Below are 55,468 nucleotides of genomic sequence, written 5' to 3'. Positions count from 1 at the left end.
GACCGGTGCGAAGGAGAAGTCACGCAGCACCTGCACCAGGCTGCGCGCGGTCGCCGACAGCGCGAAGATGCCGTACACCGCGATCAGCACGATCTCGAAGCCGCGCCCGGCGCGCTCGGGGCGACCCGGCGACGCCGCCGCCGCGCCCTTGCCGTGCTCAGCGCCCTTGACGTTCTTGACGTTCTCGACGTTCTCGACGTTCATGCGAAGCCTCCCGGCCAGATCTGCTCCAGCCTCATCAGCAGCACCATGGAGACCGCCGCGCAGACGGCGATGACGAGGCTTCCCCAGCGGCTGCGTTCGAACAGTCCCATCCAGCCGCCGCCGACCGCCATCAGCAGAGCCGTGAGGAGATAGCCGTAGAGCGTGACCCGCTCGGGAGGGTTCCCGCCGGCGAGGTCCTTGAGCCCCAGGGCGATGCCCAGCACGGCCCAGGACGCGGCCAGCAGGGCGCACGCGCCCAGCAGCACCAGATCGGCGTTCAGGTCACGCGCTGTGTAGTAGATCCCGAGCAGGGCGGTCAGCCCGCCCAGCACCAAGACCACGATGCTCAGCACCGTCATCTGCTTCTCCGCCCTCCTCCGTGGTACGCCGACATCGTGTCCGGCCCGCCCCTACGATAGAGCCATGCCCACCATCACCATCACCGATGCATCTCTGCGCGACGTCGCTGCCGACGTCCTCATCCTCCCCCTCCTCGCGGGCGCCGACGGCGCCCCCGCGACGGTGCCCGGCGCACCGGAGATCTCCGAGGCCATCTCGGGTCTCGATGCCTCCTCCGCCCGAGGCGATCTCCACCGGATCCCCTCCTACGGACTGGCCTCCGCAACCTCGCTGCTGCTGGTCGGCCTCGGTGACGAGGATCTCGCCAAGGTCGAGGACGAGGACTTCCGGCTCGCCTTCGGCGCGGCCACCCGCTCGCTCGCCGGGGTCGAGAACGCCGCGATCGCCGTGCCCACCGCCACCACGCAGCAGCGCGCCGCAGCCCTCGAGGGCGCCGCGCTCGGCGCCTACACCTTCACCACCTACAAGACCGGCACCGGTGCCGGTGCACCGAAGGCCGCCCTCGCAGCCCTCACCCTGATCACCGAGGGCGACGCCGACGCCGCCCAGACCGCGGTCGACCGCTCCGGCGTGCTCGCCGAGATCGTCGGCATCGTGCGCGACCTCGTCAACACGCCCCCGAACCTGCTCCATCCCGCCGAGTTCGCCCGCCGCGCCGAGGAGCTCGTCGCCGAGCTGCCGATCACGGTGACCGTCCTGGACGAGAAGCAGCTTGCCGAGGGCGGCTACGGCGGCATCGTCGGCGTCGGCCAGGGATCGACCCGCCCGCCGCGCCTGGTGCGCCTGGAGTACGCCCCCGCGAAGGCCACCAGCTCTGTCGCCCTGGTCGGCAAGGGCATCACCTTCGACACCGGCGGCATCTCGCTCAAGCCCGCGGCCGGCATGGACGACATGACCTCCGACATGACCGGCGCCGCCACCGTGCTGGCGGCAGCTGTCGGTGCCGCCCGCCTCGGCCTCGAGGTCAAGGTCACCACCTACCTCGCCCTGGCCGAGAACATGCCCGGCGGTGGGGCTCAGCGCCCCGGTGACGTGGTCACCATGCGCAATGGGAGGACTGTCGAGGTGCTCAACACCGATGCGGAGGGGCGGATGGTGATGGCCGACGCGCTGGTCGATGCGGTCGCCGAGAACCCCGATCTGGTGGTCGACGTCGCCACCCTCACCGGTGCGGCGGTGGTGGCGCTGGGCAAGCGCACCGCCGGCGTGATGGGCACCTCCGAGGGCCGCGACCTCGTGATGGCGGCCTCTGAGACCACCGGCGAGCCGTTCTGGCCGCTCCCCTTCCCCAGCGAGCTGCGTGCCGATCTCACCGGCCGCGTCGCTGATCTGCGCAACATCGGGGACCGACCGGGCGGTGCGCTCTCGGCGGGCATCTTCCTGGCCGAGTTCGTGGGCGATACCCAGTGGGCGCATCTGGACATCGCGGGACCGGGCTACGCCTCCTCGCCCCTGGGCTACATGGGCAAGGGCGCCACCGGGATGAGCACCCGCACCGTGCTGCAGATCCTCGCGGACGTCGCCTCACGCCCCGCACCGTGATGCGCACCGCACCACAGCACTGAGAGATCGCGCGAAGCAGTCGGCCCGGCGCCGCCTGGTGGCCTAGCATGGGACACGCAGGCGGCGCCGTCGGCCATCCAGGTCCGGGCGGGTCGCGGAGTGACGTATACACCGAGGAGCACACAGGTGGCGGAGACAACCACTGACCAGTTCGACGTCGTGATCCTGGGCGGTGGCAGCGGCGGCTATGCGGCCGCGCTGCGCGGAGCCCAGCTCGGCCAGAAGATCGCGCTCGTGGAGAAGGACAAGCTCGGTGGCACCTGCCTGCACCGCGGCTGTGTCCCGACCAAGGCGCTGCTGCACGTCGGCGAGCTCGCCGACGCCCCGTCCGAGGCCGCTGATGCCGGCGTCGACCTCACTCTGAACGGCATCGATGCCGCGAAGGTGCTCGGCTTCAAGGACAAGATCATCGGCCGGCTCTACAAGGGCCTGCAGGGCCTGGTGAAGTCGCGCAAGGTCGAGTACGTCGAGGGCTTCGGCACGCTCACGGGACCGAACACCGTCTCGGTCGAGACCGAGTCCGGCACCCGCACCCTGACCGGCAAGAACATCATCCTGGCCTCCGGCTCGTACTCGAAGACCCTTCCGGGCATCGACCTCGGCGGCCGCTTCCTCGACTCCGAGGCCGCGTTGCAGCTGCCCGAGATCCCCAAGAACCCCATCATCCTGGGCGGCGGCGTGATCGGGGTCGAGTTCGCCTCGATCTGGAAGTCGCTCGGCGCGGAGTCCGTGACCATCATCGAAGGCCTCCCCCACCTGGTCGCCAACGAGGACGAGGCGCTGTCCAAGGCACTCGAGCGCGCGTACAAGAAGCGCGGGATCAAGTTCTCGCTGGGCATCTTCACCGAGAAGGCCGAGCAGACCGAGTCCGGGGTGAAGGTCACCCTCGCCGACGGCAAGGTCTTCGAGGGCGACTACCTGCTGGTCGCTGTGGGTCGTGGCCCGAACACCTCAGGGCTCGGCTACGAGGAGCAGGGCATCGAGATGGATCGCGGCTTCGTGCTCGCGAACAACGAGACCCTCGAGACCAACGTCCCCGGCGTCTACGCCGTGGGTGACATCGTCCCCGGCCTGCAGCTCGCGCACCGCGGCTTCGCCCAGGGCATCTTCGTGGCCGAGCGGATCGGCGGCCTGAACCCGGCACCGATCGTCGAGTCCGGCATCGAGCGGATCACCTATTGCGAGCCCGAGCTCGGTTCCGTGGGTCTGTCCGAGAAGCAGGCCAAGGAGCAGCTGGGCGAGGACGCCGTCGAGGTCTACGAGTACAACCTCGGTGGCAACGGCAAGTCCCAGATCCTCGGCACCACCGGCTTCATCAAGCTCGTCCGCGAGAAGGACGGGCCCATCATCGGCGTCCACATGATCGGCTCGCGCACCTCCGAGCTCATGGGCGAGGCGCTGCTCATCGTCAACTGGGAGGCCTACCCCGAGGATGTCGCCTCCCTCATCCACGGCCACCCCTCGCAGCACGAGGCCCTGGGCGAAGCTGCGCTCGCCCTCGCCGGCAAGCCGCTGCACGCCCACGCCTGAATCTTCCAGGAGGAGAAAACCCCATGTCTGAAACCGTGAAGATGCCGGCACTCGGCGAGTCTGTCACCGAGGGCACCGTCACCCGCTGGCTCAAGGCCGTGGGCGACACCGTCGAGGTCGACGAGCCGCTGCTGGAGGTCTCGACCGACAAGGTCGACACCGAGATCCCCTCGCCCGTCGCGGGTACCATCGAGAAGATCCTGGTCGAGGAGGACGAGGACGCCGAGGTCGGCGCCGATCTCGTCGTCATCGGCGATGGTTCCGGCTCTGAGGCTGCCGGATCGGCTGTTTCCGGTGCTGAGGCCGCTTCCGAGGAGGCCCCCGCCGAGTCGGAGGACGCTCCCGCCGAGGGCGAGGATCTCGCCTCCGACGAAACCGTCGCCCCGTCCACCGATGAGGAGGCTCCGGCCGGCGAGGACGAGAAGCCTGCCGAGGCTTCCGGCGATGCCGATTCCGGCACCTCCGGCGGCGCCGCCTCCGGTGAGGAGGTGACGATGCCCGCGCTCGGCGAGTCCGTCACCGAGGGCACCGTCACCCGCTGGCTCAAGGAGGTCGGCGACACCGTCGAGATCGACGAGCCGCTGCTCGAGGTCTCCACCGACAAGGTCGACACCGAGATCCCCTCCCCTGTCGCGGGCACCCTGCTGGAGATCAAGGTCCAGGAGGACGAGGACGCAGAGGTCGGCGCCGTGCTGGCAGTGGTCGGCTCCGGTGCTGCGGCCTCTGCTCCCGCAGAGCAGCCCTCCGCCCCGGCGCCCAAGGCTGAGGAGAAGCCTGCTGAGGCTCCCGAGGCCGAGGAGAAGCCTGCCGAGGCACCCAAGGCTGAGAAGGCTGAGGCTCCGAAGGCAGAGCCCGCGAAGGCTGAGGCCCCCAAGGCAGAGGCAGCTGCGGCGGCGCCGAAGGCCTCCGATGCCGTCTCCGGTGCGGAGTCCTCCGGCTATGTCACTCCGCTGGTACGGAAGATGGCGGCCGAGGCCGGCGTCGACCTGTCGAACGTCAAGGGCTCCGGCCTGGGCGGACGCATCCGCAAGCAGGATGTGCAGCAGGCGATCGATGCGCAGAAGGCCGCCGCTTCGGCTCCTGCCGCCGCCGCAGCGCCCGCAGCCGCCCCGGCAGCCCCCAAGGTCGAGGTCTCCTCGAAGCGTGGCACCGAGGAGAAGATGCCGCGCATCCGCAAGGTCATCGGCCAGCGGATGACGGAGTCGCTGCACGGGATGGCCCAGCTGACCACCGCGGTCGAGGTCGATCTGACCCGTATCGCGAAGCTGCGCGCCCGCGCCAAGGAGGACTTCGCCGCCCGTGAGGGTGCGAAGCTCACCTTCCTCCCGTTCCTGATGATGGCAGCGGTGGAGGGTCTGAAGACCTACCCGCAGCTGAACTCCAGCATCGAGGGCGACAAGATCGTCTACCACGGCTCCGAGAACATCGGCATGGCGGCGGACACCGAACGCGGTCTCGTGGTTCCTGTGATCCGCAATGCCGGCGATCTGAACCTGGCGGGCCTGGCTCGTCAGATCGGCGATCTGGGTGGCCGTGCCAAGGGCAACAAGCTGGTTCCGGACGATCTCGCCGGTGCCACGTTCACCATCACCAACACCGGTTCCGGCGGTGCGCTGTGGGACACCCCCATCGTCCCCGCGCCGCAGGTCGGCATCCTGGGCACCGGCACCATCACCAAGCGTCCGGCGGTCGTGCAGAACGCCGAGGGTGACGACACCATCGCCATCCGCTCGATGATGTACCTGTTCCTCTCCTACGACCACCGCATGGTCGACGGCGGCGACGCCGCACGCTTCCTCACCTTCATGAAGAAGCGGCTCGAGGAGGGCGCGTTCGAGGCAGAGCTGGGCCTGTGAGGTCCTGAGCTTCCTCGTCTGGGCGCGTCCCGCGCACTGAGCGATGTTGAAGGGCCCCGATATCAGTTCTCTGGTGTCGGGGCCCTTCGGCGTGCCCGGTGGAGGTGCGGCTGCATGGGGACGATCAGCTCGCTCCGGTATCCCCCGGCGCTGGCTCCGCTAGCTGGTCCGGTTCCACTGGCTCACCCGGCTGCACTGGCTCGTCCGGCTCCACCGCCTCGACCTCCTCGACCGCCTCGACCGCCTCGACGAGCCATCGCTCGCCATTCCAGTGGAGGGTCAGCCGGACTTCGCGCGGGGCAGTCGCGGGAACGTGCGTGAGCTGCCCGGCGCGGTCCTCGAGCTCATGCTCTGCGGTCGAGGTGACCGCGCGCAGCACCACGGTGCCGTCGCCGTCCGGTCCCGCGAGCAGCTCCGCCTCATGGACCACCGGCCCACCGCCTCGGACCTGATGGCCCTGGTATGCGAGGCGGGTCTCCTCGTCAGCCGTGAACGCCTCACTCCCCGGCACAGCCACCGGCTGCGCGGATACTCCGGAGATGTAGGCGTGCCGGGCTCCGGCGACGTCTGCGACCAGGGCCCAGGGATCCTCGATCCGGGGCGCCCCGCTGGGCGGTGCTGGCGTCGCGACGGGAAGCTGTTCATGACCGGGAGCCTGCGCGGGACGCTCACTGGCCCACCACGCACCCATCGCCGCAGTGGATCCCAGCAGCAGAACCACGAGGGCACTCCCGACGGCAACTCGTCGCAGCGGAGGCTGACTCAGCACCTGACGGATCGCTGACAACCCGCGTCTCCCGGTCCCCGTCAGCGGGCCGACCAAGGTCCGAAGGCCAGCGGGGTGCGGCGTGCGGCGTCCGTACACGCCCACCGCTGCAAACTCGCCCCGCTCCCGCCGCCGGAGCCGGCGGGGTCGCGGCAGAGCCGCACCCGCGTGCTCCACCTCCGGACCCTCCACCCCGTCCGGCCCCTCCAGCTCCGCCTCGGCCTCCTGTCCGGACGCCGCTTGTCCGGACGCCGCTTGTGCGGCCGGCTCCATTAGCACTTCGGCAGCAGGGCCGGGACCGAGCAGCGAGCGTTCCTGAAGCGGCCAGGAGGGGGCCACGAGATCGATCCGTCGGCGCAGGGTCCGCTCCTGGTCCCCGAGCACCGAGTCGACCCAGCGGCGGTCAGCCTGCCGGGCGGAGAGCGTCTCATCCCGCCGCAGCCCGGCCAGGTCGAGGGCCACCACACTCCCGTCTGGACGGACACCGAGCCCCTGCCCCGGTCCCGCTCCCAGCACCCATCCCCGCTGATGGACCGCATCGATCAGATCATCGAGATCGTCCCGGGCCCGCGCGAGGGCGAGACGCTCAGCGGTAGGTGGGGCGCAGTCCTCGGCAGCCCGCCGGCCGGAACGACGCCGCAGAGGAGGTGCGGCTTCGCGAAGGTATCCGTCGTCCTCGATCTCGAGCACGTTCGGTGCCGCCGTGATCCCCGCGACCTCGAGCGTCGCCAGCAGCTGGAGCTCATCGCGGATGCTGTGGCGGGCGTCTTCATCCAGCCCCTTGACCTCCACCTGCTGGCCGTGCCCGGCAGATTCTCGCTGCCTCTCCTGCCGCGCCGTTCCGGCGCGAGGCGGGCTCACGCCCGGTCCGAACGTGCCGGGGCCCCGGTGGGAGCTCTCCTCGTCGTTCTCGTCCATGACAGCAGTGAACCGCATCGCAGTGAGCTCTCCGCGATTCATCCACAACGCGCAGGTGGGAGGCGGAGTAGCCTGGGTCGATGCTCGACGTGATCCGTCTCGGTTTCAGCGAACCCGTCCCCGGTGGGGACCGCCATGAGGAGTTCGGCCTGCCCCCGGGCCCGGTCGAGTACCGAGCCGCCTGGGCGCTGCAGCGCGAGCTCCACGCCGAGGTGGTCTCGGGCAGCCGTCCCGACACGCTGCTGCTGCTCGAGCATCAGGCGGTCTACACAGCAGGCAAGCTCACCGAGGACCACGAGCGCCCCCGTGATGGTGCTGAGGTCGTGGACATCGACCGCGGCGGGAAGCTCACCTGGCACGGCCCGCAGCAGCTCGTCGGCTACCCGCTGGTGAAGCTTCCGATCCCGATCGATGTGGTGGGCTTCGTCCGTGATCTCGAGCGGACCCTGATCGACGTCTGCGCCGCCGTCGGCGTGGCGACGATGCCGGTGGCCGGTCGCAGCGGCGTCTGGGTCGCGCCGGAGGGCGAGGAGTCGCGCAAGGTGTGTGCGATCGGCATGCGGGTCTCGAAGCGTGCCACGATGCACGGTTTCGCGCTGAACTGCGCGAATGATCTCTCCTGGGCCGCGAATGTGATCCCCTGTGGGATCGATGATGCCGGAGTGACCAGCCTCAGCCGAGAGGCCGGGCACCGGATCGCGGTTGCCGACGTGGTGGACATCGCCGCGACGGCCATGACCGAGCTCGTGGCGCACCGCACCTCGCCCCGCGTGGGCTGAGTGCCCTGGGACCTGGCCAGGTCGATAGACTCCAGGGAACGTCGAGATGAGGAGGCATCAGGGTGACATTCGCCCCCGAAGGCCGACGCATGCTGCGCGTCGAGGCTCGCAACGCCGAGGTCCCGATCGAGCGCAAGCCCGAATGGATCAAGACCCGGGCCGTGATGGGCCCGGAGTACACCGCAATGAAGAAGCGCGTGCATGGTCAGGGTCTCCATACGGTCTGCGAGGAAGCCGGCTGTCCGAACATCTTCGAATGCTGGGAGGACCGCGAGGCGACCTTCCTCATCGGCGGTGACACCTGCACGCGGCGCTGCGACTTCTGCAACATCGCCACCGGCAAGCCGATGGCCGTCGATCCGATGGAGCCCTTCAAGGTCGCCCAGTCCGTCAAGGAGATGGGTCTTCGCTACTCGACCATCACGGGTGTGGCCCGCGATGATCTCGAAGATGGGGCGGCCGGTCTGTTCGCCCGCACCTGCGAGCAGATCCATGCGATGAACCCGGGCACCGGTGTCGAGCTGCTGATCGATGACATCAAGGGCAACGGCCAGCACCTGCAGCAGGTCTTCGAGGCCAAGCCCGAGGTGTTCGCGCACAACCTCGAGACCGTCCCGCGCATCTTCAAGCAGATCCGTCCCGCGTTCCGCTACGAGCGCTCCCTCGACGTGATCTCGATGGGGAAGGAGGCCGGGATGATCACCAAGTCCAACCTCATCCTCGGGATGGGTGAGACGGATGAGGAGATCCTCGAGTCGCTGCAGCGTCTTCACGATGCCGGCTGCGACATCATCACCATCACGCAGTACATGCGCCCGTCGAAGCTGCATCACCCGATCGACCGCTGGGTCAAGCCCCAGCAGTTCGTCGAGCTGTCCCAGGCTGCTGAGGAGATGGGCTTCCTCGCGGTGATGGCCGGGCCGATGGTCCGCTCCTCCTACCGCGCCGGCAAGCTCTGGGCGCAGTCGATGCGGAAGCTCGGCCGCGAGATCCCGGAGAACCTCCGCCACCTCGATTCGAACCAGCCCGCCCGTCAGGAAGCTGCGAGCGTCGTCGCCCGCACCCAGCAGGCCGTCGCGAGCTGACGCCCGCCCGGCCCCGAGAGGACCCACCGCACATGGCTCGCAAGTCCGAGACCAAGCCCGAGAAGGGCACGAAGATGAACGCCGACGGCTCCAAGAAGCAGGGTCGGATCAAGCAGATCATCGAGGTGTACAAGTACACCCAGGAGATCGATCGCACCACCTTGCCGTGGATGATCGGTGCGATCCTCGGTGCGATCGCGCTGGGTGTCCTGGTGAGCTGGCTGGTGCTGAACAGCCCCTGGTACGGCATCTTCATGGGCCTGGCCATCGGTGTGCTGGTCGCGATGATGATCCTGGCCCGCAAGGCGGAGCGTGCCGCCTTCGGCCGCATCAAGGGTCAGCCGGGGGCGGCGCTCGCGGCGATGCAGTCGATCCGTCGCGGCTGGAACATCGACGAGGAGCCGGTCCAGATCGACCCCCGCAGCCAGAAGATGCTCTTCCGCGCCTCGGGCCGGGCGGGTATCGCGGTGGTCGCTGAGGACTCCTCTGCGACCTCCATGAAGCTGCTTGAGAAGGAGCGTCGCAGCATCCGTCGCGTGCTCCAGCACGACAACGTCCCGGTCCATCAGATCGTGGTCGGCGACGGCGATGGCGAGGTCCCGCTGCACAAGCTGCCCAGCCACATGCAGCGGATGAAGAAGCAGCTCACCAAGGATGAGGCCGCCCAGGTCACGAAGCGGCTGAACGCTCTGCGCCGCTCGCTGCGGCAGTCAATCCCTAAGGGCGTCGACCCGATGCGCGCCCGCCCCAATCGCAAGGCGATGCGAGGCCGCTGAGCCCCTCTCCCCTGCTGTGAAGCCCCCGCCTGGAGTTCCAGACGGGGGCTTCGTCGTGCCCAGTCGGGCGAGGCCTCCTGCTGGGCCGCTCCACGTGCGGGCGCGGCCCCACCTGCGCGCACTGACCCTCCTGCGGGCTCGGCTCTCCTGTCGGCGCGGGCCTCCCATCGGCACGGGCCTCCCGTCGGCGCTGCCATCAAGCTGACGCGGCTCTCCTGCTGGCGCCGCCCGCCGGCCACCACGCCGTTACCGTCCCGTTACCTCCGTGATCTTTTCGTGACATTGACTATCGTCGCAGGTCAGCGGCTTGAGGAGGGGCGATGTCCATGAAGGGTCGGAGCGCACAGCGGCCGCGGATCGGGCACCTCGGAGGCCAGCTGTCGCGCCTCAGACGGGGATGGACAGCTCAGACGGTGACGACAGCCGTACCCGCGGCCACGTCGTGCAGCGGCTGCGCGTCCTTGTTCCAGACCACCGTCGGGAGCAGCAGCAGGATCATCCCCGTGCGGATCATGGACCTCAGCAGCATCGGGCTGCGCCCGCGGACGGGCCGCACTCGCAGCTTCAGCACGAACTGTCCCACGGTTGCCCCGAAAAGCGTCAGGAACAGCACGTTCATCGCCACGAAGAGCACCAGGTTCGCCAGCGCATCACCGTCGAACACGAGCGCCGAGGCCAGCATGCACAGCCCCCAATCGATCACCACCGACAGCGGCCGGCGCCAGAACGGCGCCACGGAACCGGGCCCTTCCGCGGGCAGCCCGATGGAGGAGCCCTTGACGTAGCCGGTCTCGTGGGGGGCGCCTTCGAGCCAGGCACCGAGGTCCTTGCGTTCGATCACGAGCACGACCATAGTGCGCCGATCTGGGAGCGCCGGTTCCCGGAGTGCTGCGGGACACAGCATTAGGATTGGGCGCACCCGAGCTCAGGTCCCTTGGGGGCCGACGGAGCTCATCAGGTGACGCCCATCGGGGTCAGACAGCACAACACGCGCCACGGGCGCGAATGGAGGGCATGTGTTCAACAATCCCAGCGAGGTCGTGAAGTACGTCGAAGAAGAGGGTGTCGAGTTCATCGACATCCGGTTCTGCGACCTTCCCGGCGTCATGCAGCACTTCAACATCCCCGCGAGCACCTTCGACGCGGAGGCCATCGCGACCGGCCAGCTCTTCGACGGCTCCTCGATCCGCGGATTCCAGGCGATCCACGAGTCGGACATGAAGCTCGTCCCGGATCTGGAGACCGCCTATCTCGATCCCTTCCGCGAGCGCAAGACCCTCATCATCAACTTCTCGATCGTGGACCCGTTCACGGATGAGCCGTACTCCCGCGACCCCCGCACCGTGGCGTCGAAGGCCGAGGAGTACCTGAAGTCGACCGGCATCGCCGACACTGCGCTGTTCGCCGCGGAGGCCGAGTTCTACATCTTCGACGATGTGCGCTTCAAGACGACGGTGAACTCCGGCTTCTACAGCATCGACTCCGACGAGGCGGTCTGGAACACCGACCGCGACGAGTCCGAGTTCGGCGGCAACCAGGGCTACAAGACGCGCCTGAAGGGCGGCTACTTCCCGGTCCCGCCGAACGATCAGATGGCGGATCTGCGCGATGAGATCTGCGCTGTGCTGGAGGAGACCGGCCTGCAGGTCGAGCGGGCCCATCATGAGGTCGGCACCGCAGGCCAGCAGGAGATCAACTACCGCTTCAACACCCTGCTGCAGGCAGCGGATGACGTCATGAAGTTCAAGTACGTCGTCAAGAGCTGCGTGTGGGATGCCGGCAAGACGGCGACCTTCATGCCCAAGCCCCTGTTCGGCGACAACGGTTCGGGGATGCATACCCACCAGTCGCTGTGGAAGGACGGCGAGCCGCTGTTCTACGACGAGCGCGGCTACGGCGGACTCTCCGACATCGCCCGCTGGTACATCGGCGGGATCATCGAGCACTCCCCCTCGCTGACGGCCTTCACCAACCCCACGGTGAACTCCTTCAAGCGCCTGGTGCCCGGCTTCGAGGCGCCGGTGAACATGGTCTACTCGGCTCGCAACCGTTCCGCCGCGATCCGCATCCCGGTCACCGGTTCCTCGCCCAAGGCCAAGCGCGTCGAGTTCCGTGCGCCGGACCCCTCGGCGAACCCGTACCTGGCCTTCGCCGCGCAGCTGATGGCCGGCATCGACGGCATCCGCAACCGCATCGAGCCGCCGGAGCCGATCGACAAGGATCTGTACGAGCTGCCGCCGGAGGAGCACAAGCAGATCAAGCAGCTGCCCGAGTCCCTCGGAGCAGCACTCGATGCCCTCGAGGCCGACAACGACTACCTCACCGAGGGTGACGTCTTCCCGGCCGATCTCATCTCGACCTGGATCGAGCTCAAGCGCACCACAGAGATCGATCCGTTCCGCTACCGCCCGCACCCGCACGAATTCGAGCTCTACTACGACATCTGAGTTCGACTCGTCTGAGGATGGGCCCCTGCTCCGCGTCGCCGCGGGCCGGGGGCCCTTCTCGTTCACCGCACTCGTTCACAGCCCTCGTTCACCGCGTCGTGGGCCAGCCCTCCTGGACCCGACTGGCCCCAGAGCCTCGGAGGGTGTGGAATAGGGGCATGAGCAGTATCGAGATCACCGTCATCGACCGCGAAGGCGTCGAAAACCCCGGCGTCGAATGGGAGGACGACGAGTCCCTCATGGAATGCCTGGTCCGCAACAGCTTCCCGATCCTCGCGATCTGCGGAGGGAACGCCTCCTGTTCCACCTGCCACTCCTTCCTCGACCAGGTCTCCTTCGAGACCGCAGGCGAGATCGATGAGGACGAGGCCGATGTGCTGGACAGCCTGACCGAGGCGGAGCGCGAACCCACCTCCCGGCTGACCTGTCAGATCGCCTGGGACATGGATCTCGCGGGTGCAGTGGTGCGGATCGGCCCGTTCTGATCCTTGGCTCCCGGTGAACCTCAGCTGGCTCTGAGTCACCGTCGGTGCCGGGCCGCGGGTGCTCCCGCCCCGGTCCGCACCCACCACGGCCACTGAGGTTCAGCTCTCCGGATCGTCCCCGAACACCCGCACCTCCTGGGCGCAGCGGCAGGCGACGGCAAGCTTCTGGGCCCAGTCCAGCGCTTCCTCCCGGTTGGCCAGCTCGAGTACGGCATAGCCGCCCTCGATGTGGCGGGTCTCGGCGTAGGTGCTCTCGAGCACCGTGCCGGTGCCGTCGACCATGACGGGCGGCACGCTCTCGTCGATTCCGCCTCCGAACACCCACACGCCAGCCGCCTTCGCCTCGCGCACCACGGCGTGGGAGGCGTCTGCGGCTGCCTGCAGGTCGGGTCCTCGCACGGTCATCGCACTGCTGGGGAAGGAGATCAGGTACTTCGACATCGGGTCCGCCTCTCGTCGGCCGCGGAGTATTCGTCCCGCGGGGTCACGTGCCTGCGTCCGGGCAGTCTCCTCCCCGCGCGCGAGCGCCGCTAGCCCGCTGCGAGATCCCGTCGCCGCAGGAGCAGCAGCCCCGCCACCACGAGCACAGCTGCCAGTCCGCCCATCACCAGCAGCGGCAGGCTCTCGAACTCCGCCGACGGCAGCAGCGGGACGTGGCTCAGCGGGGAGAGGTCCTTCACCCCGTCGGGCAGTCCCAGCATGTCGCCGAGGAAGGTGACCAGCGCGGTGAAGACGACCAGCAGCCAGGCGAGGCCCGTGGCGCGCAGATGCAGTCCGTAAGAGGCGAGGGCGAAGGCACCGTAGAGCGCGATCGCGGGCAGGTACGCAAGAGCGGCGAAGGTCATGTCCCCGATCCAGGAGATGTCATCGGTCGCGGCCCACACGCCGATCCCCACCCCGACGCCGAGCAGCACCTGCATCAGCGCGACCTCGACCAGCACGACCAGGAACCACATCACGGCCAGGCGCACGCGGGAGGTCCCCGCCACCAGCACCCCGGCCAGACGGCCGGCGACCTCCTCGGTGCGCATCCGCAGCACCCCGGAGACGATGAGGGCGGCGGGCCCGATCGCGAGCATCATCAGCACGAAGGCGGAGAACGAGCCGGTGAGGTCATCCAGCGAGATGGGAGCGAACTCCTGGATCGTCGGCATCTCCTCGACGAGGTCCGTGAGCGAGGAGGCGAGGGAGCCGAAGGCGAGGGAGAACAGGAACAGTCCGATGCCCCAGGCGAGCATCGACCCGCTCACCAGACGCCGGGCGAGACCGCCGGGAGCCAGCAGTGCGGATGACGCGCGGCGCGGCCCGCCCGAGGCAGCTCGCAGCCCGGCGCCCACATCACGGCGGCGGGACAGCGCCCCGGCGAGCACCAGCAGGGCGATCACCGCCGCGAGGGAGACCAGCAGCGGCCACCAGCGCAGATCCACGAAGACGCGGGTCTGCTGAGCCCAGGTCAGCGGCGAGAGCCAGGAGAGCCAGGAGCCCTGCCGGTCGATCACGTCGCCGATGCCGCGCACCATGAACGCGAGGGCCAGCAGCCCGAGCGCCATCCCGGAGGCGGTGCCGGCATGCTCGGTGACCTGCGCGGCGACAGCTGTGATCGCGGCGAAGACCATCCCGGTCAGCGCTGTCGCGAGGCCGAGCGCAACAGACCCCGCGACCTCTCCGCCCATGGCAAGGGTGCCGATGGTGATGGCCGCGCCGAGTGCGAGGTTCGCGGCGGTGACGATGAGGAGCGCGGCCACGGCGGGGGCGAGCCTGCCGGTGGGCAGCGCCCGGATCATCTCCAGGCGCCCGGCCTCCTCCTCTGCGCGGGTGTGGCGCACGGTCAGCAGCACGCTCATGATCGCGGCCGGTATCAGGATGTAGAGGAAGAGCTCATTGGCCACCATCGCCCAGAAGGTGTACTGCTCGGTGGCGAAGAACGGCCCGGTCATCATGACGGCCGACGGGTTGTCCAGCAGCATCGCCCGCGCATCGAGCGCCCCTTGATCGGGGTAGGCCTCCTGCATCGCGTAGATCGAGGCGGGCACGAGGACGAGCAGGGCGAGCGTCCAGACGATGATCGCGCGGCGTGAGATCCGCCCGTAGAGCCGCACCAGGGAGCCCAGACCCGTCAGCGGCGATCCCGCCACCGGTGGGGCCCGATGCGTGTGCAGTGCGGGCGTGCCGGTCACGGCGCTCATGACTCCTCCGTCCCGGTTCCGCGGGGCCCTGCAGTGAGGTCATCTCCGTAGTGGCGAAGGAAGAGGTCCTCGAGCGAGGGCGGGGTGATCGTCAGCGCGGTGACGTCCATCCGGGTCAGCGCCGGCAGGACGTCGTGCATAGCGGCGTCGTCGACGTCGAAGCGGAGCCGATCGCCGTCGACCACGAGGTCGTGGACGCCGTCCAGGGCGGTGAGTCGGGCGGGATCCGCGCTCGAGGTGGCCGCGACGGTCGAGCGGGTCAGGTGCCGCAGCTGGGCGAGGGTCCCGGATTCGACGTCCTTGCCGGCGCGGATGATCGTCACCGTGTCGCAGAGCTTCTCGACCTCGGCGAGGATGTGGCTGGACAGCAGCACGGTGCGGCCATCGGCCCGCAGGCGGGCGACCTCGTCGGTGAAGATCGCCTCCATCAGGGGGTCCAGGCCCGAGGTGGGCTCGTCCATGATGTACAGGTCCACGTCCCGAGACAGCGCTGCGACCAGGGAGACCTTCTGCCGGTTGCCCTTGGAGTAGGTGCGGGAGCGTTTGGTGGGATCGAGCTCGAAGCGCTCGATGAGCTCGCTCCGGCGACGCTGGTGGGCGGCGCCCTTCTCGCCGCGGGTGAGCACGTCGATCGCCTCTCCCCCGGTGAGGTTCGGCCAGAGGTTCGTATCTCCCGGCACGTAGGCGAGTCGGTGATGAATCTGCACGGCGTGGGACCACGGATTCATGCCGAGCACCTCGGCGGTGCCCGAGCTGGCCCGCAGCAGTCCGAGCAGGACGCGGATGGCGGTGGACTTCCCGGCGCCGTTGGGTCCGAGGAAACCGGTGACCTGGCCGCGGGGCACGGTGAGGTCGAAACCGTCCAGGGCTCGGGTGGTGCCGAAGGTCTTGGTGAGACCTCGGACCACGACGGCGGCATCGGTGGTCGGCGGCGCATCGGTGGGGGCCGGAGCATCGGTGGTCGGCGGGGCATCGGTAGTCGCCGGAGCTGAGCCGGTGCGGCCGGCGGCGGGGTCGGGGTCGGGGGCATGGGCAGTGTTCATGAGGTGTTCCCTTCGGTGGTTGTCGGGGTGTGGTCGCCGCTCGCTGCGGCAGTGCGATAGGCATCCAGCAGCGAGCTGTCCTGCAGCAGGGGCGTCGTGAAGAGCTCGAGCATCGGGAGCATCAGCGAGTCGGTGTAGCTGCGCAGCCAGGTGGGGAGGTCGGCGAGATCGAGATGGTCCCGCTGGGCGGGCAGCTGGAGCAGCAGTGCGCCGAGTGCCATCTCCGTGAGCACGCGGGCGCGCGCCACAGGATCGCGGCTGGGGCTGATCAGCCCGGCGTGCACGCCCTGCTCGAAATAGTCGGTGGCGTCGACGACGAAGTCCGCGACCAGCTGCTGTGCCAGGGGTCCGCCGGCCTGGAGCCGGCGCAGCACGTAGCCGACCACCGGGGCGTAGCGTTCGGTCTCGGCGAGCTGGGCGAGCATCACCCCGGAGCCGCCGGTGAAGGCGTCGAGCTTGTTCTCGTGGGTCACCTCGAGCGCCTGTCGGTCGCACGCCTCGAGGAGGCGCTCACGAGAGCCGTAGTGGTGGATGATCAGACCCGCGCTGACCCCGGCGTCCTGGGCGACGGCACGCAGTGGCGCGCTGAGCCCGTCGACGGCGAAGCGCTGCAGAGCGGCGCGAAGGATGCGCTCCTCGGCAGGTGGGGTGGGTTCCATGGGCGCTCCCTCGGCTCGCTTCGAGCCTCGAACAGAGGCTCCATTGAACTGACGTTCAACACCCTATACGCGTGTTCAATGTAGGGCAAGGGAAAATCACAGAACGTCCGTAGCGTGCTCGCCGCGGACTGGTGCGGGGAACGGGCAGGGAGGGCCTCCCGCAGGGCGTCAGCCCAGAGTGTCGAGCCCGCCCTTGCTGCGCAGCAGCGAGAGCAGCAGATCCTTGGGCCCGTCGGCCGGCTCGAGCGCACACTCGTCGGGCTCGAAGGACCAGGCCGCGCGCAGGGAGCGGAACACCTCGAACTCGGCGTCCCCGGTGCGCAGCGGCACCGCCTTGTAGCCACCGGCTTCGGGCAGGTGGATGATGAACGCGCCGGTCAGCTCGGGCATCTCGCGCGTGGTGCCGTCGTCGTCCAGCAGCAGCTCGGCGCGGCACACGGCGACCCCCTGCAGGGCGTAGTCTCCGCGCACCTTCTTCGAGGTCTTGATGTCTGCGCTGAGCACGGTGTTGCCGATCTTCACGATCGCATCGGTGGTGCCGGCGTAGCCCACGGTGTGGTTCACGACGGTCTGCTCGATCTCGAGGAACTCGGGCTGATAGTCCTCGAGGAAGCGGCCATAGCCGTCCAGGCGCACCTCGGCGCGGGAGATGAGGGCCCGGGGATCCTTCTCGTCGGCGAAGCTGCCGTGCGCGGTGCGCATCTGGTCGATGAGCGCTCCGAGGTGGGCGGCATCGGGACGGGCGCCGCTGGTGCTCCAGTCCTCGCAGGCGGTGTGCACGAGGGTGCCGAAGTCTGCGGCGGAGCGGGTGTACTCCGGGGCGGCCGCCGCGATGCGCTTCTGCGTTCCCCAGCGGTCACGGGTCACCCGGGAGATCTCTGCGGAGGCACGCTGCGGGTTCCGGTCCAGCCAGGCATACATGTCCAGCGCCCGCTTGGAGGCCATCGTCGCGTACCAGCCCTGCAGGAAGTCCTTCGCACGCGCTCCCGCGACCGTGGTGATCGAGGGGTACATGAGCGGCCCGTCGGGCTCGAGTCGGTACATGCGGCCGCGCGGGGTGTCAGCGCTGAGAGAGGGCGTGGTCATGAGTCCTCAGGAGGGGAACTGGCGTCGCCAGGGCGACGAGGATGATGGACGACGCCCACCGTACGCCGCGGCGCGCACAGGTGAGCCCAGCCGGTGCGCGGACGCGCCGGGCCGCTCCCCGGATCACACGCGAGCCGCTCATTCCTCCTCACCGAAGATGAGCCGCTCGGCGATGATCCTGGCCCGACGGGTCAGGCGGAAGTAGCGCTCTTCGAGCTCGGAGGCGGAACCATCCTCGCCATCGATCAACAGCGCCAGGGCGCGCAGGTCGTGACGGTCAGTGGGCAGCACATCCCCCTCGCGGCCCTTCCACAGGAACAGTCCGCGCCGGATCTGCCAGGCCAGGGTCCAGGCATCGGTGAGCTCCTGGGCCTCGCGGGCGGTGAGCAGGCCCGCTTCCGCGGCGGCCGTGAGCTGGTCGAGGGTGCGGGGCGTGCGCAGCCCCTCGACCTCGTGGCCGTGCTCAAGCGCCAGGATCTGGGCGGACCATTCCACGTCCGTCATCCCGCCCCGGCCGAGCTTCACATGGAGAGAGGGATCCGTGTTGCGGGGCAGCCGCTCGGACTCCACCCGCGCCTTCATCCGGGTGATCTCACGGCGGGCCGACTCCGGCAGCCCGCCCTCGGGATAGCGGTAGCGGTCCATCTCCTCGCGCAGCTGCTCGGCGACCGCTTCGGAGGCGACCACGGGCCGTGCCCGCAGCAGGGCCTGCTTCTCCCAGGTCTCCGCGTCGCGGCGGTAGTAGTCGCTCCAGGAGTCGAGGCTGCGGGCGAGCGGACCCACCTTCCCCTCGGGGCGGAGGTCCGCGCTGACCCGCATGTCTGAGCGTGCGGTCGGGGCGTTGAGGATCTTCTGGATCTGGGCGGCGACCGCACCGGCGATCTCGACCGCAGACTTGCCGGCGCCGCGGTCGATCACGACGAACTGGACATCGGCGTCGGAGGAGTACCCCATCTCGCGGGCTCCGAAGCTGCCCATTGCGATGATCGCCATCTCGATCCCCAGCGCCCGTGCCGGGTCGGAGCGCTTCTCGCGCAGGCGCAGTGCGGTCTCGACATCCACCTCCGGCTCGCTGTCGAGGGTCTCGGCGTCCTCCCCCACCACCTCCCGGTGCCGGGCCACGACGTGCAGGGCGACCAGCATTCCGGCCTCGAGCACCGCCTCGGCGAGGTCGGTCAGGGCCCGAGCGACCACGGCCGGGCTCGCCACGCCGGTGAGGTGGGCGAGGGCGATGCGCAGCAGTTCGCGGTTGCGGGTGCGGCGCAGCACATCACGGGCCACCTCCGCGTCATCGACCCGGGAGATGACGGCGAGGAACTCCCGCCCCAGCACGTCGCGGGCGAGGGGGCGCAGCTGTTCGTCGCGGGCGAGCCAGCGGACCCCTTCGGGGATCCGCTCGAGCTGCTCGCCGACGTAGCGGCCGGAGGCGAGCACCCGGGTGAGTCGTTTGGCGGCGAGGCCGGAGTCGCGCAGCAGGCCCAGGTACCAATGTGCGGAGCCGATCGTGTCCGAGAGCCGGCGGAAGCCCAGCAGGCCGAGGTCCGGGTCGACGCCGTCAGCGAACCATTCGAGCATGGCGGGCAGCAGCTGACGCTGGATCTTCGCGCGGCGGGAGATGCCCTCGGTGAGCGCGGAGATGTGGTCGAGCGCCCGGGAGGGGTCGCGGTAGCCGATCGCCGAGAGGCGGGCGGCGGCGTCCTCCTGGCTCAGTCGGATCTGCCCGTCGCTGAGCTGCGAGGCGGTCAGCAGCAGCGGCCGGTAGAAGATCTCCTCGTGCAGCTGCCGCACCCGGCGCCGTGTGTGCTGGTAGCGCTGATGGAACTCATCGGTGGACAGGCCCAGGCTGCGGGCGAGACGGCGCAGATCGGAGGCTGCGGTGGGCAGCACCTGGGTGCGGCGCAGGCGGTGCAGCTGGAGGCGGTGCTCGACGCAGCGCAGGAAGCGGTAGGCCTCGTCCATCTCCGCGACGTGGTCCCGCGAGATGTAGCCGCCCTCTCCGAGCCGGGCGAGGGCATCGAGGGTGGAGCGGCCCTGGAGCACCTCGTCGGCGCGGCCATGCACCATCTGCAGCAGCTGCACGGTGAACTCCACATCCCGCAATCCGCCCGGTCCGAGCTTGAGATTCCGCTCGACCTCGGCGCGCGGGATGTGGGCCACCACCCGCCGTCGCATCGCGCGGGCATCCTCGACGAAGCCGTCCCGGGTGGAGGCCTGCCACACCCAGGGCTCGACCATCGCCTCGAACTCGAGCCCGAGCGCGTGGTCCCCGGCGGCCGCGCGTGCTTTCAGCAGCGCCTGGAACTCCCAGGACTTCGCCCACTCGGTGTAATAGCGGCGGTAGGAGGGGACGGTGCGCACGAGGGGTCCGTCCTTCCCCTCGGGGCGGAGGTTCGCATCGACCTGCCACAGCGAGCCCTCACCGGTGCGCTCGGAGCAGGCCCGGGCGAGCTCGCGGGCCAGGGCCGCGCCGATCGCGATGACGTCTCCCTCCCCCTCATCACCGTCCTCAGGGCGCTGTGCGGGGGCGACGACATGCATGACGTCGACGTCGGAGATGTAGTTGAGCTCGCGGGCACCGGTCTTGCCGAGCGCGATCACCGCCCAGCGCACCTTCTCGTGGCCTTCGATGGTCGCCCGCGCGATCGCCGCGCCGGCCTCGAGCGCCGCATCGGCAAGGTCGCTGATCGCGGCGGAGACGCGGGGTTGGAGCGCTGTCGGGTCCGTCGCGCCGACGTCCGCGGCAGCGATCTGCGCGAGCCGGCCGTGATAGGCGATGCGCAGGGCATCTCGCATCTCGCGGCCGCCGTCACCGGCGACGGGGACGTCCGCCGCGGGATCTGCCCCGACGGCCTCGAGCAGGGTGCGCCGGATCTCGGTCGCGGTCATCGTGAGCTCGTCGTCGCCCTCGCGCAGCAGGCTCAGATGCTCGGGATGGCGCGCCAGGAAGTCTCCGAGAGCAACAGAGGTGCCCAGCAGGGTGATGAGGCGATGCCCGGGTGTGCCCGCCGTCCCGATGCCGCCGAGGAACCCCTCCATCAGCGGCTGCTGCCCCGCCTCCTGCGCGGCTTCGGCCAGTCGCAGCAGGCCCAGCACCGCGTCGTCGCCGTCGGCGGTGCGGCCCAGGGCCCGGGCGGCGTCGCCGCCGAGTCCGGCCAGGGCCGGTTCGGCGAGGAAGCGGCGCACTCGGTCGGTGCTGCTGAAGCCGAGGCGCGCGAGGGCCCCGGTGGTGGTCGACGGTTCGCTGCTCACGTGCTCTTCTTTCACTGACGCGGCCTACACTCACGCGGCTCTCACTCACGCGACTTCCAATGACGCGGCGTTTTCAGCGCCGGTGTCCTCAGACCCGGCTGAAGGTCGACCGCAGCTCGTAGTCGGTCACCTGCTCGCGGTAGCGCTGCCATTCCTGGCGCTTGTCCCGCAGGAAGAACTCGAAGACCTGCTCGCCGAGCGTGCTGGCCATCAGCTCGGAGCTCTCGAACACCTCCAGGGCACGGAAGAGGTCGGAGGGCAGGGGGTCGATGCCCATGGCCCGCCGTTCCCGCTCGGAGAGATCCCAGACCGCGTCCTCCGCCCCCTCGGGCAGCTCGTACTCCCCCTCGATGCCCGCCATCCCGGCGGCCAGCAGCACCGAGAAGGCGAGATAGGGGTTGGCCGAGGAGTCCAGTCCCCGGAACTCCACGCGGGAGCTGGTGCCCTTGGTGGGCTTGTGGAAGGGCACCCGCACCAGGGCGGAGCGGTTGTTGTGCCCCCAGCACACATAGCTCGGCGCCTCCTGCGCACCCCACAGGCGCTTGTAGGAGTTCACCCATTGATTCGTCACCGCGCTGTACTCCGGTGCGTGGCGAAGCAGCCCGGCGATGAACTGACGACCGGTGCGTGAGAGCCCGTATTCGGCACCCGGCTCGTGGAAGGCGTTCTTGCCGCCCTGGAAGAGCGAGAGGTGGGTGTGCATGCCGGAGCCGGGCTGGTCGATCATCGGCTTGGGCATGAAGGTGGCGACCTGGCCCATCGACAGCGCGACCTCCTTGACCACGGTGCGGAGGGTGACGATGTTGTCCGCCGTGGTGAGCGCGTCGGCGTAGCGCAGATCGATCTCGTTCTGACCGGGTCCGTTCTCGTGGTGGGAGAACTCGACCTGGATGTTCATCGCCTCCAGGTGCTGGATCGCGGTGCGCCGGAAATCCTGGCCCTGCCCTCGATGGACATGGTCGAAATAGCCGGCGTTGTCGATCGGGCGCAGCGCCTCTCCCTGTGCATAGGGCTCCTCGAAGAGGTAGAACTCGATCTCGGGGTGGGTGAAGAACTCCAGCCCCTTCTCCTCCGCACGGCCCAGGGCCTGGCGCAGCACCCGCCGCGGGTCCGAGGCGGCCGGCTCCCCGTCGGGGGTGAGCACGTCGCACATCATGCGACCGGTCGCGTTGGTCTCCCCCCGCCAGGACAGCAGCTCGAAGGTGCCGGGGTCGGGGCGCAGGAGCATGTCGGACTCGAAGCTGCGGGTCAGACCCTCGATGGTGGAGCCGTCGATGCCGATGCCCTCGGTGAAGGCGGTCTCGAGATCCGAGGGGGAGATCGCGATGGACTTCAGCGTCCCCGCGATATCGCAGAACCACAGCCGGATGAAGCGCACGTCCTGATCGGAGACGGTGCGGATGACGTCATCGTGGAGATGTCCCATGCGACCAGTGTGCCTCAGGCCCCCCACCCGGAGATGACAGAGCGCCCCGGCATCCGGATGCTGGATGCCGGGGCGTCGATCTCACGGGAGGGACGCTCAGATGTAGTCGCTGCCGTCGATGTACCACTGGCCGTCATCAGCCTTGAGGAATGTCATCCCGCCATCCTGACCCATCACGCTGACCCCGGCGGTGCCGTCTCCGTTGTCGACGCCCTCGAACATCGAGCGATCGAGCGCATCGAACATGGAGGGATCGACGCCTTCTGCCCCGGCCTCGCCCTCGAAGCCGATGGCGCACTGCTCGAGCACGGTGCCCTCCAACGGTTCGTCGGTCAGCGGGTTGAGGATCAACGCGCACGCCGCAGTGCCATCGCTCTGGGCGGCGGCCTGCAGGAACTCGAAATAGCGGTCACCCACTGCGGTGAGGTCCTCTTCGCTGAGGGCCTCGCCGGCTGTGGCGTCGTCGCCCTCGCCAGCAGCTGCGTCGTCACCCTCGCCAGCAGCTGCCTCGTCGCCCTCGGAGTCCGTGCCCTCGTCGGTGCTCGCTTCGCCGCCGTCCTCCTCGGTCTCGGCAGGGTCGGCCTCCTCGGCGGGCTCGCCCTCCTCCTCGGCGGGCTCCTCCTCCGAGACCGCGGGGTCCGTGGTCTCGGCATCCCCGCCACCGCAGGCAGCGGCCCCGACGATGATGGCAAGGGCCCCCAGCCCTGCAGCGGTCCCACGAACTGTCCTGCGCATGATCGACGTCATGATGCTGTCCTCCCTCTGGATGCCGACGCGGATGCCGACACCGCTGAGCGTGGCACAGCAGCGGCCGCGCTGTCGTTGGGGAGAACTCCCCATGGCGCACCTTCTCGAGGCGTCGTACCAGGCTCAGAAGGGGAGGGAGAAATACCATTCCTGGTCGTCGCCCTGCACCATCGGGATGTCCAGCGGCTCCCCGAGCAGGCTCAGCGAGACGGTGCCGTCACCGTTGTCGACAGCCTCCACCATCGAGGTGTCGATCACGTCGAACCGGCCCGGCACCAGCAGCTCGGAGTAGGAGGCGAGGGCGGGTTCCACCCCGTCGGCGCATTCCTGGAGCCGCTCTCCCTCGGGGGCAGTACGGGTGGTGGGATCCAGCACCAGGGCGCATGCCGCGTCCCAGTCCTGGTCATCCAGCAGCTGCAGACCCTCGACGAATCGCTGCGAGGCGGCCTCGAGCTGCTCGTCGCTGAACGGGCTGCCGGCGACCTGCCCCCCGCCGTCGCTCGCAGCGGGGGTGCTCTCCTCAGCGGTCGCAGGTCCGGGTGCATCCTGCGGCGAGGTGCTGGCCCGCGGTGACTCGGGCGGTTCGTCCTCACCGCCGGTGCAGGCCGCGGCGCCCAGCGCGAGCGCCAGCATCCCGGCGCCCGCGGCGATGCGGCGGCCGATGCCTTGCTTCCTCGATCTCACGTCGCCTTCTCCTCCTGGCCGACCGATGAGTGGGTCGGCACCAGAGTGGCACACTCCGGGACCTCCTGCGGCAGGAGACCGGCGACCGGGCGAAGGCGCTGTGGGGTGGCCCCGACGGCGATAGGCTGGAGCGCAGTTCCCCACCCGTTCACTGCCCAGGAGCGCCTTGTGAGCACTGAGTCCCCCGCCTCTCCGGCGAAGATCCGCCTGCGTCATCTGCAGCTGGCCAAATCGCAGGGACAGCCTTTCGCGATGCTCACCGCCTATGACCAGTTCGCCGCTCAGATCTTCGAGGCGGCAGGCATCGAGGTGCTGCTGATCGGGGATTCCGTGGGCAGCACGGTGCTGGGCCACTCCTCCACCACCGCGACCACCCATCAGGACATGCTCACCTTCACCGCTGCGGTGGCCCGCAGCGTGCACCGACCGCTGGTGATGGCGGACCTCGCCTTCGGGACCTATGAGAGCGGGCCGACGGATGCGCTGCGCCATGGCGTCGAGCTGATCCGCGCGGGCGCCGAGGTGGTCAAGCTAGAAGGTGGGGTGGAGGTCACCGCGCAGGTCCGGGCGCTGGTCGATGCCGGGATCCCGGTGTGTGGCCATCTCGGCTTCACCCCGCAGTCGGTGAACTCGCTCTCGGGCCACCGGGTCCAGGGCCGTGACGAGGCCGGCGCCGAGAAGCTCCTCGCCGATGCCCTCGCCCTCGAGGAGGCAGGAGCCTCCGCCATCGTGCTCGAGCTGGTCCCCGCCGCGCTCGCCGCACGCGTGACCGAGGCGGTCTCCGTTCCCACCATCGGGATCGGCGCCGGGCCGAGCTGCGACGGCCAGGTGCTGGTCTGGCAGGACATGGCCGGGCTCTCCGGCTTCCAGGGCAAGTTCGTGAAGGCGTTCGCGGATCTGCGCGGAGATCTCCAGCAGGCCGCGCAGCAGTACCGCGCCGAGGTCCGGGAGCGCAGCTACCCGGGTCCTGAGCACTCCTTCGAGTGAGCCGGGAGGCTCAGCGCGCGCCGTCGGGCTTCGCCGGCGGGGTGCCGTAGTCCTCCCACTTCTCGTCGGCCTCCTCCCACTTCTCATTGCGGGCGGCAGCGGTCTGCAGTGCCCGCTCCGCCTCCTGTCGGGTCGCGTACGGCCCCATCAGGTCCGTGCCGGGGGACTGCTGCCCCTCCTCCACGTTCCCGGTGCTGAGGTTGTAATAGAACTGCGTGCCCTCGCTCACGTCTGGCTCCTTCTAAGTCGGTGAGAGACTGGTGGACATGACTGTAGAGCAGGAATGGACCCGTCCAGAAGGCCGCGCGCTGCTGGTGCCCGGCACCATCGGCCCCCGTCGCAGCGTGCCGGCGCGCATCGAGCGCCCCGAGTACGTCGACAAGGACGAAGCGGTCTCGGACAGCGGTCCCCGCGTGCAGACCCCTGAGGTGATCGAGCGGGTGCGCGAGGCCTCACGCATCGCCGCTCTCGCCCTGCAGGCCGCTGGCGAGGCGGCTCAGCCGGGGGTGACCACGGACCGGATCGACGAGGTCGTCCACCAGGTGCTGATCGAGCACGGCGCCTACCCCTCGACGCTGGGCTACCTGGGCTTCGAGAAGTCCTGCTGCACGAGCCTGAACGAGGTCATCTGCCACGGCATCCCGGACTCGACCGTGATGGAGTCCGGGGACATCCTCAACGTGGACGTCACCGCCTTCATCCATGGAGTGCATGGGGACTGCAACGCCACGTTCGCGGTGGGCGAGATCCACCCCCGCGCGCAGGATCTGATCACCGTCGCGCACGAGACGATGATGCGCGGCATCAAGGTCGCCAAGCCCGGCCGTGAGGTGAACGTGATCGGTCGCGTGATCGAGAAGTACGTGGCCCGCCACGGCTACGAGTCCGTGCAGGACTACACCGGCCACGGCGTCGCCGAGGGCTTCCACAACGGGCTGATCATCCCCCACTACGACTCCGCTCCGATGTTCGACGACGTCATCGAGGAGGGCATGACCTTCACGATCGAGCCGATGGTGACGATCGGTTCGCAGGACTGGGAGCAGTGGGACGACGGCTGGACCGTCGTGACCAAGGACCGCTCCTTCACCGCGCAGTTCGAGCACACGATGGTGATCACCGCCGAGGGGCCCGAGCTGCTGACCGTCGTCTGAGGCGGCGCGGACCGCGCGCCGCCGCCACCGCTGCGCCGGGTATTCTGAACCGTTGTGAGCACCGCCACGTCCGGTGCACAGATCCGCGGGGCCTCTTCGCGCCCCGCCCACGGCAACCAGGAGACACGATGAGCAAGAAGGCCTTCGGGATCGACATCGGCGGCAGCGGCATCAAGGGCGCCCCGGTGGATCTGGCCACCGGTGAGCTCCTCGCGGAGCGGGTGCGGATCGCCACCCCGCAGCCTTCCACCCCCGACGCCGTCGCCGACACGGTCGCAGAGCTGATCGCCTCCTTCGACATCGACGACGATATGCCGGTGGGTGTCACCTTCCCTGCCGTGATCCAGGCCGGGGTGGCCCAGACCGCCGCGAACGTGGACAAGTCCTGGATCGGGACCGACGTGGACGCGCTGCTCACCGAACGCACCGGCCACGACGTGTTCGTGGTCAACGACGCCGACGCCGCCGGGATCGCCGAGATGACGTTCGGCGCCGGCCAGGGCACCTCGGGGGTGGTGCTGGTGGTCACGCTGGGCACCGGCGTGGGCAGCGCGACCTTCGTGGACGGGCGGCTCGTGCCCAACACCGAGCTCGGCCACCTGCTGCTGCACGGGGACTCCGCCGAGAAGTACATGGCCAGCTCCATCCGTGAGAAGGAGGACCTCGACTGGGAGACCTGGGCCGGCCGGCTCCAGGAGTACTTCTCGCACGTCGAGTTCCTCTTCAGCCCCACCCGGATCATCGTCGGCGGCGGTGTGTCCAAGAAGCATCAGAAGTTCCTGCCGCTGCTGGATCTCAAGACCGAGATCGTGCCGGCGGAGCTGCGCAACGAGGCCGGGATCGTCGGCGCCGCAGCCCTCGCCCGCCACGAGCAGAAGTCACTGAAGAAGGCCGCGAAGAAGGCTGGGAAGACGTCCGACGGAAAGTCAGACGAGAAGTCCGCCAAGAAGGCTGCGAAGAAGGCCGCGGAAAAGTCCGAGCAGCAGGCGGGGGAGAAGGAGAAGGTCAAGCGCGAGGCAGCGAAGTAGGCCGCTGCCTTCTGCCCCCTGCACACGGCTCGCGCCGCGCCCCTTCAGGGTCGCGGCGCCTGGGCCCCGAAGGGCGGACCAGCCGGCCTATAAGCCGGGTTCTGTAATCGGCAGCCATCCCTCTACGATCGCCGTTGCCGACGACCTCCAGCGGTCTACCCAGGGACTCGGGCCGGCGCCCTCGAACATCCCCTGTCTGACCTTGCTCCCGGTGGGGTTTACCGTGCAGACCTCGTCACCGAGGCCGCGGTGGTCTCTTACACCACCCTTTCACCCTTACCGCCGCTCCCCGAGGGGTGCGGCGGCGGTCTGCTTTCTGTGGCACTGTCCCGCGGATCACTCCGGGTGGGCGTTACCCACCACCGTGCCGGATGGAGCCCGGACTTTCCTCGGCCCCGAGGCCGGAGCCTCGAGGACGCGGCTGCCCGGCCGACTGGTCCGGCTGCAGTCTACGGGCAGCAGCGGTCTCGACTGCACTCGCAGGGGCACTGACCGCGCGCACTCGCCGCTCTCACCCGCACAGACCCGCACCGACCGCGAGCTGGAGCACGGGCTGGAGCACGGGTTGGACAGGGCCGACGTGCGGAACCTCTCCCCGAGCCCTGACCAGCGGGCGCGCGCGGCGGGACCAGAATGGTCGGATGCTGATCCTGCTGCCGCCCTCGGAGACGAAGACCCGCCCCCCGGAGATCACCGCGGGTCGGCTGGATCTCGAGGAGCTCTCGCGCCCGGCCCTGTTCGAGGCGCGGCAGACGATGCTGCGGGCTGCCCAGCGCACGGCTGCGGGAGCTGATGCCGCGCTCCGCCTCGGCGTCCCGGCCTCCGCACCGGAGCTGGTGGGGCGCATGCTCCATCTCGAGCAGGAACCCGTCGACCGGCCGCTCACGGTCTACTCAGGGGTGCTCTACGACCAGCTCTCAGAGGGCCTCTCCCCTGCTGCGGACCGTCAGGTGCTCGTGCAGAGCGCCCTGTTCGGGCTGGTCGACGCCGCTCATGACCGCATCCCCGCCTACCGGCTCTCCGCCGGGTCCTCGCTCTCCCGGCTGGGCAAGGCGGGCACGTGGTGGGCCCGGCAGCTGCGGCCTCTCGCCGCGCAGCTGCGAGCCGAGCAGGCCGAGAGCGGCTCTCCCCTGGTGATCGACTGCCGCTCGGGCTCGTACCGGTCGATGATGCCGATGCGCAGCGGAGACGGGGTGCGGGTGCTCGACGTGGCACCCGTGCAGGAGCGCGCTGGTGTGCGCAAGGTGATCTCCCACGACGCGAAGCGATATCGCGGACTGGTCACGCAGGTGCTGATGGATCTGGAGCGCGCACCGGCCACGCCGGATGAGGCCGTCGACGCGGTCAGCTCCGGGTTGCCCGGCCTGCAGGTCGAGCTCGACGGCGACACCCTCGTCCTGGTGGATCGCGCGGCCTGAGCTCAGCCGGCGCGGCCGCCCCAGGGGTCGGTGGTGTGCTCGCTGAGGAGCACCTCGAGGCCTGGCACCGCGGTCTCGAGCAGGTCCTTCGCGAGCGGAAGCCAGAGCGCCTCGCTCGCGGCATGGGGCACATCGATCAGGGCCGGCACCACCGCGGGATCAGCGGCCGATTCGAGATGCTCGAGCGCCGGATGGTGGCGCAGGTCCGAGGTGATGTACACATCGACCTCGGCGCCGGCGGCGGCGTCGAGGAAGGAGTCCCCGGCCCCCGGGCAGACGGCGACGCGGCGCACCGGACGGTCGGCGTCACCGGTGTGAAGGATTCCGCGGGCGGTCGCGGGGACGAGGCCTGCGATCGCGGAGGTCAGCTCCCCCACCGTGGTGGGCGCGGGGAGGGTGCCCACGGCGCCGAGTCCGAAGCGGTGGGAGCCGTGCGCCGCCTCCGCGGGCACCTCCCCCGGGATCAGCGCGGAGGCGTCCTGCAGGCCGAGCTGCGAGATCCATGCTCCGACGGTGCCGCGGGTGGAGCGGTCCACGTTCGTGTGCCCGCACCACAGGGCGGTGCCGTGCCGCAGCAGGTGGGTGACCACGGCGCCCTTGCCGTCGTCGGCCGGGAGGAAGCTCGCGCCGCGCAGCAGCAGAGGATGGTGGGTGACCAGGAGCTCTGCGCCTCGGTCCACCGCCTCGCGCGCCACCGCGACCGTCGGATCCACCGCCAGCAGCACGCGCTGCACGGCGGCGCCCCGCTCCCCCAGCACCAGGCCCACCCGGTCCCAGGACTCCGCCCACGCGAGCGGGTAGGCGTCCTCGAGGGCGCCGATCACGGAACCGACGGTCATGTTGCCGGCAACCCGGTGGCTCTCCACGACGCTCACGCTCCCAGCATCTGTGCTTCGACCAGTGCCGCCTGGTAGGCCTTCCAGGGCATCAGCACACACTTCACGCGGGCAGGGAACTTCGCCGCGCCGAGCAGCGCGATGCTGTCGCCGATGAGGTCCTCGTCGCCCTCGAGCCGCCCCCGGGAGCGCATGGCCGCCTCGAAGTGGTCCTGCGCGGGGGCGACCTCCTCGATGGTGCGACCGATCAGCAGGTCCGCCATCATCGAGGCGGCGGCGCGGCTCATCGCGCAGCCGACGGCGTCATAGGAGATGTCCTCGATCCGCTCACCCCCGTCGGCGAGCTGCAGACGAAGGGTGATCTCGTCCCCGCAGGTGGGGTTCACGTGATGGACCTCGGTGGAGAACGGCTCGCGCAGCCCGGCATGCAGGGGGCGCTTGTCGTGCTCGATCACGAGCTCGGTGTACAGGGCGGACAGCTGGCTGCTCATGAGAGGGATCCGAAGAAGTCGATGGTGTGGGCGACGCCGGCGATGAAGGCGTCGACCTCGGCGGCGGTGGTGTGGACGGAGAAACTGGCACGAGTGGTGCCGTGCACGCCGTAGCGGCGATGCAGGGGCCATGCGCAGTGGTGCCCCACACGCACCTCGATGCCCAGCGAGTCGAGCACCTGGCCGACGTCATGGGGATGCCGGCCGGCGACGTCGAAGGCCACCGCGCCCGTGCGTGACGGGGACGCCGCAGGGCCGATGATCCGCACCCCGTCGATCGCGGCGAGGCCGGTCAGCGCCTGCTGGGTGAGCGCCTGCTCATGGGCGGCGATCCGCTCCATCCCGAGAGCGTCGAGATAGTCGCAGGCCGCTGCGAGCCCCACGGCCTGCGAGATCGGCGGGGTGCCGGCCTCGAAACGGGCGGGCGGCTCGGCGAAGGTGGAGCGCTCCATATCGACCAGCTCGATCATCGAACCGCCGGTGAGGAAGGGCGGCATCTCGGCGAGCAGCTCGTAGCGTCCCCACAGCACACCGATCCCGGTGGGGCCCAGCATCTTGTGCCCGGACGCGGCGACGAAATCCACCCCGAGCTCAGCGACGTCGAAGGGCATGTGCGGCGCGGACTGCGCGGCATCCAGCACAGTGAGGGCGCCGACGGCGCGCGCGGCCTCGACCAGCGTGCCGACCGGGTTCACGGTGCCCAGCACATTGGACTGATGGGTGAAGGCGATGACCTTGGTGCGCTCGGTGACCAGCGAGTCGAGATCGGTGAGGTCGAGGGTGAACTCGTCAGTCACCGGGATCCAGCGCAGAGTCGCGCCGGTGCGCCGGGCGAGCTCCTGCCAGGGCACCAGGTTCGCGTGGTGCTCCATCTCCGTCACCAGGATCTCGTCCCCCTCGCGCACCCGCAGCCGGGCCGGGGTGGACTCGTCGCCGTTGCCGAGTGAGTATGCGACCAGGTTCAGCGCCTCGGTGGCGTTCTTGGTGAACACCACCTCGTCCGGAGAAGGGGCGCCGAGGAAGTCCGCGATGCGTTCGCGGGCATTCTCGTAGGCGTCGGTTGCGAAGCCCGCCATCCGATGGGCGCCGCGCTTGACCGCGGCGTTGTCGCTGAGGAGGTAGGCGACCTCGGCATCGATCACCTGCTGGGGGCGCTGCGAGGTGGCACCGCCGTCGAGGTAGATCAGGGGGGTGTCCGGATCGAGCATCCGGGTGAGGATCGGGAAGTCTGCGCGAATCGTCTCGACGTCGAACTCTCTGCTGGGTGCACTCACCTGCGCGGCTCCTCCTTCAACGGGGCTCCGGCCGAGGCCCCGCGAGCTGCGGAGCACGCCGGTCATGGCTGCCCTGCCAGTATAGGAAGCGTCCAGGTGGACGGGCCGGGCCGTGAGACCCTGTGCACAGTCCCTGACCCCTGCGACCTTCCGGAGGCACCGCCATCACGAATCTCATCCTGCTCGCCATGGCCGTGGCAATTCTGGTCTCGGTGGTCGTCCTGGTCGGACAGCTCCTGGTGCGGCGCCAGCGCGCCCGCGAAGAGTGGGAGAAGTCCGGACGGCCAGAGGCCCCCGAGCGCACCCATGAGGAGAAGATGCGGGACCGACAGACCGCGATCACCTGGGGCTGCCTGGTCGTCGCCGTGCCCGTGGTGCTGGTGCTGCTGTACACGATCACCCGCTGAGCGCTGCAGCGGCGACAAGCAGCCAGGGAAGTTCCGGTGGGTCGTGAGGGGCTCGAACCCCCGACCTCCTGGGTGTAAACCAGGCGCTCTGACCAACTGAGCTAACGACCCGGGCGGGGGCGGACCCCCGTGACACCCGACTCCTCGGGCGACATGACGCTCCTCACTGGGAGCATCTCTCCGTCTCGGCTCAGCTGGGGCGGCTGGCCAGGCGGGTGCCGTTCCAGTCCGCGGCGAGGCTCACCGAGCTCATCACCCGCAGCCCGGCGATGCTCGCACTCTCCTGGATGTCTCCCGGCATCACGTGACCGGGGCGGCCTGCCTTGGGGACCAGCATCCACACCGGCGCACCGGGCTCGATGTTCCGCAGGGTGTCCACCATGGCGTCGGTGAGGTCACCGTCGCCATCGCGCCACCACAGCACCACGGCGTCCACGATCTCCTGGGTGTCCTCATCCTCGAGCTCGTCGCCGATGAGATCCTCGATCGCATCGCGCAGGTCAAGATCGACATCATCGTCGTAGCCGATCTCCTGCACGATCTGGCCCGTGGTGAAGCTCAGCACCTCGGCGAGGGAGCTGGACGAAGTGGCGTCTGCCGACGGTGACAAGAAAGGACTCCTTCAGAGCGGGGGTATGACGAACTCGGCAGCGACGGGGGCCTGCAGGGCCCGAGGCCGTGCTGCGCGGGCCTGATTCTATGTCACGCGCACCTCACATGCATTCCGGGACGAGAGTCCTGGTACCAGCACCGGAGAATTCGATGTCCGACGTGTCACAGATGCGGACGGTGCGTGGAGGTCCCGCGCCCTCCTGGCAACGGTAGGCTTGCACGCACCGAGGCCGACGGAGCAGGGCCCACCGGCGATTCCCGCTCCCCCGGCCGGTCCGCCCCCTCCCGTAGAGAGAAGGACAGTGTGACTTCGCACGAGACCCCTCGTCCCATCGGCATCAACCTGCCGAGCCATGCCCAGGATCCGGATCCGGAAGAGACCCGGGAATGGTTGGACTCGTTCGACGGTCTCGTCGAGCACCGCGGTGCCGAGCGCGCCTCCGAGATCGTCCAGAGCGTCATCCAGCACGCCCGGGAAGAGGACATCCACCTCCCGGAGTCGCTCACCACGGACTACGTGAACACCATCTCGGTCGAGCAGCAGCCGGAGTACCCCGGTGACCTCGAGCTCGAGAAGGAGCTGCGCAACATCAACCGCTGGAACGCGGCGATGGTGGTGCACCGGGCGCAGGCTCCCGGGATCGGCGTCGGCGGGCACCTCTCGAGCTACGCCTCGATCGCGACCATGTACGAGGTCGGCTTCAACCACTTCTTCCGCGGACGCAACCATCCCGGCGGCGGCGACCACGTCTTCTTCCAGGGCCATGCCTCCCCCGGCATCTACTCGCGCGCCTACATGATGGGCCGCCTCTCCCAGGACGACCTCGACGGCTTCCGCCAGGAGGTCTCCAGCGAGCACGGGATGCCCTCCTACCCGCACCCGCGGGCGATGCAGGACTTCTGGGAGTTCCCGACCGTCTCGATGGGCATCGGCCCGGTCGCCGCGATCGAGCAGGCCTCCTTCGACAAGTACCTCCAGAACCGTGGCCTGAAGGACACCAGCGAGCAGCACACCTGGGCATTCCTCGGCGACGGCGAGATGGACGAGGTGGAATCCCGCGGCGCCCTGCACATCGCCGCCAAGGAGCACCTGGACAACCTCACCTTCGTCGTGAACTGCAACCTGCAGCGCCTGGACGGCCCTGTCCGCGGCAACGGCAAGATCATCCAGGAGCTGGAGAGCCAGTTCCGCGGGGCCGGCTGGAACGTCATCAAGGTGATCTGGGGCGCGGGCTGGGATCCGCTGCTCGAAGAGTCCACCGACGGCGCGCTCATCGACCTGATGAACGCCACCCCGGATGGCGACTACCAGACCTACCGCGCCGAGTCCGGCGGGTTCATCCGCGACAACTTCTTCGGCCGCGACCCCCGCACCAAGGCACTCGTCGAGGACATGTCCGATGAGGACATCTGGTGGAAGCTGAACCGCGGCGGTCACGACGCGAAGAAGATCTACGCAGCGTTCAAGCAGGCCACCGAGAGCAACGGCAAGCCGACCGTGATCCTGGCCCACACCGTCAAGGGCTACCGCCTGGGCAAGAACTTCGCGGGCCGCAATGCGACCCACCAGATGAAGAAGTTCACCCCCGAGGACCTCAAGGCCCTCCGCGACACGCTGCGCATCCCGATCAGCGACGAGCAGCTCGAATCCGCCGGCAGCGTCTACGACGCACCGTTCTACCTGCCGGACGACGATGCACCGGTGATGAAGTACCTCAAGGAGCACCGCGCCGCCCTCGGCGGTCCGGTCCCCTCACGCCGCACCGAGCACAAGCCGCTGAACCTCCCCGGCGACAAGGCCTACGAGGTCGTCAAGCGCGGTTCCGGCAAGCAGGAGATCGCCTCCACGATGGCGCTCGTGCGGCTGCTGAAGGACCTCATGCGCGACAAGGAGACCGGCAAGCGCTGGGTCCCGATCGTCCCCGACGAGGCCCGCACCTTCGGCATGGACTCGCTGTTCCCGACGGCGAAGATCTACAACCCCGACGGTCAGAACTACCTCTCCGTCGACCGCGATCTGCTCCTGGCCTACAAGGAGTCCACCTCCGGCCAGATCAAGCACATGGGCATCAACGAGATCAGCTCCACCGCAGCCTTCACCGCGGCAGGCACCTCGTACGCCACGCACGACTTCCCGATGATCCCGTTCTACATCTTCTACTCGATGTTCGGGTTCCAGCGCACCGGTGACTTCTTCTGGGCCGCCGGCGACCAGATGGCCAAGGGCTTCGTGATCGGCGCGACCGCCGGCAAGACGACGCTCGCGGGCGAGGGCCTGCAGCACATGGACGGCCACTCGCCGATCCTCGCGTCGACCAACCCCGGGGCCGTGATCTACGACCCCACCTATGGGTATGAGCTCGGCCACATCATCCGCGACGGTCTCCAGCGCATGTACGGCGAGGACGACCGCGTCGCAGAGGTCTTCTACTACATCACGGTCTACAACGAGCCGATGGTGCAGCCCAAGGAGCCCGAAGGCCTGGACGTCGAGGGGCTGCTCAAGGGCATGTACCTGCTCGAGGCCAAGCCTGACGGCGATGGCCCCGAAGCTCAGCTACTCGCCTCCGGCGTCGGTGTCCCGTGGGCGCTGCACGCCCGCGAGCTGCTGGCCGAGGACTGGGGCGTGAAGGCGAACGTCTGGTCGGTCACCTCGTGGACCGAGATGCGCAAGGAGGCCCAGGAGGTCGAGAAGCACAACCTCCTGCATCCTGAGAATCAGCGCACCCCGTGGATCTCCCAGCGACTCGAAGGCGTCGAGGGTCCGTTCGTCGCGACCTCCGACTACGACTTCATGGTCCCGGACATGATCCGCGAGTGGATCCCGGGTCGCTACGGCGTTCTCGGAGCCGACGGCTGGGGCTTCTCGGACACCCGTCCGGCAGCTCGCCGTCACCTGAAGATCGATGCGCACTCGATGGTCGTCAAGGCCCTCCAGCTGCTCGCCAAGGAGGGCAAGGTGGACCCCTCGGTGGTGCGCCAGGCCATCGACAAGTACGACCTGACGAATGTGAACGCCGGCCAGTCCGGCTCCTTCGGCGGCGAGTCCTGATCGCCCCGTCGGGCCGCCCATCCTCGTGACGGGAGGCCCGACGGTCTCTCCCCCAGCCGGCCCGTCTCGTCCTCCGAGCGGGCCGTGCCCCGTCTCTCCCTGGAGGTACCAGTGCTCGCGATCGTCTGTCCCGGACAAGGGGCGCAGAAGCCCGGATTCCTGAGCCCGTGGCGTGAACTGCCCGGCGTCGAGGAAGCGCTCTCAGCCCTGTCCGAACCGGCAGGCGTCGACCTGCTCCGTCACGGCACCGAGTCCGATGCGGACACCATCCGCGACACCGCCGTGGCCCAGCCGCTGCTGGTCGCCGCGGGCATCATCGCCGCTTCGTCCCTGTACCAGGAGCAGGGCCTGCCCGCCGCTGACGCCTTCGCCGGCCACAGCGTCGGAGAGCTCACGGCCGCTGCACTGGGCGGGGTGCTGAGCAACGAGGACGCGATGCGTCTGGTCGCCGTCCGCTCCCAGGCGATGGCGAAGGCCGCGGCGGCGGAGCCCACTTCGATGGCGGCCGTCGTCGGCGGTACCCGCGAGGACGTCATCGCGACGATCCGGCGCCACGGCCTGCACCCGGCGAACATCAACTCCGCCGCCCAGGTGGTCGCAGCCGGGACGGGTGAGAAGATCGCCGCCCTGGTCGAGGACGGTCCCGCGAAGGCTCGCGTGATCCCCCTCCAGGTCGCCGGCGCCTTCCACACCCCGTACATGGCCGGGGCCCGCGAGGAGCTGGCAGCGTTCGCGCCCGGCCTGCACCCCTCGGACCCGTCGGTGCCGCTGATCTCCAACGCCGGTGGCGAGGTCATCACCTCCGGTGCCCGCTACCTCGAGCTGATCGTGAACCAGGTCGCCTCCCCCGTGGACTGGGAGGCCTGCATGGCGGCGCTGCGCGAGCGCGGCGTGACCGCGCTGATCGAGGTCGCCCCCGCAGGGACCCTCACCGGGCTCGCCAAGCGCGAGCTGAAGGGGATCGCGCTGGCGAACCTCAACACCCCTGACGATCTCGAGTCGGCCCGTGCCCTGGTGCGCGAACATGCTGGCGTCGCCCCCACGGATCAGGAGAACTGACATGACCGTCGCCCTCACCTCTCAGAAGACCGTCCCCGGCTCGCAGGTCCTCGCCTATGGCGCGGCCCGCGGCGATGTCGTCGTACCCAACGACGACCTGGTCGGTCCGATCGACTCCTCCGATGAGTGGATCCGGCAGCGCACCGGCATCATCACCCGCATGCGGGCCAGCAAGGACGTCGGCGTCAAGGACCTCTCGCTCACAGCGGCCAAGGAGGCGATCGAGCGTTCCGGTATCGATCTGGAGACGCTCGACGCGATCATCGTCTCCACCGTCTCGTTCCCCTACCCGACCCCGTCCCTGGCCACGCTGCTGGCCGGAGAGCTGGGTCGGCCCGACGTCATCGCCTATGACATCTCCGCCGCCTGCGCCGGCTTCGCCTACGGGATCGGTCAGGCGGATTCGCTGATCCGCTCCGGTGCCGCCCGTCATGTGCTGGTGATCGGCGCGGAGAAGCTCTCCGATTTCGTCGATCCCACCGATCGCTCGATCTCCTTCCTGCTGGGTGATGGCGCGGGAGCCGCGATCGTCGGACCGAGCGACGCTCCCAAGATCGGCCCCACCGTGTGGGGCAGCGACGGCGACAACTGGAACACCATCCGGATGACGAACTCGCTGGTGAACTTCCGCGACGGCAACGGCCCGTGGCCCACCCTCGAGCAGGACGGCCGCACGGTGTTCCGCTGGGCCGTCTGGCACACCGCCGAGAAGATCCGCGAGATGCTCGAGAAGTCCGGGATCGGCATCGAGGACATCGACGTGTTCGTGCCCCACCAGGCCAACATGCGGATCATCGACGAGCTCGCCAAGCAGCTGAAGCTGCCTGATTCCGTGGTGATCGGCCGGGATATCGCCGAGACCGGGAACACCTCTGCCGCCTCGATCCCGCTGGCCACGCACCGTCTGATCGAGGAGGGCGCCGCCAAGAGCGGCGACGTGCTCGTGCAGTTCGGCTTCGGTGCCGGCCTCGCCTACGCGGGCCAGGTCCTGATCCTGCCGTGATCCGTCGCGGGCGCACTGTCGCCCGCATCACGCCTCACGGGGGACACGATCCCCGCTGGCCGATTACCGCGCGGTAGCACGGGTAGTCTGTGACCGCCACACATCCGCACACCTGAAGGAGCACCCATGGCACACACGGAGAACGAGATCCTCGAGGGCCTCGCCGAGATCGTCAACGAGGAGACCGGTGTCGCCACCGAGGACGTCAAGCTCGAGAAGTCATTCACCGACGACCTCGACATCGACTCCATCTCGATGATGACCATCGTCGTCAACGCCGAAGAGAAGTTCGACGTCCGCATCCCCGACGAAGAGGTCAAGAACCTCGCGACCGTCGGCGACGCCGTCAAGTACATCGCGGGCGCCCAGAACTGAGCCCCGCCTGACGCCCGGGACGATCCCGTCCCGGGCGTCGCCGTTTCGTCTGCCGCCCCGACCCGGAGGTCCGTATGCCCGCTCCCCGTTCTCGTGTCGCCGTGACCGGCCTCGGCACCGTCAACCCGCTCGGCGGTGACGTGACCTCCACCTGGGAGGCCGCTCTGGCCGGGACCTCCACCGCGCGCACCTTCGACAACGACTGGAAGGAGCGCTACGGGCTGTCCGTGGACTTCGCCTGCCAGATCGTTCCCGGCGCTCTCGATTCCCTCACCCGGCCCGAGTCCAAGAAGCTGGACCCCTCCGGGCAGTACTCCATGGTCGCCGCACGTGAGGCCTGGGCCGATGCCGGTGCCCCCGAGGTCGCCCCCGAACGGCTCGGCGTCGTGGTCGGCACCGGCATCGGTGGCATCTGGACCACCCTGGACCAGTGGGACGTGGTGCGCGAGCGCGGCGCCCGGCGGGTCAACCCGTTCACCGTCCCGATGCTGATGGCGAACTCCTCGGCCGCCAACATCTCGATGGAGCTCGGCGCCCGCGCCGGTGCCCACACCCCCGTCTCCGCCTGCGCCTCCGGCGCCGAAGCGGTCGCTCTGGGCATGGGGATGATCCGCGACGGCCGGGCCGACGTGGTCGTCGTCGGCGGCACCGAGGCATCGATCCACCCGATGACCATCGCCGCCTTCGCGAACATCCGCGCCCTCTCGACCCGGGTCGATGATCCCGAGCACGCCTCGCGCCCCTACGACGTGGACCGCGACGGCTTCGTCCTCGGCGAGGGCGCGGCCATCCTGGTGCTCGAGAGCGAGGAGCACGCCGCCGCCCGCGGTGCCCGCGTGTACGCCTACGCCTCCGGGCGCGGCATGGCCTCCGACGCGCACCACATCTCCGCCCCCTCCCCCGAGGGTCAGGCCAGCGCAGTGCGCGAGGCCGTCGAGGATGCGGACGTCGCCGCGCAGGACATCGTGCACCTCAACGCCCACGGCACCTCCACCCCGCTGGGCGACATCGGCGAGCTCAACTCCGTCTCCACCGCGCTGGGCGGCGTCACGGACCAGATCGTGGTCTCCTCGACCAAGTCGATGACCGGCCACCTGCTGGGCGGCGCCGGCGCACTCGAGTCCGTCTTCTCGGTCCTCGCCTCGCACCACCGCCTCGCCCCGCCGACGATCAACATCGAGAACCTCGACCCGGAGACCCCGATGCGGATCGCACAGAACGCGCCGGCCGAGCTGCCGGGCGGCGACATCGCCGTGCTGAACAACGCGTTCGGCTTCGGCGGCCACGACATTGCGGTGGTCTTCACCAGCGCCTGATCGACGTGCCACGCGGCGCGTTCTCGCGCCGCGCAGCACCCTGCCCACCGCGCAGTCCGCTGAACGGCGTTCGGAGCACTTCCCTTACCGGAGAGTGTTCCGGGCGCCGTTCCGGTCTTCCATGGGCTTGGCTTCCACGGACCGGGCCTCCAGGGATGAGTGCAGCTGCGCTCAGCTCACGCGGTGCAGCCACCGCATCGGCACGCCCTCACCAGCATGACGGTAGATCTCGAGATCGTCGTCCCAGGGGGCACCGAGGGCGATGTCGAGCTCATGGCGGAGGGCGTGCGGGTCGTTCCCTGCCCGTTCCATGCAGCCGCGCACATGGTCCTCGGTGAGGACGATGTTCCCTGCATGATCGGTGGCGGCATGATGGATGCCGAGCTCGGGGGTGCAGCTCCAGCGGGCACCGTCCACTGCGGCGGTGGCCTCCTGGGTGACCTCGAAGCGCACCTCGTTCATGCCGCGCAGCGCACTCACCAGCTGGGCCCCGGTGTCCTCGCGCCCGCGCCAGGTCATCTCGGCACGTTGCAGCCCACGGCTCACCGGCTGGTCTTCCCAGCGGATGCGTGCGGGCACGCCGAGAACTCCGCTGGCGGCCCATTCGATATGCGGCGTGAGGGCTCGCGGAGCGGAGTGAATATACAGAACGCCCTGAGTCATCTCGTTCCTTCCGGTCTCCGATGCGTCTTCCCCAACGAATCGGTACCGCGGATGGATCTGATGACAGAGGTGGCTGTCGGTGTAGAGCTTAGAGGGTCTCCCTGATCTGGCGCAACGCCCGCTTCTTGACCGAGCGTTCGAGGCCGTCGATGTACAGCGCACCGTCGAGATGACCGACCTCGTGCTGGATGAGCCGTGCGATGAGCCCCTCCCCCGCGAACTCGATCTCCTCACCTTCGAGGTTCGTGCCGATGCACCGGGCGTAGGCGGAGCGGGTGCGCGGGAAGAACAGCCCGGGCACCGACAGGCAGCCCTCGTCGTCGTGCTGAAGCTCCTCGGAGAGCTCGACGATGACGGGGTTCAAGATGTATCCGAGCTCCTGCTTCTCCACCAGGTGCCAGGAGAAAGCACGCAGGTTCACCCCGATCTGATTGGCGGCGACACCGGCCCGCCCCTCGTCGTCCACGGTGTCCAGCAGGTCGCGCACCAGGGCGCGGGTGCCATCGGTGATCTTCGTGATCGGGTCGCAGGCAGTGCGCAGAACAGGGTCGCCGACGACCCTGATAGGGCGGATGGTCATGCCTGCGCCTCCCGCTCAGCACCGAGCACGCGGTGGGTGACCTCCATGCCGGGGACGACGGACCGCTCGACCGTGCAGCCGGCGGCGACCGCGCGGCCGAACACCTTCACCACGGTGGCGATCTCGCTCTCGGTGAGCCCTTCAAACGCGAGCTGCACCTCTTCGGCGATGCTCAGGTAGCGGTTCTCGGCCGCGTCGGAGGCCCCGTGGGCCCACAGGCGCATCGGGAAGTCATCCCCCAGGCGGCGAGCGAGATTCACATCGCTGCTCATTCCGGCGCAGCCGATCAGCGCGAGCTTCAGCAGCTCACCGGGGTTGATCTCCCCGTCGCCATGGCCGATCGGGATCTCGACCCCGCGCTGGTTGCGACCCACCAGGGTGCGGGCACCGGAGCGGTCCGCCCAGACGCTGCCGGGACCGAAGCTCTCCGGGAGCTCGAAACGGTCATCGGGGACGGTGGGCATCGTCCTTCTCCTTCACGAGAACCATCAGGAAATGGGACAGCCCCGGATGATCTCCGGGGCTGTGCTCCTGTACTGGGCTCCCGCACTTGGATTCGAACCAAGAACCGCTCGATTAACAGTCGAGTGCTCTGCCGTTGAGCTATGCGGGATCGACCTGAACGACTGTAGCAGGATCTGGCCGGTGCTCGCATCTCCGTTCTGCCCTCCCACCGGCTGATATGACGAAGGTAACGCCGCGCAGCCCAGGTTCCGACGGCGCCGATTCGGGTGCGTCCCGGTGTCCCGTGTGCGGTAGATTCGGGTGCGCTCCTCAGGAGCGCACGGCCCAGTAGCTCAGCCGGTCAGAGCAGCGGACTCATAATCCGTCGGTCGCGGGTTCAAGCCCCGCCTGGGCTACGACGTAGCTGGGACTTCAACGAAGAGTCCCGTCACCCCCAGAGAGGATCCGGCATGGCCTTGGTCCTTGACCTTCTCCTAGAGCTGTTGGCTGCGCTCGTCCCCACCAGGAAGCGCAGGAAGGGGCCCCGCAGGGGCGGCAGCAGATCCTGACCCCGGCCCGCAGCGGGCCGGGGAGTCCTGCCCCGGCCGTGATCACACCGGCAAGGCGGTGATCACGCGCGGGTGACGGTGGTCTTGACCGGAGTCGGATTCTGGAAGATGTCGAGCACCGGGCAATGGGCATCGACGGCCTCGCGCAGCGCGTCGTAGCGCTCGTTCGTCTCCGGTCCCGAGAGCTCGATATCAAGCCGCACCTCGGAGAACCCGGCACGCACGGACTCGTCGGCGCCGAACAGACGCGCCGCGTCCAGATCGGCTTCGGCCCTGATGACGATGTCATCGAACGGAATGCCGAGCTGCTGCGCGTAGAGGCGATAGACGACGACCTGGCATCCGACCAGCGCGCCGAGCGCGTATTCGACGGGGCTGGTCCCGGCGTCATCGCCAGCTAGCGCTGCGGGCTCGTCGACGACGAAGGAATGCTTGCCAGCGCGCACAGTCGTTGCCACTGAACCGGCACCGGCGCCTTCGACCGCGTAGGTCAGATGGGCTTTCGACCGATCGGCATCCATGCGCTCGGCCCATGCGCTGCCGGCGTTCGTGAGGCGAGCGGCGCGATCTTCGGCGGAGATGTCGGGGACGGCGGACTGAATGCTTGCTATGGCGGTCATGACGGCGACGATAGAAGGGCCTGCCGTGGGTACCAAGACCTGCGAAACCTTCCGCCATCGAGTGTCATCTGGAGCCATGAGCGCTTCTGGATCAGCCCGGCTTCTCTGCCGCTGCTCCTGGCGCAGGACGCGGAGGATCGACTCGACTGCGCTCCGGCACGTGTCACCGTGGCCGGCAGGCGATCTCGATCAGTCCCTCGGCAGCGAGCTCCCGGGCTGGTCGATCCTCGGCGAAGAGGTGTGCGGACAGGTGCTGGCGCGGTGGGTCCCAGGTTGCCTCCGCAAGGTCCTGCCATCGGCCTGTTCCTCCCACGCGGCAGTGCCAGTCGCTCCGGGGAGCGGCCCTCAGGAACGGCTCGATCACCAGGGCCAGCAGATCAGCGAGGGTCGCCTCGAACGGCACCTCCACCTGTCGGTGCAGATCGTGCCGGTCGCCGGCGTGGGCGTCGAGGCGCTGGGCGTCGACGAGGAGTGAGCCCGGGGCGGACGGTGCGAGCTGCGGACGATCCATCCCCGAGCCCGACGCCTCGGGTACCCGGCGCGCGGCCCCCTCGCAAGAGGTCACAGCGCACCGCCGGCGGGGTCCCACCTGGGAAGGTCCGCCACGGGCATCTCAGTCGTCTTCGATCGCGAAGGTGCCGGACTCGTCAGTGAACAGCGCCGTCTGGCCTGGAACTGCGACGCGGAGGAATCCGTCGACCATGGGGAAGCGGTCTCGGAAGGACCCGACGGACCAGACCTCGTGGTTGCTCGCATCGTCCATATAGGCCTCCGACTCGAGCCCCGTGACCGACTGGACCTCCCGGCCGGTGAACGTCACCCACCGCGGAGGATGCTCGGCGTGGAGCTTCGAGAGGAACACGGGCATCGCATCGGGCAGTCCGGCCGCGCCGACCGCACTCCCCCGGGTCACGTCCAGCAGGGCATCCACAGATCCTGCCTCGTCGCGCAACGAATCCCAGCCGCTCGAGGCGATGTGACTCGCCTCGGCATCGGTGAGCAGTCGCAGGGTGCACACGCGGCCGAGGACCTCGCCGTCCTCGGAGCGCACCTCGTCGAAGGCGGCGCCCCACCGGGAGCCCGTCGCGAGGATCGCAGAGATCCCGGTGCCCGAGAGGAACGGCTCGCTGTTGCGCCACGGCGTGCCCATCGGCGGCACGCGCCGGTTGTTCGCGATGTCGTCGCAGACGATCCTCATCGCCACCAGGGCGGCGCCCTGCTGACCGTCGACCACCTCCACCGCGAGCTCGACCCGTTCACCCGAGTCGGTGGGGATCTGGGAGGCCCCGGCGGTGATCAGGGTGATCGGTCCGTTCTCGGGGCGCTTCTCGACGACCATCACGGAGCCGCCGATCCGGTCCTCCAGGACGATGGGCTCCGTGCCGAGGGCATCGAAGACGTGGTTCGGGATCGCGTCGAGAGCTGCCATGACGAGAGTCTGGCAGAGAGACGTCGACACCGGAACTCCGACAACGCGACGGGTCCGGCGTCGCGCAGGCGCACTGACGCGCCCGCAGAACCGGGGATGGTCCGCGATGATCGTGAGCCCGGAACGGATGATGAAGATCATCAGGAACAGGTTCAGGAAATGCTGCCAGCCGAGCCACGCCGGCAACCCGACCGGGGCACCGTCAGGGAGGTCGGACTCGCCTGGGTATTGCGCGATGAATTCCTGGACCCGCGGGAGCTCCCGGATCCCCTTCGCCACGGCAGCACCGACGATGAGAAGGAAGAATCCGATCGGGATCAGCCATAGGAGGTTGAACCATTTGCTCTTCCCGATCCGCACGTGGGGCGCGACCCCGTGCTGAGGCTCCACCCCTCCGGCCCAGGAGGCATCGACGACGTCCTCCCGCTTCGTGACCAGCTCGGTGCGGAAGCTGGTCCGCACTCGTCCGTGCGCGCCCTGGTCTGCAGCGGGCGATGGGGGTCTGGTGTACTCGGGCGAAGCATCCATGAGGTGGAGCGGATCTACCGGTTGACGCTCTATCGCAGGCTACGTTGAAGCCATGTCCGACGTTCCGATACGCCCAGCATGCGCCACAAGCGATGATCGTGGGACCAGGACGGGCAGGCCTGGAGCGAGGACGCTCTCCATACCGACTGTCAACCCCTACACATCGGAGCACTCCTCATGCAGAGAGTTTCCCTCGTCGCCCTTGCCCGTCACGAGCTGGGCCAGGCCCGTGAGGCCTCGAGCGGCCGGAGCGCGAAGACTGTCTTCGGAGGTCATGAGCATCAACTGCGCCAGACGGTCGTCGCTCTCCGCGCCGACGAAAGCCTGTCCGAACATGAGAACCCTGGTGAGGCCACAGTGCAGGTGCTCAATGGCCGCGTCCTTCTCAAGTTCGGGGAGGTGTCATGGAACGGCTCCCCGGGCGACCTTCTGACCGTCCCCGACGGGCCGCATTCGCTCGACGCCGTCGAAGACTCCGTCATCCTCCTGACCGTGGTCAAGCAGCTCTGAGGCGCCCACCTGATCCGTCGGTCGCGGGTTCGAACCCCTGACCAGCCAGAACGCCCCCTCGGCACCCAAGCCCATCGCTCACAGCCACTCCCGAGCCCGCGCATAACGGGCGGCCTCGCGCCGGGTGCGGGTCTGCGTCTTGTGCATGGCATTGGAGAGGTAGTTGCGGACGGTGCCCTCGGCGAGGTGGAGCCGCGCCGCGATCTCGGCGACCGAGCAGCCCTCGAGGGTTTCGCGCAGCACATCGAGCTCCCGGTCGGTGAGCGGGGAATCATCCAGCACGGCCTGCGCCGAGATCTCGGGGTCGATCCAGCGCCTGCCTGCATGCAGGGTCTCGATCACCTCGGCGATCAGGGCCGGATGGGCCGCTTTGCTCACGAATCCGCTCACGCCCAGCTTCAAGGCGCGACGGAGCACCCCGGGCCGGGCGTGTCGGGTGAGCATGAGGATCACCTGTTCGGGGCGGCGCCGCCGGATGATCTCCACCGCCGCGAGACCGTCCGTGCCCGGCATCTCGAGGTCGATGAGCAGCACATCAGGTTGATGCTCCATGACTGCATCGACAGCGGCAGCGCCATCTGCCGCTTCACCGACGACCTCGATGTCCGCCTTCAGGGGCAGCAGGGAGGCCAGTGCTGAGCGCAGCAGAGCCTCATCATCCGCGAGCACGATCCGGATCACGGGAACCTCCTCTCGACACGCTCTGACGAGGCGGGGGCAGGGGCAGGGTCCGCGGCAGGGAAGTGGGCCGTGGTGCGGAACTCGCCCCCGGCCTGCGTCGCGGTGAGCATGCCGCCTTCGCTCGCGACCCGGGCGCGTAAGGTCTCCAGGCCGCGCAGGGCCGGCGCCGGGCCGATGGCCGCGCCGTCGTTGACGATCTCGATCCCGCCGTCGGTGAGCGTGATCGAGACGCGGCTGGCCTGGGCATGGCGCAGGATGTTCGTCGTCGATTCGCGCAGCACCTGGCTCAGCAGCTCCCCGATCCCGGAGCGGGTCTCCCCGGCGCGGGTGATCCGCACCGTGACCCCGGCGGCGGCCAGGAGGTTCCGGGCGTTCTCCAGCTCGGCGCGGAGGTTGAGCCTGCGCTGGGCGTAGGCGAGGCTCTTGGTCTCCTTGATGGTCTCCTCCACCTGCGCGTACACCTCGCGGAGCTCGGTGATCGCGCGGGCGGGGTCGCGGTGGACGAGCTCCTCGGCGAGCGCGACCTTCAGGTTCACCACGTGCAGCGTGTGGCCCTGGATGTCATGGAGCTCGCTGGCGAAGCGCATCCGCTCACGCATGATCCCCAGCTCCGCCTCCGCCTCCTGAGCGACCTCCAGATCGTCGATGATCCGCCAATAGCTCTGGATCAGGAGGATCACTGCTCCCACGAACACGCTCAGCCCTCCCGGCATCACCACGAAGCGCACCAGGTCGACCCAGGTGACGGGCTCGTTCACGAAGTACAGGCCGCCGATCGCGGCGATCAGCGCCCCTACGCCGCCGATCCACACCAGGTGCCGCCCGCGTCGCAGGGGAATCAGCATCCCGCTGAGGATCGCGGCTCCGAAGAAGGCCACCGGATTGATGGCCAGCGCGGCGCTGAGGATCCAGATCGCGTAGGAGAAGGCGACGGCGAGCGCCGTGGATCGCGGATACCGGGCGGGCTCGAACTCCAGCAGCACCAGGAAGGCGACCAGCACCCCCAGGCTGAACACGAGAGCCTCCTGCCAGCTGCCGGAGGTGATGGCGACGATCGCGAGCGTGACCGGGGCGATGGCCACCACGGTGGTGATCACCGTGGCCCGGTGCAGGCGCCGTCGTGCGGTGATGGAGGTCGAGGTCATCTGCTCTGCCTCCGCTCCAGGGGTCCGACGGGCGCTCTGCTCCACTCATCATCTCGGATCCCCCGCACCACCGGAAGTGACAGAACGTCATGCCCGCTGGTGACGCAGCGCGACTGCCGTGGTGGCGCCCACGAGCGTGGAATAGCGGCATGAACTCACCGACAGTCATCGACATCGAACAACTCCACATCAGCTACGGCGATTTCCACGCGGTCAAGGACCTCACGTTCTCGGTCCGACGTGGCGAGCTGTACGCCTTGCTCGGCACCAACGGTGCGGGCAAGACGTCCACCCTGGAGGTCATCGAGGGCCACCGCCCCGCGACCTCCGGGAGGGTCAGGATCCTCGGAGAGGACCCCATGGACCGCCGGGCCGTGCGCCATCGCACCGGCATCATGCTCCAGGAGAGCGGCTTCGCCGCCGACCTCAGCGTGAGGGAGACCCTGGCCCTGATCGGTGGACTCTCCGGTCGCCAGGACCAGCCCAGCCGGGTGCTCGACGTGGTCGGGCTTACCTCGAAGGCCGACGTCAGGGTCGCTTCCCTCTCCGGGGGTGAGAAGCGTCGGCTGGACTTCGCGACCGCCGTCTACGGCTCGCCCGAACTGATCTTCCTCGACGAGCCCACCACCGGGCTCGACGTCCAGTCCCGCGACGACCTCTGGGAGTCGGTGGACCGGCTCCGTGAGGACGGCGCGACCATCGTGCTCACCACCCACTATCTGGAAGAGGCGCAGCAGCGGGCCGACAGGATCGGCCTCATGCATGAGGGCACCCTGCGGAGGCAGGGAACCGTCAGCGAGCTGACCCGCACTCTGCCCGGCACCATCAGCTTCGCCCTCGAGGAGGAGCTGGTCCCCCACCTGCCGCTGCAGAGCTCACCCACGGACCACGACAGGCAGCTGATCCGCACCGAGGATCTCCAGCAGGATCTCCACGCCCTGCTCACCTGGGCGCACGCGAGCAACACCGTGCTGCGCGACCTCGACGCCGGACCCACGCGCCTGGATGACGTCTTCCGTGCCGTCTCCCGTCACTGACCCACCGCTCACCCCACACCCTAAGGACAGATCGATGTTCACCATCGCCCGCAGCGAATTCCAACAGATCCTGCGCAACCGACTCGTCTTCTTCAGCGCCACCGTGATCCCGGTGGGCATGAGCCTGCTGCTCATCACCCAGCGGGATCTCTTCGGCCAGGTGCCCGCCGGTATGGGCCTCCTCGCCGGGGTCTTCATGATGATCCTGATCAGCATGGGCCTGTACACCACGGCGGTCTCCACCTTGGCCGCTCGTCGCCAGACCCTGTTCCTCAAGCGTCTGCGCTCCACCGCGGTCAGCGATGCGGCCGCCCTCGCCGGGATCCTCGGCCCGCCGGCCATGATCGGCCTGCTCCAGGTCACCGCCGTGCTCGTCGTACTGGCAGTCCTCACGGAGATCCCTGCGAGCATCCCGCTGCTGATCGTCTCCGCCCTGTCCCTGGTGGCGATGATGGTGGGTCTGGCCCTAGCCACGGCCGGGATCACCACGTCCCCGGAGCACGCCCAGATCACCACCCTCCCGATCACCATGGGCACCTCAGCGGTGGCCTTCTGGATCGGACTGACCGGTACCGAGGAGCTCGGCATGCTCAAGCGTCTGCTGCCCGGCGGAGCGGCGACCGAGCTCACCATCAACGCCTGGAACGGGGGCACCGGCCTGGTCGACAACCTGCTCCTGCTGCCGCCGACCATCGCCTGGGTGGCCGTCGGCGTCGCGCTCGCCCAGCGGTTCTTCCGGTGGGAGCCCCGCCGCTGAGACCGCTGCGCCGGATGAGCAACGCACCGGATACGCGACGCACATACATGCACCCATCGAAGGAGGTCCCATGACCACGCACCACGACCAGCCGGCCCATCGATCACCGTCACCCCACCCCGAGCACAGCGTCGACACGACGCTCGCCGAGGACACGCTGCTCCTGCTCTTCCAGCCCACCTCGGGAAGCATCGCCGGGGAGAACACCCTGTTCTACATCCTAGGAGGCGCGGCCCTCACCGAGCTCGCGCTGCGCGACCTGGTGCAGGCGACGGGTGATGGGACGGACCGGATCACCTCGCGCATGAGCTCCTCCCCTCACGAGGACCTGCTCCGCCCGGCATGGGACTACCTGGCCAGGAAGTCCCGCTACCCCCAGACCGTGATCTCAGCTGTCGGGCCGGACCTTCGCAGCCGGGTCATCGAGAAGCTGCTCGCGAAGGGGCATCTGCGCCGGCGCCGTACGACCCTTCTGGGCTTCATCCCCCGGGAGCGGATCGAACTGGGTAGCTCCCGGCGGGAGGAGCTGCTCTCCCAGATCCGGGCAGTGCTGGTGGATGGCGCACGCGCCAGTGCGCGGACCGGAGCCCTGATCGCGCTGCTGTCCGCGAGTGCACAGCTCCACCAGCTGGACCCGGACATCCCCTGGACCTCTGCAGTCATCCAGCGGGCACGTGAGTACGAGGCCGGCAGTGCGGGCGCCCAGGCAGCAGGCCTCAGCGTCACCCAGTCGACGTTCCTGGTCATCAGCGCGCTGGCGGCATCGGCCGCCTCCTCCGCCGCACGGAGCAGCTAGCGCCACGTCCCTTCAGCGGTTCACCGTTCATCGGCAGCGGCTGGCCCCACCTGCTGACCAGGTGGGGCCAGTCGGCGGTGAAGCGGTCGTTGAAGGGCACCGTGAGGAGCCCGCCGTCAGGAGCGCGCTGGCCCCGTAGTCTCGATGGGGGTATGACCGCGACGGTTCACTTCGAGGAGGCCGACGATGGGCAGTGACCGTGACCCCCTGACCGCGTACCTCGCCCTGCATACGACGCGGGCGCTCGAGGGCGTGCGGCATCTCGCCGCCGCACCGTCGGTCGAGATGGTCCATGACACCCGCACCTCGTTGCGCCGGCTCCGTGCGACCGTGCGCACGTTCCCGCAGTCCTTCCCCGACCTGGTCGCCGATGACGCGGACCTGCAGTGGGTCGCTCTCGGGTTCGGCGCCGTCCGGGACGCCGACGTGCTCGCCGAGCTGCTGCTGCCCCTGGCGGAGTCACTCAGCGCCACCGACGCCGACGCGCGTTCCGCTGACGCACCGTCCAGCGAGCAGCACGCGCTCGCCGCGGCCCTGACCTCCGCCCGCGAGCGGGCGCTCACGGACCTCCGCGCGCATGCCGAGGACGCACGCTGGGCGCGGGCCGTCGGCCAGCTCGAGCAGTGGAGCGCAGCGCCGCCGTCGCTCGCGATGCCCGCGACAGAGGACACGCTGCGACGCGCCCGCGACACGGTCAGGCGCCGACTCTCCGCCGCGGGCGGGCAGCCGGATGCCCTCCATTCCGCGCGCAAAGCCGCCAAGCGCTGGCGCTATGCCGCCGAGCTGCTGGCTCCGGTGGAGCCTGCCGCTCAGGCGCATCTGGAGGAGGCGCAGCAGGTGCAGGACGTGCTCGGGGAGTTGCAGGACACCGTGATCGGCACCGAGTTCCTGGACGGGCTGCAGAGCCCCGGAAGGGCCAGCAGCACCACCCTCGTAGGGCGCCTGCGGGACGCGCTGAGCGTCTCCCGGGCCCAGTTGGTGGCCCGCGCCGCGTCGTTGCTCTGACCGTCGTCGCCTCCCTGGTAGGAGGGTCCCTCAGTCGTCCCCGGCGCGCAGCGTGCGGCGCTTGACCTGCACCTGCGCGAGGCGCGACATGATCTCCTGATGCCGCTCCGCATCCCCGGGATCCGTGCGCTGCAGGCGCTGCTTGAGCACTGAGTACTCACGGGTGATCGACAGCTCGGTGAGGCGGTTCAGCAGCGAGTCAGCGAGCTTGCGCAGATCCTCCTCGTCCCGGGCCGGCAGGTCGAGGTTCGCGATCTCGACGATCATCGGCCTGATGGTCTCGCCGGCGATCTCGAGGACCTGCTCGAGGTAGCGGGCGGCATGCAGCTCCCCCGCGACGGCGTCGAGCAGGGTGCCGGCCGCGAGCATCACGTCCCACACCCCCTGCAGCGTGGGCACGTGGAAGGAGTCGTCCGGGAGCGAGGCCACCTTCTCGGGGTCCAGCAGCTGCGGCGCCTGGAGCATGACTGCGAGCGACTGCGTCTCGACCTGCCCCACGGGGTCACGGGGGTTGACCGCATCGGCCAGGCGCGCGAGCGGCAGGCTCTGCGGCGCGCCGTCGGCCCCGGATCCCCGCTCGCCGGGCCGCTCGGTCGTCGGTGCCGGCTCGTCGGCCCGGTGGCCGCCGCGGCCTTCGCTGCGGGCCGCGTCATGCACGGCGCGCAGCACGGTGCGCTCCTCCATCCCCAGCCAGCCGGAGAGCCGACGCGCATACTCGGGGCGCATCGCACGGTCGCGGATCTGTGCCACCACCGGCGCGGCCATCCGCAGGGCGGTGACCTGACCCTCGACGGTGTCGAGGTCCACCTGGGCGATCGCCGAGCGGATCGCGAACTCGAACAGGGGCCGACGGTTGGCGATGAGGTCCCGCACCGCCTGGTCGCCCTGGGTGATCCGCAGCTCGCAGGGGTCCATGCCGCCGGCCTCGACCGCGACATAGGTCTGGGCCACGAACCGCTGGTCCTCCTCGAAGGCGCGCAGCGCCGCCTTCTGTCCGGCGGCGTCGCCGTCGAAGGTGAAGATGACCTCGCCGGCCAGCCCGCGGCCATCAGTGTTCAGGCGCAGCCCGGCCGAGGCGTTGGAGTCCCCCATCACCCGGCGCACGATCTTCACGTGATCAGGGCCGAAGGCGGTGCCGCAGGAAGCGACCGCAGTGGTGACCCCGGCGAGGTGGGCGGCCATCACGTCGGTGTAGCCCTCGACCACCACCACCTGGTGCTGGGAGGAGATCTCCTTGCGGGCGATGTCCAGGCCGTAGAGCACGCTGGACTTGTGGTAGATCGCGGTCTCGGGGGTGTTGAGGTACTTGGGGCCCTGGTCGGACTCCAGCAGGCGGCGGGCGCCGAAGCCGATGGTGTTGCCGGTGATGTCGCGGATCGGCCAGACGAGCCTCCCGCGGAAGCGGTCGTAGACCCCGCGCTGCCCCTGGGAGACGAGGCCGCTCGCGGTCAGCTCAGCCTCGGTGAAGCCGCGGGAGCGCAGCACTCCGGTCAGTGAGTCCCAGCCCTCCGGGGCGAAGCCCACGCCGAAGTGCGCGGCGGCCTCCTGGTCGAAGCCGCGTTCGGTGAGGAACCTGCGGCCCACTTCCGCCGAGGGGGTGCTGAGCTGTTCGCGGAAGTACTCCTCGGCGATGGAGTGGGCATCCAGCAGCCGGCGCCGGGTCCCGAAGTCGGGCCGATCCGCGCTGCCGCCGCCGCTGTCCTCGTAGTGCAGCTGGACCCCGTAGCGGCCGGCCAGCATCTCGACCGCCTCGACGAAGCTGAGGTGGCTGATCTTCTGCACGAAGGAGATGACGTCCCCGCCCTCGCCGCAGCCGAAGCAGTGCCAGTGGCCCAGCTGCGGGCGGATGTTGAACGAGGGGGTCTTCTCGTCATGGAAGGGGCACAGCCCCTTCATCGAGCCGATTCCGCCGGTGCGCAGCGTGACGTGCTCGGCGACGACCTCGTCCAGGCGGGAGCGCTCCCGCACCAGTTCCACGTCAGCGCGACGGATCAGTCCCTGGGCCACCGGCTCAGAGCTCCGATCCGAGGCCGGGCAGGGGGGTGTCCGCGGCGGTGATGTGCGTGAGGTCCCGGTCGAAGAGGACCTCGTGCAGCCTGCGGGCGGTGACGTCGGTGTAGGACGCGATCTGGTCCACGACCACCCGGCGCCGCACGTCGTCGTCCGTGGCGCTCTGCCAGAGCTCGGCGAAGAGCGGGCTGAGGTACTGGGTGCCGGTGTTCCAGAGCCGCGAGTAGAGGTCGCGGATGATCTCCTCCTGGGCCTCGTACACCGGCTGCTGCGACGCGGAGGACATCACATAGGCGGCGGCCAGGCCCTTGAGCACGGCGATCTCGAGGTGGGTGTGATCGGGCACCTCCACCGTTCCCGCGTATCTGGACATGGCGTCCTGGCCGTGGGCGGCACGGGTGGCGGAGATCGCGGAGTGGGTGAAGCGGCCGATCAGCTGGCTGGTCATGTCCTTCAGCGCGGCGGCCGAGCGCATCGTTCCGTCGAAGGTCGGCATCCAGTAGGGCTCGGCCTCGAGCCGCGTGAGCGCCTCGTCGAGCGCATCGATGGATTCGCCGGGCATGTACCAGTCCTGGACCACGTACAGCGCCGCGGCTCGCTCCATCGGATCCTGCAGCCGCTTGAGGTCCAGGGTCAGGCCGGTAATGGCGTCCTCGATGTCGTGCACCGAGTAGGCGACGTCATCGGCGAGGTCCATCACCTGCGCCTCGAAGCACTGCCTGCCGGGGATCGCTCCCTCTCGGGCCCAGGTGTAGACGTCGAGGTCGTCGGCATAGGCGCCGAACTTCACCGAGGTCGGATCGGGGCCCTGGCCGCGCGTCCACGGGTACTTGATCGCCGCGTCGACGCTGGCCCGGGTGAGGTTCAGGCCGTAGGGACGGTCCTCCCCCACGACCTTCGGCTCGAGCCGGGTGAGCAGGCGGAGGGTCTGGGCATTGCCCTCGAAGCCTCCGAAGTCCGCGGCGAGCTCGTCGAGGACCTTCTCGCCGTTGTGCCCGAACGGCGGGTGTCCGAGGTCGTGGGACAGGCAGGCGGCATCGACGATGTCGGGGTCGCAGCCGAGCTCGGCACCGATGTCGCGGCCCACCTGGGCGACCTCGAGGGAGTGGGTGAGGCGGGTGCGCACGAAGTCGTTCGACCCTGCGCCGAGCACCTGGGTCTTGGCGCCGAGCCGGCGCAGCGCGGAGGAGTGCAGCACGCGCGCGCGGTCCCGCTGGAAGGGTGTACGAGCCTGCGACTTCGGGGGCTCGGGAACCCACCGTTCGAGGTCGGGCGCCGAATAGCCGGCCGGAGACGGGGTGGTCATGCGGTCATCCTCCCGAGGTGTCGAGCTCGGCCTCGTGGAGGCGGGCGGCGTGCTCGGTGCTGAGCTCACGGGAGGACATCCAGCCATCGGGGACGTGGGCCTTCTTCGGCGTGCCGGCCCGGCCGCGCGGTCCCTCGACCGCAGCACCGGGATAGGGGCTCTCGAGGTCGAGCTCGGCGAGCTTGGCATCGAGGTCGGCGAGGGACTCCATGGTCGCCAGCCGGTGGCGCATCTCGCCGCCGACGGGGTATCCCTTGAAGTACCAGGCCACATGCTTGCGCAGATCACGCAGGGCCCGGCCTTCGTCCTCGAAGAACTCGATCAGCAGCTCGGCGTGGCGGCGCAGGATCTGCGCGACCTCGCCCAGGGAGGGCTGGATCCGGTCGGGCTTGCCGGCGAATCCGGCGGCGAGGTCGGCGAACAGCCAGGGGCGTCCCTGGCAGCCGCGGCCGACGACGACGCCGTCGCAGCCGGTCTGGTCCATCATCTCGAGCGCGTCCTCGGCGGACCAGATGTCACCGTTGCCGAGCACGGGGATGTCGGTGATCAGCTCCTTGAGCTCGGTGATCGCGCCCCAGCGGGCCTCGCCGGAATAGTGCTGGACGACGGTGCGGCCGTGCAGGGCGATCGCCGCCGCGCCGACCTCCTGGGCGATCAGCCCGGCGTCGCGGAAGGTCTGGTGCTCGTCGTCGATGCCGATGCGGGTCTTGACGGTGACGGGCACCTCAGGACCGGCGGCCTCGACCGCGGCGGTGACGATGCGGGTGAAGAGCTCCGTCTTCCAGGGCAGCACGCCGCCGCCGCCGCGGCGGGTGACCTTGGGGACCGGGCAGCCGAAGTTCAGGTCGATGTGGTCGGCGAGATCGCGCTCTCGGATCATCTCGACCGCGCGGCGCACCGTGGCGGGGTCCACGCCGTACAGCTGCACCGAGCGCGGGGTCTCCCGCTCCCCCATCGTCACCAGGCGCCAGGACTCCTTGTGCCCCTCCACGAGCGCGCGCGTGGTGACCATCTCGCCGACGAACAGACCGCCGTCGTCCTGGCTGTGCAGCGCGCCGAACTCACGGCACAGCAGGCGGAACGCCATATTGGTGATCCCTGCCATCGGCGCGAGCACGACAGGGGTGTCGATCGTGTGCGGGCCGATGGTGAGGGTGCGACGCGGACCCGTCACGGCGGCCGAGGTGGCGGGCGCGGCAGGGTCGCTCAGCAGGGGCGAGGTCTCAACGGTGGTCATCCCCTCGATTGTCCCATCTCACCCGGTCAGGCGGGAGTCATGACGGGGGTGATGTGCATCGACGCCCGATGGGGAGGAGACGTCCAGGAGCTTGGTCCCTGCGCGACCCCGCTCCGGTGCGAGACCATGAAGGCAGCGGCGCATCGCCCTTCTCCCTCCGCGCCGTCCCGGCCCTCGTCGCAGGAGGCGTGAGATGTCCACATCCGCATCATCAACCCACCGAGTGCCCCGCATGGGCTTCGTGACCCAGGTCGACCACACCGGGATCCGCACCACCGGCACTGCGGTGACCAGCACGGGGATCGACGAGGGCATCGAGCTGTTCCTCACCGCCGAGGAGCTCGGCTACGAGGTCGGCTATGTGCGGGTGCGCCACCTGCAGGACTCCCTGTCCTCGCCGCTGCTCTTCCTCGCCGCACTGGGCCAGCGCACCCGCCGAATCCAGCTCGGCACCGCGGTGATCCCGCTGCGCTTCGAGAACGCGGGAAGGCTGGCCGAAGACCTCGCCTCCGCCGATCTGCTCACCGGAGGCCGGCTCCGCCCCGGGGTCAGCTCCGGCTACTCGGCGAATGACGCGATGTACGCACGCGCCTTCGGGGCTCTCCGCGATGAGCGCGCCGATCATGTGGACCGGATCCTGCACGATCTGCTCTCGCTGCTCGACGGCGAGATCGTGGCCGGCGCCGACTCTCACATCGAGGGGATCGATCCCGGTGCACCGCTGCGGATGCAGCCCCGGGCCCCGTCCCTGCGCTCCCGGCTCGCCTATGGTGCGGCGGGTCCGCAGCGGGCGGCGATGGCGGGGCGGCTGGGACTCGAGCTGCAGCTGGCGACGATGGTTCCGGACGACGGATCCGGACGCTCCTTCGAGGAGCTGCAGCTGGAGGTGCTGACCGCCTATCGGGAGGCCTCGCAGGAGGCCGGCTTCGGGGAGGGCACGGTGATGGTCAGCCGCCAGATGGTGCCGGTGCGCAGCGACGCGGAGCTGGAGCGCTACGTCACCCTCCTCCCCCGGGAGCGCACCGCGGATCCGCGGATCGTCGGCGAGCACCACGGCCAGGAGATCGGCGGGCACGACGCAGTGTTCAGCGAAGTGGTGCTGGACGAACCGGCGGAGGTGGCCAGGAAGCTGTGGGAGGACCCGGTGGTGCAGACGGCCGACGAGCTCGCACTCGTGCTGCCCCCGAATGCACCGCTGGCCGATCAGCAGGCGCTGCTGAGGACCTTCGCCCGCATGGTGGTCCCGCAGCTGCAGCTGGTGCTGGGCCGCCGCGGCGCGGGACCCGATCA

General features: G+C 69.3%; 53 protein-coding genes, 3 tRNA genes and 1 other RNA gene (2 of these 57 running past the window's edge). 25 read left to right on the top strand and 32 right to left on the bottom strand.

Translation table 11 applies throughout. The annotated features are described in order from the left end of the window. Positions 1-204, bottom strand: the beginning of a protein-coding gene (locus tag ACT3UF_RS18585; protein ID WP_442331677.1) for a hypothetical protein. It extends 288 nt beyond the left edge of the window; the window shows 204 of its 492 coding nt (coding positions 1-204); its start codon is at positions 202-204; the stop codon falls past the left edge of the window. Then, positions 201-563 (bottom strand): hypothetical protein, encoded by a 363-nt coding sequence (locus tag ACT3UF_RS18580; RefSeq protein ID WP_441442992.1) that lies wholly within the window; start codon positions 561-563, stop codon positions 201-203. Before ACT3UF_RS18580 ends, ACT3UF_RS18585 begins: the two co-directional genes overlap by 4 nt. A 64-nt stretch (positions 564-627) precedes the next feature. On the opposite strand from ACT3UF_RS18580, the gene ACT3UF_RS18575 reads away from it, so the two are divergent. The 3 genes from ACT3UF_RS18575 (at position 628) to sucB (ending at position 5,513) form a co-directional block, all read left to right on the top strand. Next, a complete protein-coding gene (locus ACT3UF_RS18575; RefSeq protein WP_442331678.1) occupies positions 628-2,106 on the top strand; it encodes a leucyl aminopeptidase in 1,479 nt (492 codons plus the stop codon). 147 nt (positions 2,107-2,253) lie between these two features. Further along, positions 2,254-3,657 carry a dihydrolipoyl dehydrogenase gene (gene lpdA / locus ACT3UF_RS18570; protein ID WP_441442990.1) on the top strand — a complete coding sequence of 468 codons (1,404 nt, stop codon included), beginning with the start codon at positions 2,254-2,256 and terminating at the stop codon, positions 3,655-3,657. A 23-nt stretch (positions 3,658-3,680) separates the two neighbouring features. Beyond that, the gene (gene sucB / locus ACT3UF_RS18565) at positions 3,681-5,513 is read left to right on the top strand and encodes a 2-oxoglutarate dehydrogenase, E2 component, dihydrolipoamide succinyltransferase (RefSeq protein WP_444501875.1); all 1,833 of its coding nucleotides are present in this window, start codon (positions 3,681-3,683) and stop codon (positions 5,511-5,513) included. Between the two features lie 124 nt (positions 5,514-5,637). Here sucB and ACT3UF_RS18560 read toward each other — a convergent pair whose 3' ends face one another. After that, entirely contained in the window at positions 5,638-7,197 is a 1,560-nt protein-coding gene (locus ACT3UF_RS18560; RefSeq protein WP_442331681.1) for a hypothetical protein, read from the bottom strand. Positions 7,198-7,277: 80 nt separating this feature from the next. Between ACT3UF_RS18560 and lipB the strand changes: the two genes are divergently transcribed. From lipB to ACT3UF_RS18545, 3 genes are all read left to right on the top strand, one after another. After that, the gene (gene lipB, locus ACT3UF_RS18555; RefSeq protein WP_441442987.1) at positions 7,278-7,976 is read left to right on the top strand and encodes a lipoyl(octanoyl) transferase LipB; all 699 of its coding nucleotides are present in this window, start codon (positions 7,278-7,280) and stop codon (positions 7,974-7,976) included. Positions 7,977-8,038: 62 nt separating this feature from the next. Next, the gene (lipA, locus tag ACT3UF_RS18550; protein ID WP_441442986.1) at positions 8,039-9,061 is read left to right on the top strand and encodes a lipoyl synthase; all 1,023 of its coding nucleotides are present in this window, start codon (positions 8,039-8,041) and stop codon (positions 9,059-9,061) included. A 32-nt stretch (positions 9,062-9,093) separates the two neighbouring features. Then, positions 9,094-9,837, top strand: a complete 744-nt coding sequence (locus tag ACT3UF_RS18545; protein ID WP_441442985.1) for a DUF4191 domain-containing protein — start codon at positions 9,094-9,096, stop codon at positions 9,835-9,837. Between the two features lie 406 nt (positions 9,838-10,243). Here the strand turns inward: ACT3UF_RS18545 and ACT3UF_RS18540 are convergent, their stop codons facing one another. After that, complete coding sequence (locus ACT3UF_RS18540) at positions 10,244-10,678, bottom strand: RDD family protein (RefSeq protein ID WP_441442984.1); 435 nt, start codon at positions 10,676-10,678, stop codon at positions 10,244-10,246. A 175-nt stretch (positions 10,679-10,853) separates the two neighbouring features. Between ACT3UF_RS18540 and glnA the strand changes: the two genes are divergently transcribed. Next, positions 10,854-12,284 carry a type I glutamate--ammonia ligase gene (glnA, locus tag ACT3UF_RS18535; RefSeq protein ID WP_441442983.1) on the top strand — a complete coding sequence of 477 codons (1,431 nt, stop codon included), beginning with the start codon at positions 10,854-10,856 and terminating at the stop codon, positions 12,282-12,284. Between the two features lie 158 nt (positions 12,285-12,442). Further along, positions 12,443-12,769, top strand: a complete 327-nt coding sequence (locus tag ACT3UF_RS18530) for a 2Fe-2S iron-sulfur cluster-binding protein (RefSeq protein ID WP_441442982.1) — start codon at positions 12,443-12,445, stop codon at positions 12,767-12,769. A gap of 99 nt (positions 12,770-12,868) precedes the next feature. Here ACT3UF_RS18530 and ACT3UF_RS18525 read toward each other — a convergent pair whose 3' ends face one another. The 9 genes from ACT3UF_RS18525 to ACT3UF_RS18485 form a co-directional block, all read right to left on the bottom strand. Beyond that, complete coding sequence (locus ACT3UF_RS18525) at positions 12,869-13,210, bottom strand: YciI family protein (protein WP_441442981.1); 342 nt, start codon at positions 13,208-13,210, stop codon at positions 12,869-12,871. 89 nt (positions 13,211-13,299) lie between these two features. After that, positions 13,300-14,955: an ABC transporter permease gene (locus tag ACT3UF_RS18520; RefSeq protein ID WP_444501876.1), complete on the bottom strand. Its 1,656-nt coding sequence runs from the start codon at positions 14,953-14,955 to the stop codon at positions 13,300-13,302. Further along, on the bottom strand, positions 14,952-15,998 hold the full coding sequence (locus ACT3UF_RS18515) for an ABC transporter ATP-binding protein (protein ID WP_444501877.1): 1,047 nt from the start codon (positions 15,996-15,998) through the stop codon (positions 14,952-14,954). Before ACT3UF_RS18515 ends, ACT3UF_RS18520 begins: the two co-directional genes overlap by 4 nt. Continuing rightward, the gene (locus tag ACT3UF_RS18510) at positions 15,995-16,657 is read right to left on the bottom strand and encodes a TetR family transcriptional regulator (protein WP_444592119.1); all 663 of its coding nucleotides are present in this window, start codon (positions 16,655-16,657) and stop codon (positions 15,995-15,997) included. Before ACT3UF_RS18510 ends, ACT3UF_RS18515 begins: the two co-directional genes overlap by 4 nt. 168 nt (positions 16,658-16,825) lie before the next feature. Beyond that, the gene (locus tag ACT3UF_RS18505) at positions 16,826-17,743 is read right to left on the bottom strand and encodes a PD-(D/E)XK nuclease family protein (protein WP_442331685.1); all 918 of its coding nucleotides are present in this window, start codon (positions 17,741-17,743) and stop codon (positions 16,826-16,828) included. 138 nt (positions 17,744-17,881) lie between these two features. Continuing rightward, the gene (locus tag ACT3UF_RS18500) at positions 17,882-20,992 is read right to left on the bottom strand and encodes a bifunctional [glutamine synthetase] adenylyltransferase/[glutamine synthetase]-adenylyl-L-tyrosine phosphorylase (RefSeq protein WP_444501879.1); all 3,111 of its coding nucleotides are present in this window, start codon (positions 20,990-20,992) and stop codon (positions 17,882-17,884) included. Positions 20,993-21,080: 88 nt separating this feature from the next. After that, entirely contained in the window at positions 21,081-22,418 is a 1,338-nt protein-coding gene (locus tag ACT3UF_RS18495; protein ID WP_441442975.1) for a glutamine synthetase family protein, read from the bottom strand. Positions 22,419-22,514: 96 nt separating this feature from the next. Then, positions 22,515-23,165 (bottom strand): hypothetical protein, encoded by a 651-nt coding sequence (locus ACT3UF_RS18490; RefSeq protein ID WP_441442974.1) that lies wholly within the window; start codon positions 23,163-23,165, stop codon positions 22,515-22,517. Between the two features lie 123 nt (positions 23,166-23,288). Then, complete coding sequence (locus ACT3UF_RS18485) at positions 23,289-23,849, bottom strand: hypothetical protein (RefSeq protein WP_441442973.1); 561 nt, start codon at positions 23,847-23,849, stop codon at positions 23,289-23,291. A 168-nt stretch (positions 23,850-24,017) separates the two neighbouring features. Here ACT3UF_RS18485 and panB point away from each other — a divergent pair, with 168 nt between their 5' ends. Continuing rightward, entirely contained in the window at positions 24,018-24,836 is an 819-nt protein-coding gene (panB, locus tag ACT3UF_RS18480) for a 3-methyl-2-oxobutanoate hydroxymethyltransferase (protein WP_441442972.1), read from the top strand. A 10-nt stretch (positions 24,837-24,846) separates the two neighbouring features. On the opposite strand, the gene ACT3UF_RS18475 is transcribed toward panB, so the two are convergent. Then, positions 24,847-25,065 carry an SPOR domain-containing protein gene (locus ACT3UF_RS18475; protein WP_441442971.1) on the bottom strand — a complete coding sequence of 73 codons (219 nt, stop codon included), beginning with the start codon at positions 25,063-25,065 and terminating at the stop codon, positions 24,847-24,849. A gap of 37 nt (positions 25,066-25,102) precedes the next feature. On the opposite strand from ACT3UF_RS18475, the gene map reads away from it, so the two are divergent. Beyond that, positions 25,103-25,990 (top strand): type I methionyl aminopeptidase, encoded by an 888-nt coding sequence (gene map / locus ACT3UF_RS18470; RefSeq protein ID WP_441442970.1) that lies wholly within the window; start codon positions 25,103-25,105, stop codon positions 25,988-25,990. Between the two features lie 128 nt (positions 25,991-26,118). After that, a complete protein-coding gene (gene ppgK / locus ACT3UF_RS18465) occupies positions 26,119-27,018 on the top strand; it encodes a polyphosphate--glucose phosphotransferase (protein WP_441442969.1) in 900 nt (299 codons plus the stop codon). 74 nt (positions 27,019-27,092) lie between these two features. On the opposite strand, the gene rnpB is transcribed toward ppgK, so the two are convergent. Beyond that, positions 27,093-27,455: RNase P RNA component class A (gene rnpB, locus ACT3UF_RS18460), an RNA gene on the bottom strand. Between the two features lie 204 nt (positions 27,456-27,659). Between rnpB and ACT3UF_RS18455 the strand changes: the two genes are divergently transcribed. Then, positions 27,660-28,436, top strand: coding sequence for a YaaA family protein (locus ACT3UF_RS18455; RefSeq protein ID WP_441442968.1), 777 nt, complete (start codon positions 27,660-27,662; stop codon positions 28,434-28,436). Between the two features lie 2 nt (positions 28,437-28,438). Here the strand turns inward: ACT3UF_RS18455 and ACT3UF_RS18450 are convergent, their stop codons facing one another. Genes ACT3UF_RS18450 through ACT3UF_RS18440 form a run of 3 tightly spaced genes read right to left on the bottom strand, consistent with a single transcriptional unit; the run spans position 28,439 to position 31,037 of the window. After that, positions 28,439-29,275, bottom strand: coding sequence for a Nif3-like dinuclear metal center hexameric protein (locus ACT3UF_RS18450; RefSeq protein WP_442331699.1), 837 nt, complete (start codon positions 29,273-29,275; stop codon positions 28,439-28,441). 32 nt (positions 29,276-29,307) lie between these two features. After that, on the bottom strand, positions 29,308-29,763 hold the full coding sequence (gene sufU, locus ACT3UF_RS18445) for a Fe-S cluster assembly sulfur transfer protein SufU (RefSeq protein WP_441442966.1): 456 nt from the start codon (positions 29,761-29,763) through the stop codon (positions 29,308-29,310). Then, on the bottom strand, positions 29,760-31,037 hold the full coding sequence (locus ACT3UF_RS18440; RefSeq protein ID WP_442331688.1) for an aminotransferase class V-fold PLP-dependent enzyme: 1,278 nt from the start codon (positions 31,035-31,037) through the stop codon (positions 29,760-29,762). The genes sufU and ACT3UF_RS18440 overlap by 4 nt, the downstream gene beginning before the upstream one ends. Before the next feature lie 188 nt (positions 31,038-31,225). On the opposite strand from ACT3UF_RS18440, the gene ACT3UF_RS18435 reads away from it, so the two are divergent. Beyond that, complete coding sequence (locus ACT3UF_RS18435) at positions 31,226-31,444, top strand: hypothetical protein (RefSeq protein ID WP_441442964.1); 219 nt, start codon at positions 31,226-31,228, stop codon at positions 31,442-31,444. 37 nt (positions 31,445-31,481) lie between these two features. Here ACT3UF_RS18435 and ACT3UF_RS18430 read toward each other — a convergent pair. Together ACT3UF_RS18430 and ACT3UF_RS18425 are read right to left on the bottom strand one after the other, a co-directional pair. Further along, positions 31,482-31,555: transfer RNA gene (locus ACT3UF_RS18430), tRNA-Val, on the bottom strand. A 79-nt stretch (positions 31,556-31,634) separates the two neighbouring features. Then, positions 31,635-32,054 (bottom strand): DUF3052 domain-containing protein, encoded by a 420-nt coding sequence (locus ACT3UF_RS18425; protein WP_441442963.1) that lies wholly within the window; start codon positions 32,052-32,054, stop codon positions 31,635-31,637. Positions 32,055-32,360: 306 nt separating this feature from the next. Here ACT3UF_RS18425 and aceE point away from each other — a divergent pair, with 306 nt between their 5' ends. The 5 genes from aceE (at position 32,361) to ACT3UF_RS18400 (ending at position 38,861) form a co-directional block, all read left to right on the top strand. After that, complete coding sequence (gene aceE, locus ACT3UF_RS18420; protein ID WP_441442962.1) at positions 32,361-35,108, top strand: pyruvate dehydrogenase (acetyl-transferring), homodimeric type; 2,748 nt, start codon at positions 32,361-32,363, stop codon at positions 35,106-35,108. A 111-nt stretch (positions 35,109-35,219) separates the two neighbouring features. After that, positions 35,220-36,167: an ACP S-malonyltransferase gene (locus ACT3UF_RS18415; protein WP_441443055.1), complete on the top strand. Its 948-nt coding sequence runs from the start codon at positions 35,220-35,222 to the stop codon at positions 36,165-36,167. A 1-nt stretch (position 36,168) separates the two neighbouring features. Then, the gene (locus ACT3UF_RS18410; RefSeq protein WP_441442961.1) at positions 36,169-37,170 is read left to right on the top strand and encodes a beta-ketoacyl-ACP synthase III; all 1,002 of its coding nucleotides are present in this window, start codon (positions 36,169-36,171) and stop codon (positions 37,168-37,170) included. A 126-nt stretch (positions 37,171-37,296) separates the two neighbouring features. Next, entirely contained in the window at positions 37,297-37,545 is a 249-nt protein-coding gene (locus ACT3UF_RS18405; protein ID WP_010551652.1) for an acyl carrier protein, read from the top strand. Between the two features lie 74 nt (positions 37,546-37,619). Next, positions 37,620-38,861: a beta-ketoacyl-[acyl-carrier-protein] synthase family protein gene (locus ACT3UF_RS18400; RefSeq protein WP_444501880.1), complete on the top strand. Its 1,242-nt coding sequence runs from the start codon at positions 37,620-37,622 to the stop codon at positions 38,859-38,861. Positions 38,862-39,032: 171 nt separating this feature from the next. On the opposite strand, the gene ACT3UF_RS18395 is transcribed toward ACT3UF_RS18400, so the two are convergent. The 4 genes from ACT3UF_RS18395 to ACT3UF_RS18380 all read right to left on the bottom strand — a co-directional run bounded on the left by ACT3UF_RS18395 (position 39,033) and on the right by ACT3UF_RS18380 (position 40,717). Continuing rightward, on the bottom strand, positions 39,033-39,524 hold the full coding sequence (locus ACT3UF_RS18395; RefSeq protein ID WP_441442959.1) for a DUF3145 domain-containing protein: 492 nt from the start codon (positions 39,522-39,524) through the stop codon (positions 39,033-39,035). Between the two features lie 88 nt (positions 39,525-39,612). Next, positions 39,613-40,104 (bottom strand): peptide deformylase, encoded by a 492-nt coding sequence (locus tag ACT3UF_RS18390; protein ID WP_444501881.1) that lies wholly within the window; start codon positions 40,102-40,104, stop codon positions 39,613-39,615. Then, entirely contained in the window at positions 40,101-40,568 is a 468-nt protein-coding gene (locus ACT3UF_RS18385) for an OsmC family protein (protein ID WP_444501882.1), read from the bottom strand. The genes ACT3UF_RS18390 and ACT3UF_RS18385 overlap by 4 nt, the downstream gene beginning before the upstream one ends. A 77-nt stretch (positions 40,569-40,645) precedes the next feature. Further along, a tRNA-Asn gene (locus ACT3UF_RS18380) sits at positions 40,646-40,717 on the bottom strand. A 173-nt stretch (positions 40,718-40,890) separates the two neighbouring features. On the opposite strand from ACT3UF_RS18380, the gene ACT3UF_RS18375 reads away from it, so the two are divergent. After that, positions 40,891-40,964, top strand: a tRNA-Ile gene (locus ACT3UF_RS18375). Between the two features lie 215 nt (positions 40,965-41,179). Here the strand turns inward: ACT3UF_RS18375 and ACT3UF_RS18370 are convergent. From ACT3UF_RS18370 to ACT3UF_RS18360, 3 genes are all read right to left on the bottom strand, one after another. Then, positions 41,180-41,737: an OsmC family protein gene (locus ACT3UF_RS18370; RefSeq protein ID WP_444501883.1), complete on the bottom strand. Its 558-nt coding sequence runs from the start codon at positions 41,735-41,737 to the stop codon at positions 41,180-41,182. A 163-nt stretch (positions 41,738-41,900) separates the two neighbouring features. Continuing rightward, entirely contained in the window at positions 41,901-42,248 is a 348-nt protein-coding gene (locus ACT3UF_RS18365; RefSeq protein ID WP_444501884.1) for a hypothetical protein, read from the bottom strand. Between the two features lie 102 nt (positions 42,249-42,350). Further along, positions 42,351-43,694: a suppressor of fused domain protein gene (locus ACT3UF_RS18360; RefSeq protein ID WP_444501885.1), complete on the bottom strand. Its 1,344-nt coding sequence runs from the start codon at positions 43,692-43,694 to the stop codon at positions 42,351-42,353. A gap of 177 nt (positions 43,695-43,871) precedes the next feature. Between ACT3UF_RS18360 and ACT3UF_RS18355 the strand changes: the two genes are divergently transcribed. Next, positions 43,872-44,204, top strand: a complete 333-nt coding sequence (locus tag ACT3UF_RS18355) for a cupin domain-containing protein (RefSeq protein ID WP_444501886.1) — start codon at positions 43,872-43,874, stop codon at positions 44,202-44,204. A 78-nt stretch (positions 44,205-44,282) separates the two neighbouring features. On the opposite strand, the gene ACT3UF_RS18350 is transcribed toward ACT3UF_RS18355, so the two are convergent. Together ACT3UF_RS18350 and ACT3UF_RS18345 are read right to left on the bottom strand one after the other, a co-directional pair. Then, the gene (locus tag ACT3UF_RS18350; protein ID WP_441442952.1) at positions 44,283-44,885 is read right to left on the bottom strand and encodes a response regulator; all 603 of its coding nucleotides are present in this window, start codon (positions 44,883-44,885) and stop codon (positions 44,283-44,285) included. After that, the gene (locus tag ACT3UF_RS18345; protein WP_444501887.1) at positions 44,882-46,030 is read right to left on the bottom strand and encodes a sensor histidine kinase; all 1,149 of its coding nucleotides are present in this window, start codon (positions 46,028-46,030) and stop codon (positions 44,882-44,884) included. The genes ACT3UF_RS18350 and ACT3UF_RS18345 overlap by 4 nt, the downstream gene beginning before the upstream one ends. A 149-nt stretch (positions 46,031-46,179) precedes the next feature. On the opposite strand from ACT3UF_RS18345, the gene ACT3UF_RS18340 reads away from it, so the two are divergent. The 4 genes from ACT3UF_RS18340 to ACT3UF_RS18325 all read left to right on the top strand — a co-directional run bounded on the left by ACT3UF_RS18340 (position 46,180) and on the right by ACT3UF_RS18325 (position 49,625). Continuing rightward, the gene (locus ACT3UF_RS18340) at positions 46,180-47,067 is read left to right on the top strand and encodes an ABC transporter ATP-binding protein (RefSeq protein ID WP_441442950.1); all 888 of its coding nucleotides are present in this window, start codon (positions 46,180-46,182) and stop codon (positions 47,065-47,067) included. A 34-nt stretch (positions 47,068-47,101) separates the two neighbouring features. Continuing rightward, positions 47,102-47,824, top strand: a complete 723-nt coding sequence (locus ACT3UF_RS18335; RefSeq protein WP_442331693.1) for an ABC transporter permease — start codon at positions 47,102-47,104, stop codon at positions 47,822-47,824. Positions 47,825-47,894: 70 nt separating this feature from the next. Beyond that, positions 47,895-48,620: a GOLPH3/VPS74 family protein gene (locus ACT3UF_RS18330; RefSeq protein WP_441442948.1), complete on the top strand. Its 726-nt coding sequence runs from the start codon at positions 47,895-47,897 to the stop codon at positions 48,618-48,620. A gap of 186 nt (positions 48,621-48,806) precedes the next feature. Continuing rightward, positions 48,807-49,625, top strand: coding sequence for a CHAD domain-containing protein (locus ACT3UF_RS18325; protein ID WP_444501888.1), 819 nt, complete (start codon positions 48,807-48,809; stop codon positions 49,623-49,625). A gap of 30 nt (positions 49,626-49,655) precedes the next feature. On the opposite strand, the gene dnaG is transcribed toward ACT3UF_RS18325, so the two are convergent. The 3 genes from dnaG to dusB are packed head-to-tail and all read right to left on the bottom strand — an operon-like array spanning position 49,656 to position 54,178. Next, positions 49,656-51,632, bottom strand: coding sequence for a DNA primase (dnaG, locus tag ACT3UF_RS18320; protein WP_442331695.1), 1,977 nt, complete (start codon positions 51,630-51,632; stop codon positions 49,656-49,658). Positions 51,633-51,636: 4 nt separating this feature from the next. After that, positions 51,637-52,941 carry a deoxyguanosinetriphosphate triphosphohydrolase gene (locus tag ACT3UF_RS18315; protein WP_441442945.1) on the bottom strand — a complete coding sequence of 435 codons (1,305 nt, stop codon included), beginning with the start codon at positions 52,939-52,941 and terminating at the stop codon, positions 51,637-51,639. A 4-nt stretch (positions 52,942-52,945) separates the two neighbouring features. Beyond that, on the bottom strand, positions 52,946-54,178 hold the full coding sequence (gene dusB, locus ACT3UF_RS18310; protein ID WP_441442944.1) for a tRNA dihydrouridine synthase DusB: 1,233 nt from the start codon (positions 54,176-54,178) through the stop codon (positions 52,946-52,948). A gap of 193 nt (positions 54,179-54,371) precedes the next feature. Here dusB and ACT3UF_RS18305 point away from each other — a divergent pair, with 193 nt between their 5' ends. After that, on the top strand, positions 54,372-55,468 hold the 5' portion of the coding sequence (locus tag ACT3UF_RS18305; protein ID WP_441442943.1) for an LLM class flavin-dependent oxidoreductase. It continues 7 nt past the right edge of the window; the window shows 1,097 of its 1,104 coding nt (coding positions 1-1,097); it begins with the start codon at positions 54,372-54,374; the stop codon falls past the right edge of the window.

Origin of the sequence: Brachybacterium sp. AOP24-D1-21 (assembly GCF_052378665.1) — a bacterium.
GTDB lineage: Bacteria > Actinomycetota > Actinomycetes > Actinomycetales > Dermabacteraceae > Brachybacterium.
The sequence above is the reverse complement of the archived record's forward strand: the minus strand, read 5'-3'. Positions and strand labels throughout refer to the sequence as shown.

Excerpts from the sequence above, each read along its gene's own strand:
- ACT3UF_RS18435 (WP_441442964.1), top strand. The coding sequence starts at position 31,226 with ATGGCCGTGGCAATTCTGGTCTCGGTGGTCGTCCTGGTCGGACAGCTC.
- ACT3UF_RS18455 (WP_441442968.1), top strand. The coding sequence starts at position 27,660 with ATGCTGATCCTGCTGCCGCCCTCGGAGACGAAGACCCGCCCCCCGGAG.
- ACT3UF_RS18330 (WP_441442948.1), top strand. The coding sequence starts at position 47,895 with ATGACCACGCACCACGACCAGCCGGCCCATCGATCACCGTCACCCCAC.
- lipB (WP_441442987.1), top strand. The coding sequence starts at position 7,278 with ATGCTCGACGTGATCCGTCTCGGTTTCAGCGAACCCGTCCCCGGTGGG.
- ACT3UF_RS18580 (WP_441442992.1), bottom strand. The coding sequence starts at position 563 with ATGACGGTGCTGAGCATCGTGGTCTTGGTGCTGGGCGGGCTGACCGCC.
- ACT3UF_RS18495 (WP_441442975.1), bottom strand. The coding sequence starts at position 22,418 with ATGGGACATCTCCACGATGACGTCATCCGCACCGTCTCCGATCAGGAC.
- ACT3UF_RS18325 (WP_444501888.1), top strand. The coding sequence starts at position 48,807 with ATGGGCAGTGACCGTGACCCCCTGACCGCGTACCTCGCCCTGCATACG.
- ACT3UF_RS18395 (WP_441442959.1), bottom strand. The coding sequence starts at position 39,524 with ATGACTCAGGGCGTTCTGTATATTCACTCCGCTCCGCGAGCCCTCACG.
- ACT3UF_RS18365 (WP_444501884.1), bottom strand. The coding sequence starts at position 42,248 with ATGGATCGTCCGCAGCTCGCACCGTCCGCCCCGGGCTCACTCCTCGTC.
- ACT3UF_RS18515 (WP_444501877.1), bottom strand. The coding sequence starts at position 15,998 with ATGAACACTGCCCATGCCCCCGACCCCGACCCCGCCGCCGGCCGCACC.
- ACT3UF_RS18390 (WP_444501881.1), bottom strand. The coding sequence starts at position 40,104 with ATGACCATCCGCCCTATCAGGGTCGTCGGCGACCCTGTTCTGCGCACT.
- ACT3UF_RS18560 (WP_442331681.1), bottom strand. The coding sequence starts at position 7,197 with ATGGACGAGAACGACGAGGAGAGCTCCCACCGGGGCCCCGGCACGTTC.
- ACT3UF_RS18385 (WP_444501882.1), bottom strand. The coding sequence starts at position 40,568 with ATGCCCACCGTCCCCGATGACCGTTTCGAGCTCCCGGAGAGCTTCGGT.
- ACT3UF_RS18575 (WP_442331678.1), top strand. The coding sequence starts at position 628 with ATGCCCACCATCACCATCACCGATGCATCTCTGCGCGACGTCGCTGCC.
- ACT3UF_RS18315 (WP_441442945.1), bottom strand. The coding sequence starts at position 52,941 with ATGACCACCCCGTCTCCGGCCGGCTATTCGGCGCCCGACCTCGAACGG.
- ACT3UF_RS18545 (WP_441442985.1), top strand. The coding sequence starts at position 9,094 with ATGGCTCGCAAGTCCGAGACCAAGCCCGAGAAGGGCACGAAGATGAAC.
- ACT3UF_RS18355 (WP_444501886.1), top strand. The coding sequence starts at position 43,872 with ATGCAGAGAGTTTCCCTCGTCGCCCTTGCCCGTCACGAGCTGGGCCAG.
- ACT3UF_RS18370 (WP_444501883.1), bottom strand. The coding sequence starts at position 41,737 with ATGACCGCCATAGCAAGCATTCAGTCCGCCGTCCCCGACATCTCCGCC.
- ACT3UF_RS18505 (WP_442331685.1), bottom strand. The coding sequence starts at position 17,743 with ATGACCACGCCCTCTCTCAGCGCTGACACCCCGCGCGGCCGCATGTAC.
- ACT3UF_RS18525 (WP_441442981.1), bottom strand. The coding sequence starts at position 13,210 with ATGTCGAAGTACCTGATCTCCTTCCCCAGCAGTGCGATGACCGTGCGA.
- ACT3UF_RS18510 (WP_444592119.1), bottom strand. The coding sequence starts at position 16,657 with ATGGAACCCACCCCACCTGCCGAGGAGCGCATCCTTCGCGCCGCTCTG.
- ACT3UF_RS18345 (WP_444501887.1), bottom strand. The coding sequence starts at position 46,030 with ATGACCTCGACCTCCATCACCGCACGACGGCGCCTGCACCGGGCCACG.
- ACT3UF_RS18530 (WP_441442982.1), top strand. The coding sequence starts at position 12,443 with ATGAGCAGTATCGAGATCACCGTCATCGACCGCGAAGGCGTCGAAAAC.
- map (WP_441442970.1), top strand. The coding sequence starts at position 25,103 with ATGACTGTAGAGCAGGAATGGACCCGTCCAGAAGGCCGCGCGCTGCTG.
- ACT3UF_RS18335 (WP_442331693.1), top strand. The coding sequence starts at position 47,102 with ATGTTCACCATCGCCCGCAGCGAATTCCAACAGATCCTGCGCAACCGA.
- ACT3UF_RS18360 (WP_444501885.1), bottom strand. The coding sequence starts at position 43,694 with ATGGATGCTTCGCCCGAGTACACCAGACCCCCATCGCCCGCTGCAGAC.
- ppgK (WP_441442969.1), top strand. The coding sequence starts at position 26,119 with ATGAGCAAGAAGGCCTTCGGGATCGACATCGGCGGCAGCGGCATCAAG.
- dusB (WP_441442944.1), bottom strand. The coding sequence starts at position 54,178 with ATGACCACCGTTGAGACCTCGCCCCTGCTGAGCGACCCTGCCGCGCCC.
- ACT3UF_RS18450 (WP_442331699.1), bottom strand. The coding sequence starts at position 29,275 with ATGACCGTCGGTTCCGTGATCGGCGCCCTCGAGGACGCCTACCCGCTC.
- ACT3UF_RS18520 (WP_444501876.1), bottom strand. The coding sequence starts at position 14,955 with ATGAGCGCCGTGACCGGCACGCCCGCACTGCACACGCATCGGGCCCCA.
- sucB (WP_444501875.1), top strand. The coding sequence starts at position 3,681 with ATGTCTGAAACCGTGAAGATGCCGGCACTCGGCGAGTCTGTCACCGAG.
- ACT3UF_RS18490 (WP_441442974.1), bottom strand. The coding sequence starts at position 23,165 with ATGACGTCGATCATGCGCAGGACAGTTCGTGGGACCGCTGCAGGGCTG.
- sufU (WP_441442966.1), bottom strand. The coding sequence starts at position 29,763 with ATGAGCAGCCAGCTGTCCGCCCTGTACACCGAGCTCGTGATCGAGCAC.
- ACT3UF_RS18405 (WP_010551652.1), top strand. The coding sequence starts at position 37,297 with ATGGCACACACGGAGAACGAGATCCTCGAGGGCCTCGCCGAGATCGTC.
- ACT3UF_RS18400 (WP_444501880.1), top strand. The coding sequence starts at position 37,620 with ATGCCCGCTCCCCGTTCTCGTGTCGCCGTGACCGGCCTCGGCACCGTC.
- ACT3UF_RS18340 (WP_441442950.1), top strand. The coding sequence starts at position 46,180 with ATGAACTCACCGACAGTCATCGACATCGAACAACTCCACATCAGCTAC.
- ACT3UF_RS18410 (WP_441442961.1), top strand. The coding sequence starts at position 36,169 with ATGACCGTCGCCCTCACCTCTCAGAAGACCGTCCCCGGCTCGCAGGTC.